This window comes from Rhizobacter sp. Root1221, assembly GCF_001425785.1.
Taxonomy (GTDB): domain Bacteria; phylum Pseudomonadota; class Gammaproteobacteria; order Burkholderiales; family Burkholderiaceae_C; genus Rhizobacter.
The window spans coordinates 1-56,335 of the sequence record NZ_LMDI01000024.1; the positions used below are offsets into that span (position 1 = coordinate 1).

General features: G+C 69.1%; 49 protein-coding genes, 5 pseudogenes and 1 riboswitch (1 of these 55 cut by a window edge). Of the genes and pseudogenes, 24 read left to right on the forward strand and 30 right to left on the reverse strand.

What is annotated here, in order from left to right; all coding sequences use genetic code 11:
* Positions 1-133: 133 nt before the first annotated feature.
* Genes thiE through thiC form a run of 5 tightly spaced genes read right to left on the reverse strand, consistent with a single transcriptional unit; the run spans position 134 to position 5,601 of the window.
* The gene (gene thiE, locus ASC87_RS33265; protein WP_082568719.1) at positions 134-1,633 is read right to left on the reverse strand and encodes a thiamine phosphate synthase; all 1,500 of its coding nucleotides are present in this window, start codon (positions 1,631-1,633) and stop codon (positions 134-136) included.
* A 7-nt stretch (positions 1,634-1,640) separates the two neighbouring features.
* Complete coding sequence (locus ASC87_RS17985; protein WP_056665124.1) at positions 1,641-2,432, reverse strand: thiazole synthase; 792 nt, start codon at positions 2,430-2,432, stop codon at positions 1,641-1,643.
* 4 nt (positions 2,433-2,436) lie between these two features.
* On the reverse strand, positions 2,437-2,643 hold the full coding sequence (gene thiS / locus ASC87_RS17990; RefSeq protein WP_056665127.1) for a sulfur carrier protein ThiS: 207 nt from the start codon (positions 2,641-2,643) through the stop codon (positions 2,437-2,439).
* Positions 2,643-3,686 carry a glycine oxidase ThiO gene (gene thiO, locus ASC87_RS17995; RefSeq protein WP_056665130.1) on the reverse strand — a complete coding sequence of 348 codons (1,044 nt, stop codon included), beginning with the start codon at positions 3,684-3,686 and terminating at the stop codon, positions 2,643-2,645. Before thiO ends, thiS begins: the two co-directional genes overlap by 1 nt.
* 13 nt (positions 3,687-3,699) lie before the next feature.
* Positions 3,700-5,601, reverse strand: a complete 1,902-nt coding sequence (gene thiC, locus ASC87_RS18000; protein WP_082568720.1) for a phosphomethylpyrimidine synthase ThiC — start codon at positions 5,599-5,601, stop codon at positions 3,700-3,702.
* A gap of 54 nt (positions 5,602-5,655) precedes the next feature.
* Positions 5,656-5,772: riboswitch (TPP riboswitch) on the reverse strand.
* Positions 5,773-5,878: 106 nt separating this feature from the next.
* Between thiC and ASC87_RS18005 the strand changes: the two genes are divergently transcribed.
* The 6 genes from ASC87_RS18005 (at position 5,879) to ASC87_RS18030 (ending at position 11,756) form a co-directional block, all read left to right on the forward strand.
* Positions 5,879-6,361 carry a DUF1579 domain-containing protein gene (locus ASC87_RS18005; protein WP_056665133.1) on the forward strand — a complete coding sequence of 161 codons (483 nt, stop codon included), beginning with the start codon at positions 5,879-5,881 and terminating at the stop codon, positions 6,359-6,361.
* A gap of 214 nt (positions 6,362-6,575) precedes the next feature.
* Complete coding sequence (gene leuS / locus ASC87_RS18010) at positions 6,576-9,194, forward strand: leucine--tRNA ligase (protein WP_056665136.1); 2,619 nt, start codon at positions 6,576-6,578, stop codon at positions 9,192-9,194.
* A complete protein-coding gene (gene lptE, locus ASC87_RS18015) occupies positions 9,194-9,685 on the forward strand; it encodes an LPS assembly lipoprotein LptE (RefSeq protein ID WP_056665140.1) in 492 nt (163 codons plus the stop codon). The genes leuS and lptE overlap by 1 nt, the downstream gene beginning before the upstream one ends.
* A gap of 13 nt (positions 9,686-9,698) precedes the next feature.
* Positions 9,699-10,808, forward strand: coding sequence for a DNA polymerase III subunit delta (gene holA / locus ASC87_RS18020; RefSeq protein WP_056665143.1), 1,110 nt, complete (start codon positions 9,699-9,701; stop codon positions 10,806-10,808).
* A 17-nt stretch (positions 10,809-10,825) separates the two neighbouring features.
* Entirely contained in the window at positions 10,826-11,302 is a 477-nt protein-coding gene (locus ASC87_RS18025; protein WP_056665146.1) for a hypothetical protein, read from the forward strand.
* A gap of 64 nt (positions 11,303-11,366) precedes the next feature.
* Complete coding sequence (locus ASC87_RS18030; RefSeq protein ID WP_157604110.1) at positions 11,367-11,756, forward strand: hypothetical protein; 390 nt, start codon at positions 11,367-11,369, stop codon at positions 11,754-11,756.
* A 3-nt stretch (positions 11,757-11,759) separates the two neighbouring features.
* Here the strand turns inward: ASC87_RS18030 and ASC87_RS18035 are convergent, their stop codons facing one another.
* The 5 genes from ASC87_RS18035 to ASC87_RS18055 all read right to left on the reverse strand — a co-directional run bounded on the left by ASC87_RS18035 (position 11,760) and on the right by ASC87_RS18055 (position 16,649).
* Positions 11,760-12,254: a CinA family protein gene (locus ASC87_RS18035; protein ID WP_157604111.1), complete on the reverse strand. Its 495-nt coding sequence runs from the start codon at positions 12,252-12,254 to the stop codon at positions 11,760-11,762.
* On the reverse strand, positions 12,251-12,814 hold the full coding sequence (locus ASC87_RS18040; RefSeq protein ID WP_056665152.1) for a phosphatidylglycerophosphatase A: 564 nt from the start codon (positions 12,812-12,814) through the stop codon (positions 12,251-12,253). Before ASC87_RS18040 ends, ASC87_RS18035 begins: the two co-directional genes overlap by 4 nt.
* On the reverse strand, positions 12,811-13,764 hold the full coding sequence (gene thiL / locus ASC87_RS18045) for a thiamine-phosphate kinase (protein ID WP_056665312.1): 954 nt from the start codon (positions 13,762-13,764) through the stop codon (positions 12,811-12,813). Before thiL ends, ASC87_RS18040 begins: the two co-directional genes overlap by 4 nt.
* A 126-nt stretch (positions 13,765-13,890) precedes the next feature.
* On the reverse strand, positions 13,891-14,580 hold the full coding sequence (locus ASC87_RS18050) for a response regulator transcription factor (protein WP_056665155.1): 690 nt from the start codon (positions 14,578-14,580) through the stop codon (positions 13,891-13,893).
* Positions 14,581-14,594: 14 nt separating this feature from the next.
* Positions 14,595-16,649 (reverse strand): ATP-binding protein, encoded by a 2,055-nt coding sequence (locus ASC87_RS18055; RefSeq protein ID WP_056665158.1) that lies wholly within the window; start codon positions 16,647-16,649, stop codon positions 14,595-14,597.
* A 182-nt stretch (positions 16,650-16,831) separates the two neighbouring features.
* Between ASC87_RS18055 and ASC87_RS18060 the strand changes: the two genes are divergently transcribed.
* From ASC87_RS18060 to ASC87_RS18070, 3 genes are all read left to right on the forward strand, one after another.
* A complete protein-coding gene (locus tag ASC87_RS18060) occupies positions 16,832-19,126 on the forward strand; it encodes an NADP-dependent malic enzyme (protein ID WP_056665162.1) in 2,295 nt (764 codons plus the stop codon).
* A 226-nt stretch (positions 19,127-19,352) separates the two neighbouring features.
* Positions 19,353-19,781, forward strand: a complete 429-nt coding sequence (locus ASC87_RS18065; RefSeq protein WP_369820774.1) for a ribonuclease domain-containing protein — start codon at positions 19,353-19,355, stop codon at positions 19,779-19,781.
* 47 nt (positions 19,782-19,828) lie between these two features.
* On the forward strand, positions 19,829-20,224 hold the full coding sequence (locus ASC87_RS18070; protein WP_056665165.1) for a barstar family protein: 396 nt from the start codon (positions 19,829-19,831) through the stop codon (positions 20,222-20,224).
* A 243-nt stretch (positions 20,225-20,467) separates the two neighbouring features.
* Here ASC87_RS18070 and rsmA read toward each other — a convergent pair whose 3' ends face one another.
* The 3 genes from rsmA to ASC87_RS18085 are packed head-to-tail and all read right to left on the reverse strand — an operon-like array spanning position 20,468 to position 24,926.
* Positions 20,468-21,244 carry a 16S rRNA (adenine(1518)-N(6)/adenine(1519)-N(6))-dimethyltransferase RsmA gene (gene rsmA, locus ASC87_RS18075; protein WP_056665168.1) on the reverse strand — a complete coding sequence of 259 codons (777 nt, stop codon included), beginning with the start codon at positions 21,242-21,244 and terminating at the stop codon, positions 20,468-20,470.
* Positions 21,245-21,269: 25 nt separating this feature from the next.
* Positions 21,270-22,601 carry a peptidylprolyl isomerase gene (locus ASC87_RS18080; protein WP_056665173.1) on the reverse strand — a complete coding sequence of 444 codons (1,332 nt, stop codon included), beginning with the start codon at positions 22,599-22,601 and terminating at the stop codon, positions 21,270-21,272.
* A gap of 9 nt (positions 22,602-22,610) precedes the next feature.
* Complete coding sequence (locus ASC87_RS18085; RefSeq protein WP_162255180.1) at positions 22,611-24,926, reverse strand: LPS-assembly protein LptD; 2,316 nt, start codon at positions 24,924-24,926, stop codon at positions 22,611-22,613.
* A 176-nt stretch (positions 24,927-25,102) separates the two neighbouring features.
* Here ASC87_RS18085 and ASC87_RS18090 point away from each other — a divergent pair, with 176 nt between their 5' ends.
* Positions 25,103-26,164: an aminoglycoside phosphotransferase family protein gene (locus ASC87_RS18090; protein ID WP_082568722.1), complete on the forward strand. Its 1,062-nt coding sequence runs from the start codon at positions 25,103-25,105 to the stop codon at positions 26,162-26,164.
* Here ASC87_RS18090 and ASC87_RS18095 read toward each other — a convergent pair.
* Complete coding sequence (locus ASC87_RS18095) at positions 26,158-27,108, reverse strand: LysR family transcriptional regulator (protein ID WP_056665180.1); 951 nt, start codon at positions 27,106-27,108, stop codon at positions 26,158-26,160. The genes ASC87_RS18090 and ASC87_RS18095 overlap by 7 nt on opposite strands.
* A gap of 184 nt (positions 27,109-27,292) precedes the next feature.
* On the opposite strand from ASC87_RS18095, the gene ASC87_RS18100 reads away from it, so the two are divergent.
* Positions 27,293-27,688, forward strand: a complete 396-nt coding sequence (locus ASC87_RS18100; RefSeq protein ID WP_056665183.1) for a DUF4148 domain-containing protein — start codon at positions 27,293-27,295, stop codon at positions 27,686-27,688.
* A gap of 108 nt (positions 27,689-27,796) precedes the next feature.
* Here ASC87_RS18100 and ASC87_RS18105 read toward each other — a convergent pair whose 3' ends face one another.
* The 3 genes and pseudogenes from ASC87_RS18105 to ASC87_RS33275 form a co-directional block, all read right to left on the reverse strand.
* Positions 27,797-28,096, reverse strand: a complete 300-nt coding sequence (locus ASC87_RS18105; protein WP_056665186.1) for a hypothetical protein — start codon at positions 28,094-28,096, stop codon at positions 27,797-27,799.
* A 199-nt stretch (positions 28,097-28,295) separates the two neighbouring features.
* Positions 28,296-28,537, reverse strand: a pseudogene (locus ASC87_RS33270) (haloacid dehalogenase type II); the annotation flags it as partial.
* A gap of 1 nt (position 28,538) precedes the next feature.
* A pseudogene (locus ASC87_RS33275) lies at positions 28,539-28,800 on the reverse strand (haloacid dehalogenase type II); the annotation flags it as partial.
* A gap of 403 nt (positions 28,801-29,203) precedes the next feature.
* Here ASC87_RS33275 and ASC87_RS18115 point away from each other — a divergent pair.
* The 5 genes from ASC87_RS18115 to ASC87_RS18135 all read left to right on the forward strand — a co-directional run bounded on the left by ASC87_RS18115 (position 29,204) and on the right by ASC87_RS18135 (position 34,665).
* Positions 29,204-30,082: a GNAT family N-acetyltransferase gene (locus ASC87_RS18115; RefSeq protein ID WP_056665188.1), complete on the forward strand. Its 879-nt coding sequence runs from the start codon at positions 29,204-29,206 to the stop codon at positions 30,080-30,082.
* A gap of 25 nt (positions 30,083-30,107) precedes the next feature.
* On the forward strand, positions 30,108-30,488 hold the full coding sequence (locus ASC87_RS18120) for a (2Fe-2S)-binding protein (protein ID WP_056665191.1): 381 nt from the start codon (positions 30,108-30,110) through the stop codon (positions 30,486-30,488).
* Positions 30,485-31,888, forward strand: a complete 1,404-nt coding sequence (locus tag ASC87_RS18125; RefSeq protein WP_056665194.1) for an NAD(P)/FAD-dependent oxidoreductase — start codon at positions 30,485-30,487, stop codon at positions 31,886-31,888. The genes ASC87_RS18120 and ASC87_RS18125 overlap by 4 nt, the downstream gene beginning before the upstream one ends.
* Positions 31,885-33,042 (forward strand): FAD-binding oxidoreductase, encoded by a 1,158-nt coding sequence (locus tag ASC87_RS18130; protein ID WP_056665196.1) that lies wholly within the window; start codon positions 31,885-31,887, stop codon positions 33,040-33,042. The genes ASC87_RS18125 and ASC87_RS18130 overlap by 4 nt, the downstream gene beginning before the upstream one ends.
* 135 nt (positions 33,043-33,177) lie before the next feature.
* Positions 33,178-34,665 (forward strand): aldehyde dehydrogenase family protein, encoded by a 1,488-nt coding sequence (locus ASC87_RS18135; RefSeq protein WP_056665199.1) that lies wholly within the window; start codon positions 33,178-33,180, stop codon positions 34,663-34,665.
* A 39-nt stretch (positions 34,666-34,704) separates the two neighbouring features.
* On the opposite strand, the gene alr is transcribed toward ASC87_RS18135, so the two are convergent.
* Both alr and ASC87_RS18145 read right to left on the reverse strand, forming a co-directional pair.
* On the reverse strand, positions 34,705-35,766 hold the full coding sequence (gene alr, locus ASC87_RS18140; protein ID WP_056665201.1) for an alanine racemase: 1,062 nt from the start codon (positions 35,764-35,766) through the stop codon (positions 34,705-34,707).
* On the reverse strand, positions 35,763-37,055 hold the full coding sequence (locus ASC87_RS18145) for a D-amino acid dehydrogenase (protein WP_056665203.1): 1,293 nt from the start codon (positions 37,053-37,055) through the stop codon (positions 35,763-35,765). Before ASC87_RS18145 ends, alr begins: the two co-directional genes overlap by 4 nt.
* A gap of 381 nt (positions 37,056-37,436) precedes the next feature.
* Between ASC87_RS18145 and ASC87_RS18150 the strand changes: the two genes are divergently transcribed.
* Positions 37,437-38,396 (forward strand): porin, encoded by a 960-nt coding sequence (locus ASC87_RS18150; RefSeq protein WP_056665204.1) that lies wholly within the window; start codon positions 37,437-37,439, stop codon positions 38,394-38,396.
* Between the two features lie 95 nt (positions 38,397-38,491).
* Here ASC87_RS18150 and ASC87_RS18155 read toward each other — a convergent pair whose 3' ends face one another.
* The 10 genes and pseudogenes from ASC87_RS18155 to ASC87_RS30800 form a co-directional block, all read right to left on the reverse strand.
* Positions 38,492-39,958 carry an NAD-dependent succinate-semialdehyde dehydrogenase gene (locus tag ASC87_RS18155; RefSeq protein WP_056665206.1) on the reverse strand — a complete coding sequence of 489 codons (1,467 nt, stop codon included), beginning with the start codon at positions 39,956-39,958 and terminating at the stop codon, positions 38,492-38,494.
* 1 nt (position 39,959) lies between these two features.
* On the reverse strand, positions 39,960-41,051 hold the full coding sequence (locus tag ASC87_RS18160; protein ID WP_056665208.1) for a tartrate dehydrogenase: 1,092 nt from the start codon (positions 41,049-41,051) through the stop codon (positions 39,960-39,962).
* A gap of 13 nt (positions 41,052-41,064) precedes the next feature.
* Entirely contained in the window at positions 41,065-42,693 is a 1,629-nt protein-coding gene (locus ASC87_RS18165) for an ABC transporter ATP-binding protein (RefSeq protein WP_056665210.1), read from the reverse strand.
* Positions 42,693-43,601, reverse strand: a complete 909-nt coding sequence (locus ASC87_RS18170; RefSeq protein WP_056665212.1) for an ABC transporter permease — start codon at positions 43,599-43,601, stop codon at positions 42,693-42,695. The genes ASC87_RS18165 and ASC87_RS18170 overlap by 1 nt, the downstream gene beginning before the upstream one ends.
* Positions 43,598-44,551 carry an ABC transporter permease gene (locus tag ASC87_RS18175; protein ID WP_056665213.1) on the reverse strand — a complete coding sequence of 318 codons (954 nt, stop codon included), beginning with the start codon at positions 44,549-44,551 and terminating at the stop codon, positions 43,598-43,600. The genes ASC87_RS18170 and ASC87_RS18175 overlap by 4 nt, the downstream gene beginning before the upstream one ends.
* 16 nt (positions 44,552-44,567) lie before the next feature.
* Positions 44,568-46,190: an ABC transporter substrate-binding protein gene (locus tag ASC87_RS18180; protein ID WP_056665321.1), complete on the reverse strand. Its 1,623-nt coding sequence runs from the start codon at positions 46,188-46,190 to the stop codon at positions 44,568-44,570.
* 60 nt (positions 46,191-46,250) lie between these two features.
* Positions 46,251-47,543, reverse strand: a complete 1,293-nt coding sequence (locus ASC87_RS18185; protein ID WP_056665216.1) for an FAD-binding oxidoreductase — start codon at positions 47,541-47,543, stop codon at positions 46,251-46,253.
* 13 nt (positions 47,544-47,556) lie between these two features.
* Positions 47,557-47,734, reverse strand: a pseudogene (locus ASC87_RS33280) (haloacid dehalogenase type II); the annotation flags it as partial.
* Between the two features lies 1 nt (position 47,735).
* Positions 47,736-48,341, reverse strand: a pseudogene (locus ASC87_RS18190) (haloacid dehalogenase type II); the annotation flags it as partial.
* Position 48,342: 1 nt separating this feature from the next.
* A pseudogene (locus tag ASC87_RS30800) lies at positions 48,343-48,544 on the reverse strand (haloacid dehalogenase type II); the annotation flags it as partial.
* 430 nt (positions 48,545-48,974) lie between these two features.
* Between ASC87_RS30800 and ASC87_RS18195 the strand changes: the two are divergent.
* The 4 genes from ASC87_RS18195 (at position 48,975) to ASC87_RS18210 (ending at position 52,850) form a co-directional block, all read left to right on the forward strand.
* Positions 48,975-49,847, forward strand: coding sequence for a GNAT family N-acetyltransferase (locus tag ASC87_RS18195; RefSeq protein ID WP_157604113.1), 873 nt, complete (start codon positions 48,975-48,977; stop codon positions 49,845-49,847).
* Positions 49,847-50,779 carry a glyoxylate/hydroxypyruvate reductase A gene (locus ASC87_RS18200; RefSeq protein WP_056665222.1) on the forward strand — a complete coding sequence of 311 codons (933 nt, stop codon included), beginning with the start codon at positions 49,847-49,849 and terminating at the stop codon, positions 50,777-50,779. Before ASC87_RS18195 ends, ASC87_RS18200 begins: the two co-directional genes overlap by 1 nt.
* A 139-nt stretch (positions 50,780-50,918) precedes the next feature.
* Positions 50,919-52,313, forward strand: a complete 1,395-nt coding sequence (locus tag ASC87_RS18205; RefSeq protein ID WP_056665326.1) for an aminotransferase class III-fold pyridoxal phosphate-dependent enzyme — start codon at positions 50,919-50,921, stop codon at positions 52,311-52,313.
* Between the two features lie 39 nt (positions 52,314-52,352).
* A complete protein-coding gene (locus tag ASC87_RS18210) occupies positions 52,353-52,850 on the forward strand; it encodes an Lrp/AsnC family transcriptional regulator (RefSeq protein ID WP_056665225.1) in 498 nt (165 codons plus the stop codon).
* Between the two features lie 43 nt (positions 52,851-52,893).
* Here ASC87_RS18210 and ASC87_RS18215 read toward each other — a convergent pair whose 3' ends face one another.
* Positions 52,894-54,072, reverse strand: a complete 1,179-nt coding sequence (locus tag ASC87_RS18215; RefSeq protein ID WP_157604115.1) for a M20 aminoacylase family protein — start codon at positions 54,070-54,072, stop codon at positions 52,894-52,896.
* Between the two features lie 261 nt (positions 54,073-54,333).
* On the opposite strand from ASC87_RS18215, the gene ASC87_RS32475 reads away from it, so the two are divergent.
* From ASC87_RS32475 to ASC87_RS18230, 3 genes are all read left to right on the forward strand, one after another.
* On the forward strand, positions 54,334-54,750 hold the full coding sequence (locus ASC87_RS32475) for a DUF4148 domain-containing protein (protein ID WP_056665229.1): 417 nt from the start codon (positions 54,334-54,336) through the stop codon (positions 54,748-54,750).
* Positions 54,751-55,043: 293 nt separating this feature from the next.
* A complete protein-coding gene (locus ASC87_RS18225) occupies positions 55,044-55,457 on the forward strand; it encodes a DUF4148 domain-containing protein (RefSeq protein WP_056665231.1) in 414 nt (137 codons plus the stop codon).
* Between the two features lie 116 nt (positions 55,458-55,573).
* Positions 55,574-56,335, forward strand: partial view of an ABC transporter ATP-binding protein gene (locus ASC87_RS18230; RefSeq protein WP_082568732.1) — the 5' portion only. 1,179 nt of this gene lie beyond the right edge of the window; 762 of the gene's 1,941 nt are visible here — the first part of the coding sequence; its start codon is at positions 55,574-55,576; its stop codon lies off the right edge, out of view.

The window sequence follows — 56,335 nt, forward strand, 5'->3', positions numbered from 1 at the left end:
GGTTGTTTTGAGTTGGCGCTCTGGGATTTATCCCAAACAGCGAGTGCTCGCAACAACTTACGTGACCTCGGTCCAATTTATTCCGGACAGTAGTGGGCCTTCGCCGGGACGACAGGGTTGTGTGGGAACACACTTACCGCTCAGCGCTCAAACTTTCGCCGGATAGCAGTGGGCCTGCGTCGGGATGACGTTGTGCCAGGAACGCCCGCACCACCGCCTCCGGGTCGGCGGCCTGCGTGACCGCGCTCACCACCGCCACGGAATCCACCCCGCACGCCCACACCCCGGGCGCGCGCGCGAGGTCGATGCCGCCGATGGCCACCACCGGGTAGGCCGGCTGGTAGCGGCGGGTCCATTCCGCCAGCTGCGTGAGCCCCACCGGCTCGTACCGCATCGCCTTCAGCGTGGTGGGGTACACCGGGCCGATGGCCACGTACGACGGGGCCACCGCGTGCGCCCGCGCCATCTCGGACGGCGTGTGCGAACTGACCCCGAGCCGGAGTCCGGCGTGCCGCAGGGCACCGAGGTCGGCCGTCTCCAGGTCCTCCTGCCCCAGGTGCACACCGAAGGCGCCGGCCGCGATGGCCAGGCGCCAGTGGTCGTTGACGATCACCTGGGCGCCGGGCACGGCACGGCCTGCCGCCACGGCCCGATCGATCTCTGCGCGCAAGGCCTCGTCGCCGAGCGTGCCGGCCTTGACGCGCAGCTGCACCGTGCGTACGCCCCACCCCAGCAGCCGCTCGACCCAGGCCGCATCGGGCACCACCGGGTAGAAGCCCATCGGGCCCGCCATGGGCGCGAACGCGGCCGCGGACGGCGGCTCGGCCGTGGCCCCCTCGACCGCCCAGTGCAGCGTGGGCAGGTGCGTGGCGTCCGCCTGCGCGGCCGCATGGGTGTGTGGGCGGCCCGGCCCCTGCCGGCGCGCGCGCGCGATGCCGGCCGTGACACGCACCTTCGCCTCGGCCGCGGCGTCGAACACGTCCCAGCCGCGGGCCAGCATGCCGGCCAGCGCGGCGGAGAACACACAGCCGGTGCCGTGGGCCGGCTCGGGCCAACGTGGCGACGACAACCGGGCCGTGCGCTGGCCGTCGGCCACCCAGTCGACACTGCGGCTTCCGCCGCCATGCCCGCCCTTGAGCACCACGGCCCCGCGGCACAGCGCACGCAACGCGGGCAGCGTCACCGGCGCATCATCGAGCAGCACCAGCGCCTCGGGCAGGTTGGGCGTGACCACGTCGGCGTGCCGCAGCAGCCCGCGCAACGCCGCGAGGAACGCTGCCGCATCACCGCCATGCGCGGCTTGGCCGTTGGACGCGGCAAGCACCGGGTCCACCACGACAGGGCAACGGCGTGTGGCCACGAAGTCCGTCACCTCCCGCAACACCGCGGCCGAACCGGTCATGCCCACCTTGATGGCCATCGGTTCGCCGTCCAGCAACACGGCCTGCAGCGCGTCGCGCACCAGCATGGCCGACACGGGCTCGACGCGGCGCAGGCCGGAGGAGTTCTGGACCGTGAGCGCGGTGACCACGCTGGCGCCGTCGAGGCCCATCGCGGCCCAGGCCGCGAGGTCGGCCGTGACACCGGCGCCGTGCACCGGGTCATGCCCGGCAATCGTCAACAAATAGCCCATGGGGGTGTCAGGTGGTGTGCCAGAACGGCTGGCCCACGGTGGGGGTGGAGGCCTGCGCGGTCTGGCGCGTGGCCATCGGGGTGGCTTCGAACGCGAGGCGGCCGGCATGGGTGGCGTCGGCAAACGCGCGGGCCATGCGCACGGGGTCTCCGGCCTCGGCCACCGCGGTGTTCAGCAGCACCGCGTCGAAGCCCATCTCCATGACGGAGGCGGCGTGTGATGGCCGGCCAAGGCCGGCGTCGACCACCAGCACGGCGTCGGGCATGCGGGCCCGCAGGGTTTCGAGTGCGTAGGGGTTCAGCGGCCCGCGGCCGGTGCCGATGGGGGCAGCCCACGGCATGATGGCGGCCACGCCGGCGTCCTGCAGGCGGCGGGCCACGACAAGGTCGTCGGTCGTGTACGCGAACACATGGAAGCCGGACTTGACGAGCAGCGTGGCGGCCTCGACGGTGCCGAACGGGTCGGGTTGCAAGGTGTAGTCGTCGCCCACCACCTCGAGCTTGATCCACGCGGTGCCGAAGATCTCGCGGGCCATCTCGGCCAGCGTGACGGCTTCCTGCGCCGAGTGGCATCCGGCGGTGTTGGGCAACACGTGGCAGCCGAGGTCGCGCACACGTTGCCAGAACGCGTTGCCGCCGCCCAGCTCGGGTTGCAGCCGGCGCAGGCCCACGGTGAGCACCTGCGTGCCACACGCGGCCACGGCGTCGGACAGCACTTGCAGCGAGGGGTACCGCGCGGTGCCGAGCAGCAGGCGGCTCTGAAGCGGGTGACCGCCCACGGTCCAGGGGGTGGTGTTCATGGGTTCAACCTCCAGTGACAGGCACGATCACGTCCACGCAATCGCCCTCGGCCAGCACACGCGTGGCCCATTGCGCACGCGGCACGAAATCGCGGTTGATGGCACACGCCATCGCGGTGGCCAGGTCGTGGCCCTGGGCCACGAGCAGTTCGCCCAGCGTGGCCGCGCCGGTGTCGACCGCGCAGCCGTTGAAAAAGACGCGGCGGCTCATCACGAGAGCGTCCGCACGAGGTCGTCCACCAGCGCCGGCGCACACAGGTAGCCGTGGCGGTACAGGCCATTGAGTTCCCACACGCCGCGAGTGGACCGCAGCACGGGCCGGTGGTCATCGAACGCCGGCCGCAGGCTGGCGGCCATGTGCACGATGCGGGCCTCGCCGAACGCGGGGTGCAGGCTGTACAACGCGCTGCCCAGTTCGAGCACGGAGCGCACGGTGGTGGGGCCGCGGTCCTCGCTTTCGAGTTCGGTGGCCCCCACGACAAAGCGGTGCCGGGGCCGGGGTGCGATGTACATCTGGTACCTCGGGTGCATCAGCCGCACGGGCCGCCGCAGATCCACGCCCGGGCACTCCACCGTCAACACCTCTCCGCGCACGCCGCGCAGGCCCGGCAACGCAGCCTTCGCGCCGATGCCCCGCGTGTCCACCACGACGTCGGCATCGCAGCGGCCTTCGGCCGTGTGCAACGCCCCCGGCGTCAGTGACGTGACCTCGCAGCCGTCGTGCCACTCGCTGCGGAAGCGGTCGAGTGCCACGGTGAGGGCGGCGAGCAGTTCGTCGTTCGCCAGCTGGCCGTCACCCACGAGGTGCAGCCCCTGCTCGAAGCGCCCGGCCAGCGACGGCTCGAGGGCTGCGACGCCCGGGCGGTCCACGGTGCGCACGAGGTCCTGCTGCGGCGGTTCGAGCTTCTGGCGCAGCACCTGCGCGAAGTGTTCGAGCGTGCCGCGGTCGGCGGGGTGGGCCACCACCAGGGTGCCCTCGCGGCGGTGGTACACCTCGTGCCCGCTGTCTTGCTGCAGCTCGGGGACCCACGTGGACCACAGCGCCATCGCCCGCTGCGCGAGGTCGAACACCACGCCGTCGGACGACACCCGCTCCGCGAGCGGCGACAGCATGGCCGCGGCCACGTGCGAGGCGGAGCGGCGGTCGTCGCGCGCGCCGCGGTCGAAGAGGCTCACACGCCATCCGGCGCGTGCAAGCCGCCAGGCGATCAGGCGGCCGGCGAGGCCGGCGCCGGCAATGGCCACATGGGGCATGGCGGGCTCCCGGTCAGAGGTAGATTTCGCTGCCGCGTTCGCGGAACTCGGCGGCCTTGTCGTCGAGCGACTGGCGCACCTCCACGATGGGCACGGCCGGCCGCACGGTGGGGTTCATGCGGGCGAACTCGCGCACCTCCTGCGAAATCTTCATCGAGCAGAACTTCGGGCCGCACATCGAGCAGAAGTGCGCCACCTTCGCGTTTTCCTTCGGCAGCGTCTCGTCGTGGTACGCCATCGCGGTGTCGGGGTCGATGGCGAGGCGGAACTGGTCTTCCCAGCGGAATTCGAAACGGGCCTTCGACACCGCGTTGTCCCACATCTGCGCGCCGGCGAACCCCTTGGCCAGGTCGGCCGCGTGCGCGGCGATCTTGTAGGCGATGAGGCCCTGCTTCACGTCGTCGCGGTTGGGCAGCCCCAGGTGTTCCTTCGGCGTGACGTAGCAGAGCATGGCGGTGCCATACCAGCCGATGTTGGCCGCGCCCATGGCGGACGAGATGTGGTCGTAGCCCGGCGAGATGTCGGTGATCAGGGGCCCGAGCGTGTAGAACGGCGCCTCGAAGCAGGCTTCGAGCTGCTTCTCGACGTTTTCCTTGACGAGCTGCAGCGGCACGTGGCCGGGGCCCTCGATCATCACCTGCACGTCGTGCTCCCAGGCCACTTTCGTGAGTTCACCCAGGGTGTGCAGTTCGGCGAACTGGGCCTCGTCGTTGGCATCGGCGATGGAGCCGGGGCGCAGGCCGTCACCCAGCGAGTAGCAGACGTCGTACGCCTTCATGATCTCGCAGATCTCGCCGAAGTGTTCGTACAGGAAGCTCTCGCGGTGGTGCGAGAGGCACCACTTGGCCATGATGGAGCCGCCCCGCGAGACGATGCCGGTGAGGCGGTTAGCGGTGAGCGGCACGTAGGCCAGGCGCACACCGGCGTGGATGGTGAAGTAGTCCACCCCCTGCTCCGCCTGCTCGATCAGCGTGTCGCGGAACAAGGGCCAGCTCAGCTCTTCGGCCTTGCCGTGCACCTTCTCGAGCGCCTGGTACAGGGGCACGGTGCCGATGGGCACGGGCGAATTGCGCAGGATCCACTCGCGGGTCTCGTGGATGTTGTCGCCGGTGGAGAGGTCCATCACCGTGTCGGCGCCCCATCGGATGGCCCACACGAGCTTGTCCACCTCTTCCTCGATGCCCGACGTGACGGCCGAGTTGCCGATGTTGGCGTTGACCTTCACGAGGAAGTTGCGGCCGATGGCCATCGGCTCGCTCTCGGGGTGGTTGATGTTGCACGGGATCACGGCGCGGCCGCGCGCCACCTCGTCGCGCACGAACTGCGGCGTGATGTCGGCCACCAGCCCGGCGCCGAACGAGTGACCTGGCTGCGGCATGCGTTCGGTGGCCAGGCGTTCGCGCAGTTGGGCGCGCACGAGGTTCTCGCGGACGGCAACGAACTCCATCTCGGGCGTGATGATGCCGCGCCGGGCGTAGTGCATCTGCGAGACGTTGGCACCCGCCTTGGCACGGCGGGGCACCGGCGCGGCCGTCATGCGCAGCGCAGCAAGCCTGGGGTCGGCCAGCCGCTCGCGGCCGAAGGCGCTCGACAGGCCCGGCAGGGCCTCGGTGTCACCACGTTCTTCGATCCACGCGGTGCGCAGGCCCGGCAGGCCACGGGCGATGTCGATGGTGGCGGCCGGGTCGGTGTAGGGGCCCGACGCGTCGTACACGCGCAGCGGCGGGTTGGGTTCGCGGCGCGGTTCGCCGGCGCCCTCATGGACCAGCGTGTCGTTGAGCTCGATCTGCCGGAAGGGCACGCGCACGTCGGGGCGCGAACCGGGCAGGTACACCTTGCTCGAACCGGGGAAGGCGTTGCGGGTGATGCGGCGCGAGAGGTCGTCGGTATCGACGTGGGAGGGGGACTTGGCCATCGTGACTCCAGTGGTGGGGTGCCTGCCTGGAGACCGAGCGCAACGGGGTGCGCCAGGGCCGAGTGCATTGTTTCCTACGCGGGGGTTATCCCAATCAGGTTCAACGGGTTTGGCGCATTGCGCCATCTCAGCCTCAGGTCGTATCGACCCCCGGCACCCCGACAAGCAGGCGGATTCTAATCACAAGGCCTTGATGCCAGCAAGGCCGGGTTGACACGGCGTTCGATGGGCTCATACTTAACCGATTGATTCATTGACCTGCCCACGGAGGTGACCCATGGAGATGATCGAACCGACCGAAGAACACCGGTGGCTGCAAAAGTTCGTGGGCGACTGGATCACGGAGAGCCGCATGCCGGGCCCCGATGGCAAGGACGAAGTGTTCCAGGGCCGCGAAACCGTGAAGGCCGTGGGTCCGTATTGGGTGCAGTGCCTCGGCACCGGTGAGATGCCGGGCGGCGGCGAGGCCACGATGGTGCTGACCCTCGGCTACAACGTGCGCACGAAACGTTTCGTGGGCACATGGATGGGCTCGATGATGACCGAGCTCTGGGTGTACGACATCACGCGGGAGGCCTCGGGGAACGTGCTGACGATGGCCGTGGAAGGGCCGAACATGAGCGGCGACGGCACGGCGCTGTACCGCGACGTGATCGAACTCAAGGGCAACGACCTGCGCACGCTGACGTCGCACATGCAGGGACCCGATGGCAACTGGACGCCGTTCATGATGGCGACGTACACGCGCACCGGCACCTGACGCCGCCCCGGCCGCCAAGGCGGGGCACCAGGTGGGTTTGAACGTGGTTTTGTGTCCGGTTGTGGTTTTCGGCACGACTTCCCGGCCGTTCGGGCGGGGCCCGGCGCCTTTTTAAGCGGCGCCAGGCCGAAGCGCCATGAGGTTGGCCCCCCGGAGGGGGCCATGCGCTTTCTATAATCGCCGGATCCCTTCGAGCGCCCTCCTGCGCCCCCCCATGAGCCCCGACTTCAAACCGACCGAGATCGAACGCGCTGCCCAGGCCGCGTGGACTGCCGCCGACGCCTACCGCGTCACCGAGGACACCAGTCGTCCGAAGTTCTACGCGTGCTCGATGCTGCCCTACCCCAGCGGCAAGCTGCACATGGGCCACGTGCGCAACTACACGATCAACGACATGCTCACGCGGCAGCTGCGCATGAAGGGCCACAACGTGCTGATGCCGATGGGCTGGGACGCCTTCGGCCTGCCGGCCGAAAACGCGGCCATCAAGAACAAGGTGCCGCCGGCGAAGTGGACCTACGACAACATCGCCTACATGAAGAAGCAGATGCAGGCGATGGGTCTGGCCATCGACTGGTCGCGGGAAATCGCCACCTGCTCCCCGCAGTACTACCGCTGGAACCAGTGGCTGTTCCTGAAGATGCTGGAAGCCGGCATCTGCGAACGCCGCACCCAGGTCGTCAACTGGGACCCGGTGGACCAAACCGTGCTCGCCAACGAACAGGTGATCGACGGCCGCGGCTGGCGCTCGGGTGCGCCGGTCGAGAAGCGCGAGATCCCCGGCTACTACCTGAACATCACGAAGTACGCCGACGAACTTCTCGACCACGTGCGGCACGGCCTCCCGGGATGGCCTGAACGCGTGAAGCTGATGCAGGAGAACTGGATCGGCAAGAGCGAGGGTGTGCGCTTCGCGTTCCCGCACGAGATCACCGGTGCCGACGGCCACCTGATCCAGGACGGCCGCCTGTACGTGTTCACCACCCGCGCCGACACGGTGATGGGCGTGACGTTCTGTGCCGTGGCGCCGGAACACCCGCTGGCCGCCCACGCAGCGGCGTCGAACCCGGCCGTGGCCGCGTTCATCGAAGCGTGCAAGTCGGGCGGCACCACCGAGGCCGAGCTGGCCACGCAGGAAAAGAAGGGCGTGCCCACGGGGCTCGTGGTCACGCACCCGCTCACGCACGAACCGGTGCCGGTGTGGGTGGGCAACTACGTGCTGATGAGCTACGGCGACGGCGCGGTGATGGGCGTGCCGGCCCACGACGAACGCGACTTCGCGTTCGCGAAGAAGTACGGCATCGACATCCTGCAGGTGGTCACCATCGACGGTGAACACTTCAGCTACGACCACTGGCAGGAGTGGTACGGCGACAAGCAGCGCGGTGTCACGATCAACTCCGACTACTTCAGCGGCCTGCCGTACGGCGCGGCGGTGGATGCCGTCGCGAAGGCGCTGGAACACAAGGGCCTGGGCACCAAGAAGACCACTTGGCGCCTGCGCGACTGGGGCATCAGCCGCCAGCGCTACTGGGGCACCCCGATCCCCATCATCCACTGCCCCGACCACGGCCCGGTGCCGGTGCCCGCGAAGGACCTGCCGGTGGTGCTGCCGGAAGACGTGGTGCCCGACGGCAGCGGCAACCCGCTGAACAAGCATGCCGCCTTCCTGAACGTGCCCTGCCCCACCTGCGGCAAGGCGTCGCGCCGGGAAGCCGACACGATGGACACGTTCGTCGACAGCTCGTGGTACTTCATGCGGTACTGCGACGCCTCGAACGACAAGGCCATGGTGGGTGGCGGCACGCAGTACTGGATGCCGATGGACCAGTACATCGGTGGCATCGAACACGCCATCCTGCACCTGCTGTACGCGCGCTTCTGGACCAAGGTCATGCGCGACCTGGGCCTCGTGAAGATCGACGAACCGTTCACGAAGCTGCTGACGCAGGGCATGGTGCTGAACCACATCTACTCGCGGCGCACCGACAAGGGTGGCATCGAGTACTTCTGGCCGCACGACGTGGACAACGTCTTCGACGACGGCGGCAAGATCATCGGTGCCAAGCTCAAGAGCGATGGTTCGGCCGTCGACTACGAAGGCGTCGGCACGATGAGCAAGAGCAAGAACAACGGCGTCGATCCGCAGGACCTGATCGACCGCTACGGGGCCGACACGGCCCGGCTGTTCGTGATGTTCGCGTCCCCGCCGGAGCAGACGCTCGAATGGAACGACGCCGGCGTCGAGGGCGCACACCGCTTCCTGCGCCGCCTGTGGAACTTCGGTGTCAAGCAGGCCGAGGCCGCGAAGGGCGCGGGCGCCGTGCCGGCCAACCTGCCGGAAGACGCCAAGGCGCTGCGCCGCGAGGTGCACAAGGTGCTCGAGCAGATCTCGTACGACTACGAGCGCATGCAGTACAACACCGTCGTCTCGGGTGGCATGAAACTGCTGAACGCGCTGGAAGGGTTCAAGGGCGATGCGCCCGAAGTGATCCGCGAGGCCTTCGGCATCCTGCTGCGCGCGCTGTACCCGGCCTGCCCGCACGTCACGTGGCACCTGTGGGAGCAGCTCGGCCACGCGGCCGTGGCGGGCGACCTGCTGGACGCCGCCTGGCCCGAGGTCGACCCCGCGGCGCTGGTGCAGGACGAGATCGAGCTGATGCTGCAGGTCAACGGCAAGCTCCGCGGGTCCATCCGCGTGCCGGCCTCGGCCGACAAGGCCACCATCGAGGCCATGGCCCTCGCGAACCCGGAGTGCATCCGGTTCGCCGAAGGCAAGGCGCCCAAGAAGATCGTTGTCGTGCCGGGCCGGCTCGTCAACGTGGTGGTCTGATGCAGCGGCGCGCCTGGCTCGTGGCGCTGGCGGGCGCCTCGGCGCTCGCCGGTTGTGGCTTCCAGCTGCGGCGTGCGCCGGAGCTGCCGTTCAAGACGCTGCACCTGTCGGGGTTCAAGCCCACGTCGCCGATGGGCGTGGCGCTGCGCCGGGCGCTCGCCGGTGCCCCGACCACCCGGCTCGTCGAGGGCCGCGCCCAGGCGGAGGCCATCTTCGAGGTGCTCGGCGATGCGGACGAAAAGAGCGTGGTGGCGTACACCTCGTCGGCCCAGGTTCGTGAACTGCAGCTGCGCTCGCGCCTCGTGTTCCAGCTGCAATCCGCCTCGGGCCGCGAGCTGATCGGCCGCACCGAGATCGTCCAGAGCCGCGACATGAGCTACAAGGAACGCGACGCGCTGGCGAAGGAACAGGAAGAGCAGCTGCTGTTCCGCGCCATGCAGGACGACATCGCGCTGCAGGTGGTGCGCCGCCTGGCCGCCATCAAACCCTGAACGCCCCCCACCGATGCAACTGCGCGCCGACCAACTCGCCGGGCACCTGAAGCAGGCGGCCGACAAGGGCCTGCGGCCCATCTACACCGTGTACGGTGACGAACCGCTGCTCGCGCAGGAGGCCGTCGATGCCATCCGCGCCGCGGCGCGGGCTGTCGGCCATACCGAACGCCAGGTGCACACCGTGGCAGGCGCCCACTTCGACTGGAGCAGCCTGCTGGGTGCGTCGCAGGCGATGAGCCTCTTTGCCGACAAGCAGATCGTCGAGATCCGCATCCCGTCCGGCAAACCGGGCAAGGACGGCTCCGAGGCCCTGCAGCGCTACTGCGAAACGCTGTCGGACGACGTGGTCACCATCGTGCAACTGCCCAAGCTCGACCGCACGCAGCAGAGCGGCGCGTGGTTCGTGGCGCTCGACGGCGCCGGGGCCACGGTGCGCGTGGACGCCATCGACCGCAAGGCCCTGCCCACCTGGATCGCCCAGCGCCTGTCGGCGCAAGGGCAGCGGGTGGTGGCCGGCGAGGACGGGCAGCACACGCTGGCGTTTTTCGCCGACCGGGTGGAGGGCAACCTGATGGCCGCGCACCAGGAGGTGCAGAAACTGGGGCTGCTGTACCCGGCGGGTGAGCTCACGTTCGAGCAGATCGAAAGCGCCGTGCTCAACGTGGCCCGCTACGACGTCTTCAAGCTCGGCGAAGCCGTGCTGGCAGGCCAGGTGGGACGGTCGCTGCGCATGCTCGACGGCCTGCAGGCCGAGGGCGAGGCCGCGGTGCTGGTGCACTGGACGCTTGCCAACGACATCCTGGCGCTCAAGCGGGTGCGCGATGCGATGAACCAGGGCAAGCCGTTGCCCATGGCATTGCGCGAAGCCCGCGTGTGGGGTGCGAAGGAACGCCTGTTCGAACGTGCCGCCCCGGTGCTCACCGACGCGGCGCTGGCCGAACTGGTGGACGCCGCCCAGGTGTGCGACGGCCTGGCCAAGGGCCTGCGCCACCCCGGCTGGCCCACCGACGCGTGGGATGGCCTGCGCCGCCTCGTGCTGATGTTGTGCGAACGCCTGGCCGCGGCGCCCTCGCGCCGCCCGGCCGGCAGCGGGCTGCGCCTGGCCCTCACCTCCTCCTGACTTCCTGGAACCGTTCCATGCGCCGCCTTCTTGCCGCCCTTGCCGTCACTTCGCTCGTGGCCTTGTCTGCGTGCAACCGCATCGACCCCATCGGCACCGACCTGGTGGCGCTGAACAGCGCGGGCCAGGCCGCCATGGCGTCGGCGAACGTGCAGCAGGCGATGTCCAAGGTGCAGGCCGCGAAGACACCCGAGGAAAAGGCGGCCATCCTGCGCGAATCGTCGTTGGCCATCGGCCGGGCCCAGGTGGACCTGCAGAAGGTGACGATGAAGTCGGACGAGGTGCGCGACATCCAGGGCCGCATGGTCACCGGGTTCGGCAAGCTCAGCGTGGGCACCAAGGCCGCGGCCGATGCGTTCGAATCGGCCGTGCAGGCCGACATGGACAAGGCGCGGCAACAGATGCGCGAAGGCCAGGTCGAGTTCCTGGCCGCTGGCGAGGAGATGGTGAAGCTGGCGAAGGCGCGCAGCGTCGACCTGCGCGCCAAGTCCTGATCCACGCCCTACCCCCTACCCGCGGCGCTTGCTGCCCGCCGCGCGCAGTGGCAGCATCGCAGTCATGACACTCCTGCGTTTCCTCGCCGTGTCCACCGTGGTGGCGCTGCTGCACGGCTGCGCGTCGGCGCCCAAGGAGATCAGCTACACCGGCAAGCTGTTCAGCGGCAGCGGGTTGCTGCCCGTCACCACCGTGCTCTGGCAGGACGCGCAGGACCAGACGGTGGGCCGCTACGTGTTCGTCGAGCCCGGCAACCGCAAGGTGGCCGGCACGCTGGGCCCTTGCCAGCGCCAGCCGGGCAACACGCTCCGCTGCGAATGGATCGACGCCTACGGCCGCGGCTACTTCTACGCGGTGTTTTCAGAAGACGACCGCCGCTTCAACGGCCGCTGGGGCCGCGGCGACCTGCACCGGTCGCGCGGCATCGAGGGCATCTGGACCGGCGAACGCTGACGCTCACAGCGCGGCGAGGCCGGCCTCCAGCGCCAGCAGCACCGTTTGCAGCCGGATGGCGGCGCGATCGCCGCCGAGTTGCAGCAGGCGGGTGTCACACACCCCACCCCGCACGCCCCAGGCGAGCCACACCGTGCCCACCGGCTTGGCCGGGGAACCGCCACCCGGGCCGGCAACGCCCGTCACGGCCAGCGCCAGCGCGGCCGGCGTGCGGGCCAGCACGCCTTCGGCCATGGCCAGCGCCACCTCGGCACTGACCGCGCCGAACCGGGCGATGGTGGCGGCCGGCACGCCGAGCAGTTCGGTCTTGGCCTCGTTGCTGTAGGTGACCACGCCGCGCTCGAACCAGTCGCTCGAACCCGCAATGGCCGTGCAGGCCGCGGCGATCAACCCGCCGGTACACGACTCGGCGGTGGCCAGCGTCAGCCCGCGGGCGGCCAGGGCGGCCGCCAGGGCCCGAACGGCCGGTTCGGCCGCATCGATCGGGTTCGTGTTCATTGCCACCAGCGCCACAGCGCCAGGACCATCAGCGTGCACAACGCCGCCACCAGGTCATCGAACAGGATGCCGAACCCCTGCGCCCACCCCACGGGCTGGCCGGTGCGGCCCTTGAACAGGCCGTCGGCCCAGGCCACCGGGCCAGGTTTGACGGCGTCGAAAAAGCGGAACAGCGCAAACGCGGCCAGCTGGCCCCAGAGACCGGTGGGGGTGACGAGCCACAGCACCAGCCAGAACGCGATCACCTCGTCCCACACGATGGCGCCCGGGTCGGCCACGGCCATGTGGCGCGCGGTGACGGTGCAGGCCCACCAGCCGACGAGGGTGCCCAGCGACAGGAGCAGGGCCCAGTGCAGGTCGGTCAGCACCGGGCGCATCACGATGAATGCGAGCCACGCCCACAGCGTGCCCACCGTGCCCGGCGCCACCGGCGACAGGCCGCTGCCGAACCCGAGCGCGATCACGTGCGCCGGGTGGCGGAACATGAAGCGCAACGAGGGCCGGCGGATGGGAGCGGGTTGGAGGGGTTGCAGCGGCGGTTGGCCGGGGTCGTCGGTCATGACTTGAAGTGATCGAAGGAGCCGAAGGTGTGGGGCAAGGCCGCGCCGCGGCCGTCGACGAGCCGCAGGCCGGGGGTGGCTTCGATGCGGCCGATGCGGGTGACGGGCACGCCACTCTCGCGGGCGGCCAGGGTGACCGCGCCGGCCTGGCCGGGCGGCGCGGTGAACAGCAACTCGTAGTCATCACCGCCGGCGAGGCCGCATTCGCGCTGCACGTCGATGGGCTGGGCGGCCAGGTCTGCACTGCGTGGCAGGGCATCGGCGTCGACCACCGCGCCCACGCCCGAGCGGCGCAGGATGTGGCCCAGGTCGCCGAGCAGGCCGTCGGACACGTCGATGGCGCTCGAGGCCACGCCACGCAGCGCCAGGCCCAACCCCACGCGCGGCGCCGGCTGCTCCATGGCAAGGCGCACCCGCTCGAAGATGCCACCCGTGAGCGGCGTGGTGCCGCGGAAGGCTTCGAGCGCCAGGCGGGCGTCGCCGACGGTGCCGCTCACGTACAGGTCGTCGCCCGCGCGGGCGCCCGAGCGCAGCAGCGCCTGGCCGGGCGGCACCTCACCGAACACGGTGATGCAGATGTTGAGCGGCCCTTGCGTGGTGTCGCCGCCCACCAGCTCGCAGCCGTGGGTGTCGGCCAGCGCCAGCAGGCCGCGCGAGAAGCCGGCGAGGAAGGTTTCGTCCACCCGCGGCAGCGCCAACGCCAGCGTGAACCCGAGCGGCCGCGCGCCACAGGCGGCGAGGTCGCTGAGGTTCACCGCGAGGGCCTTGTGGCCCAGGCGGTCGGGGGGCACGGTGGACAGGAAGTGGCGGCCCTCGACCAGCATGTCGCTGGACGTGGCCAGCTGCATGCCCGGCGTGGGCACCAGCAGCGCGCAGTCGTCGCCGACACCCAGTGCCGCCCGGATCACGGGGCGGGTGAAGTACGCGGCGATCAGGTCGAATTCACCCAGAGAGCTCATGGAGGGGATTGTCGCCGGAGCCCGCCCTGTCTTCCCGGCGAAGGCCGGGGGTGAATTCAACCAGTCAGCGCGTTTGCACACGGCGGGCCCCGACGTGCGCCGGGGTGACACTGGAAATCAGCCCCCCGCGTTGCCGTGGTCCCGCAACACGTTCGCCAACTCCACCGCCGACTTGACGTCCATCTTCTCGAACACCCGGGCCCGGTGGACCTCGACGGTGCGCACGCTGATGTTGAGCACGTCGGCGATCAGCTTGTTGGGGCGGCCGTCGATGACGCAGTGCATCACCTCGCGCTCGCGCTCGGTGAGGTCGGCCAGGCGCCGTTGCACGGCCTGGCGGGCGCGCTGGCGGCTGATGGCCTCGCCGCTGGCGGCCAGGGCCCGCTCCACGCGGTCGACCAGGGCGTTGTCGGAGAACGGTTTTTCGACGAAGTCGAACGCACCGCGCTTGACCGCGGCCACCGCGGTGGGCACGTCACCATGGCCGGTCAGGAAGATGACGGGCATCAGCGGCAGCAGGCCGCGTTCGATCAGGTTGTCGAACAGCACCAGGCCGCTCATGCCGGGCATGCGCACGTCGAGCAGCAGGCAGCTGGGGGCCGACGGCCACGCGGCCTTGGTGGGGTCGGTGCGGCCCGGCAGCGGGTGGGTGTCGAGCATGGTCTCGAACGCCTCGGCGCTGGCGAAGCCCTCGGACAGCAGCCGGCGCGACCGCAGCAGCCACGCCAGCGCGTCGCGTATCACGTCCTCGTCGTCCACGAGGTAGACCATCGGCAGACCGAGCGGGGGCGTGGTGTGGAGGGTCATGGAACGCGGTGAACCTATCGGGTCGAGGAGTCGGAGGCGCGCGCGCGCGCCGCGTGCGAAGGCCCGTGAGGCGCCTCCGCAACCAGCGTGAACCTGAATTCTGCCCCGCCAGGTTTCCCATCTTGACCCTGCAGGTTCTGGAAGTCCAGCACCCCGCCGTGCTGCTCGATCACCGTGCGGCACAAGCTCAGCCCCAGGCCCATGCCTTCGGTTCGGGTGGTGAAAAACGGGGTGAACAGGCGCGACGCCACGTCGGGGTTCACGCCGGGGCCGTGGTCGATGATGCTGAACGTGACCCACCGCGGGTGCGACTGGCGCACCCGGATGCGCAGCTCGCGCCGCTCGAGCGGGGTGTCGGACTCCATCGCCTGGATGCCGTTGCGGGTCAGGTTCAGCATCACCTGCTCGAGCATCGTGCGGTCGCACACCACCCTCGGCACCGGGCTGGGCAGGTCGATCTCGATGCGGGCGCCACTCTTTCGCGCCTGCAGCCGCACGAGCGGCAGCACCGAGTCGATCAGCTGGTCGGCACGCACCGGTTCGTGGGCCTGCTCGCGCCGCCGCACGAAGTCGTGCACGCTCTTGATGACACGGCCGGCGCGTTCGGCCTGCTCGGCGATGCGCTGCGCAGCCTGGCGCAGCAGCACCGGGGTGTCCTCCGCCGGGTCGTTCATCAGGTTCAGCGAACCGGCGGCATAGCTGGCGATGGCCGCGAGCGGCTGGTTCAGCTCGTGGCTCAGCAACGACGCCATCTCGCCCACCGTGGCCAGCCGTGCGGTGGCCTGCAGCCGCTCCTGCTGCTGGCGAGACATCTCCTCCACCTTGCGCTGCGCGCTCAGGTCGAGCGTGGCGCTCATCCAGCCGGTGTGGGTGCCGGTGCCGTCCACCAGCGGCGCCTCGTAGATCATGACCGGGAAGCGCGCACCGTCACGGTGCATGAACACCGTCTCGAACCCCTCCCGCGGTGGCGCCGTGGTGCCCGACAGGCGCACGGCCTGCCGCTCGAGGTACTCGGTCACCTTCTCGGGCGGCCAGTACGACGGCACCATCTGCCCGATCAGTTCCGCCGCCGGGAAGCCCACCATGTTGCAGAACGCCGGGTTCACATAGGTGATGCGGCCCTGCAGGTCGCGCGCGCGCAGGCCGGTGACGAGCGAGTCCTCCATGGCCTTGCGGAAGGCGAGTGACTCGGCCAGCGCGGATTCGGCATTCGCCCGCTTGCGCACGTCGCGCGCCAGCAGTGCCACAACCGCACCGAGGGCGAGCGACAGGCCCAGCACCAGCGCGGTGGTGAGGTTCGGGATCAGCTGTGGCCGCCCGCCGCTGCTGTCCACCCGCAGCTGCAAGGTCAGGCCCGGCAGGTCCACGAGGCGCTCTGACTTGAACACGCCCGCCCCCCGCGGCACCCCGGCCCGCGCGAGGCGGGTGCCGTCGCCTTCGACGAACAGGATCTCGTGCCCGCGCATCACCTCGTTGGGCACCACCTCGTCGAGCAGGCGGGGCAGCGACAGGGTGCTGACCATGAACCCCTCCGCCCGCCCCTCGTTGACGACCGGCATGCAGAGGTCGACGACCTCCTGGCCCATGGCCCCCGACATGGGCACGAAGTAGGTGCGCGAGTACGCCGGGCCGGCCTGGCGCTTCGCCGCGGCGCAGGCGAGGTCGGCCTCGAGGTCGAGGTCGTCGCGGGGGATCTGGCTGAACACCGGTTGCTGGAACGGCGAGTCGACCGACCCGGTGACGGTCATGTCTTCGCCGCGGCGCTCGACGCGCAGCAGTTCCCGGCGCGTGCGCAGCAGCGTGGCGGCATCCTGGCGCCACTCGTCGGACGACGGGTTGTTCCACAGCAGTGCCTGCAGGTTCTGCTGGTCGCGGCGCAGCGCCTGCTTCAGGTCGACCACCACCGCGGCCGCCACCCCTTCGACGACCTCCTGCGCACGGTTGCTCTCGAAATTGAGCGTGAGCCACACGAGCAGCGACTGCGCCACGAGCAGCAGCGACACGAGCATCGCCCACAGCAGCGCCCGCCGCCAGCGGCGCGGCCGGATCAGCTCGGCGGAAGAAGGCATGGGAGGCGGCGCACTCATCCGGCGAGTATTGCCGACGTGCGAGGGCCTCCTCTACGCAGTTTCGCGCATGTGCCCGGCCGCCGGGCGGAGTGCAATCGCGTTCCAGCACGGGTGTGCCGAACAACGCTCCTACAATCGCCGACCCACGCCCCGTCTCCAAGACCACCGCGAGAATCACCGTCATGGCCAACGCAGAAGAAAAACGCGCCGAACTCCGGCGTGCCGCCCTCGAGTACCACGAGTTCCCCACCCCCGGCAAGGTGGCCATTGCCGCCACCAAGCAGCTCGTGAACCAGCGCGACCTCGCGCTGGCCTACTCGCCCGGCGTGGCCGCGGCCTGCGAGGAAATCGTCGCCGACCCGGCGAACGCATTCCGCTACACCTCGCGCGGCAACCTCGTCGCGGTGATCACGAACGGCACGGCAGTGCTGGGCCTGGGTGACATCGGCCCGCTGGCCGCCAAGCCCGTGATGGAGGGCAAGGGCGTGCTCTTCAAGAAGTTCGCCGGCATCGACGTGTTCGACATCGAGGTGAACGAACGCAACCTCGACAAGCTCGTCGACCTGATCGCCGCGCTCGAACCCACGTTCGGCGGCATCAACCTCGAGGACATCAAGGCCCCCGACTGCTTCTACGTCGAACGCAAGCTGCGCGAGCGCATGAACATCCCGGTCTTCCACGACGACCAGCACGGCACGGCCATCGTGGTGGGCGCCGCGGTGCTCAACGCGCTGAAGGTCACCGGCAAGGACATCAAGAAGGTCAAGCTCGTGGCCTCGGGCGCCGGCGCCGCGGCGCTCGCGTGCCTCGGGCTGCTCGTGAAGCTGGGCGTGCCGCGCGAGAACATCTGGGTGACCGATCTGGCCGGTGTCGTGTACGAAGGCCGCACCGAGCTGATGGACGAGGACAAGATCACCTTCGCCCAGAAGACGCCGCTGCGCACGCTGGGCGAGGTGATGGCCGACGCCGACATCTTCCTCGGCCTGAGCGCCGGTGGCGTGCTGAAGAAGGACATGGTCGCGAAGATGGCGGCGCAGCCCATCATCCTGGCACTGGCCAACCCCACGCCGGAAATCCTGCCGGAAGAGGTCAAGGAAGTTCGCTCCGACGCGATCATCGCCACCGGCCGCACGGATTACCCGAACCAGGTCAACAACGTCCTGTGTTTCCCGTACATCTTCCGCGGCGCACTCGACTCGGGTGCCACCACGATCACCATCGAGATGGAGATTGCCGCGGTGCATGCCATCGCCGACCTGGCCCAGGCCGAGCAGAGCGAGGTGGTGGCTGCCGCCTATGCCGGCGTGAACCTGAGCTTCGGTCCCGAGTACCTGATTCCGAAGCCGTTCGACCCGCGCCTGATGATGAAGATCGCGCCGGCCGTGGCCAAGGCCGCCGTCGACTCCGGCGTGGCCACCCGCCCCATCGCGGACATGGACGCGTACCGCGAGAAGCTCAACACGTTCGTGTACGCCTCCGGCACCACGATGAAGCCCATCTTCTCGCTCGCCAAGGGCGCGAAGAACCGCCGCGTGGCCTACGCCGAGGGTGAGGAAGAGCGTGTGCTGCGCGCGGTGCAGATCGTCGTCGACGAAGGCCTCGCCCGCCCCACGCTGATCGGCCGCCCGGCCATCATCGAGCAGCGCTGCGAGAAGTTCGGCCTGCGCCTGCAGGCCGGGCGCGACTACGACGTCGTCAACGTGGAGCAGGACGACCGCTACCGCGACTACTGGCAGACCTACCACCAGCTGACCGCCCGCAAGGGGGTCACGCAGCAGCTCGCCAAGATCGAGATGCGCCGCCGCCTCACGCTGATCGGCGCCATGCTCCTGCACAAGGGCGAGGTCGACGGCTTGCTGTGCGGTACCTGGGGCACCACGTCGATGCACCTGAACTACATCGACCAGGTGATCGGCAAGCGCAAGGGTGCCAAGACCTACGCGGCGATGAACGGGCTGATCCTGCCGAACCGCATGTTCTGGGTGGTCGACACCCACGTGAACTACGACCCCACGGCAGAACAGCTCGCCGAGATCACCGTGATGGCCGCCGAGGAGATGAAACGCTTCGGCCTGAACCCGCGCGCCGCGCTGCTGTCGCACAGCAACTTCGGCTCGAGCCCCCAGCCGTCGGCCGTGAAGATGCGCGACACGCTGAAGCTGCTGCAGGAAACCGCCCCATGGCTCGAGGTGGACGGCGAAATGCACGGCGACGTGGCGCTCGACGCCAAGGCCCGCGAACAGATCATGCCGTTCAGCTCGCTGACCGGTGAAGCCAACCTGCTCGTGATGCCCAACATCGACGCCGCCAACATCAGCTACAACCTGCTGAAGACGGCTGCCGGCGGCGGCATCGCCATCGGCCCGGTGCTGCTGGGCGCGGCCAAGCCGGTGCACGTGCTGACCCCCTCGGCCACGGTGCGCCGCATCGTCAACATGACCGCGCTGACCGTCGCCGACGCCAACGCCATTCGCTGACCCTTCCACCAGGCGGAACTCGCACCCCGTGTCGCCGCCTGGCTTCACATCTCTTTTCAAACCCTGCGAACGCACGTTTCCCGCGTAAATCGTCAGTGAAAGCAAGGCGAAAAAGTCTTGTGAGCACGCACTATCGGCCCTCGGCCGCTGCCTTCTTTTGAGGCAGCGGCTTGAGCTTTTTCGCCCGATTCGGTAACATGACGGTTTGTCGTTCTAGGGAAAACCCGTGTCCTTCACCGCTGGGTCGGCCATTCGGCAAGTCTGTCGTCAGTTCGCTCCCAGCCTTGTCCTGGCCACCTCCGCGCTCATCATCGGTGCAGTGGTGCCCGAGGCTTGGGCCAAGGGGCCAACCCAAGGCAGCCTGACGGCGTCGGTCCAGGCCGTCGAACTCCCGGCACAAGCGGTGAACACCCTGCAACTCATCCAGCAGGGCGGACCTTTCCCCTATTCGAAGGACGGAGCGGTGTTCGGCAACCGGGAGCGTCTCCTGCCGAACAGCCCTCGGGGTTATTACCGCGAATACACCGTGAAGACGGTGGGCACGCGCGACCGGGGGGCCCGGCGGATCGTGTGCGGGGGCCGCGAGGTGACGGTCCCCGACACCTGTTACTACACCGACGACCACTACGCGAGCTTTCGCCGCATCGTGAAGTGACCGCCGGTGCCGAAGTCATTCATCTAGACCTAAGGAGGAACGCGACCATGCTGTTGCAGACAGTCCGTCCAAACATTGTTCAGTCGATACGCGCCTACCGCGTGGAAGACCTGCAGGACGCCGCCCAAAGCGTCGGCCAGCACTTCCTCTACGCCAACCTGACTGCTGCGCAAAGCAAGCAGGACGTGATGGAGGCCATTGCCGAGTCCTTCTTGTTCCCGGCACACTTCGGCAAGAACCTCGACGCGCTGTACGACTGCATGACGGACCTCGTTCACAAGTCAGGCACCCAGCCCGGCTTCGTGGTGGTGCTCGAACAGTTGCCCGACAACCCCCGTTTCGACCGCGAGGCCCGCGAGCAACTGCTCGATGTGTTCCGCGACGCGGCGGATTTCTGGGCCGAGCGAAAGATCCCCTTCCGCTGTTTCTATTCTTTTCAGTAGCCCGCTCCCAAGAACAAGGGTCATGGGAGCGGGCTAACGATACGGCCCCGATTGCTGCTGAAAAACCGGCGAAACCCGCCTCGAAGAACGCCGCCAACGCGAACTTCGGCATGAACATGCCGATGATGAGCAGCGCGTTCGACACGTCGATGTGGCTGAGTGCTGCCTGACGGCATCCTCACACCGCCTCGATGAATGAAGCCCGCGTCAGCGGGCTTTTTTCATGGCGGCTGCGGCCTGTGTTCAGGGCCGGCCAGGCAGCGCCGCCACGGCCGCGGCCAGCGCCAGGTACTCGGCCACCGGCACCTCCTCGGCGCGGCGGCTCAGGTCCACCTCGCCCGAAAAGCCCCGGGCGTCGAGCCACTTGCCCAGCGTGTTGCGCAACACCTTGCGGCGTTGCGAGAACGCGGTGGTCACCAGTTCCCCCAGCAGCGCGGCGTCCACGCCCGCGGGTGCCGGCAGCGGGTTCATGCGCACGATGGCCGAGTCCACGCGCGGTGGCGGGTCGAAACACTCGGGCGGCACATCCAGCACCGATTCGATGCGGTAGCGCCACTGCAGCATCACGCTCAGGCGGCCGTAGTCCTTGCTGCCCGGTGCGGCGGCCATGCGGTCCACCACCTCCTTCTGCAGCATGAAGTGCTGGTCGGCCACGAGGTCCACCACGTCGAGCAGGTGGAACAGGATGGGCGTGGAGATGTTGTACGGCAGGTTGCCCACCACCCGCAGCGGCTGCGTGTGGGCGGCAGCCAGCGCGGTGAAATCGACCTTCAGCACGTCGGACTCGATCACCTCGAGTTCGGGGCGCTTGCGCAGGCGCGCGGCCAGGTCGCGGTCGAGTTCGATGACGGTCAGGTGCTTGCACCGTTCCACCAGCGGGTTGGTCATGGCGCCCAGGCCCGGCCCGATCTCCACCAGCGCCTGGCCAGGCAACGGGTCGATCGTGTCGACGATGGCCTCGACCATCGCCCTGTCGGACAGGAAGTGCTGGCCGAATCGCTTTCGGGGGATGTGGCTCACGCGCGCGTTCCGGTTCGGGCGATTGTCACTGCGGCGGCTCGCGCATCTCGATGTAGGCACGCGCGCGCAGCTCGCGGAGCCAGTCGGTGTGCACTTCCTCGTATTTCTGCTCGCGCAAGGCGGCACGGGCCTGCTCGCGCTGCTGCTTCACGTCGACCTGCACCTCGCGGCGGCCCACGACCTGGATCAGGTGCACCCCGAAGCGCGACACCACGGGCTCGGAGATGCCGTTGATCTTGAGGCCGTTCATGGCTTCCTCGAACTCGGGCACGAATGCACCCGGCGCCACCCAGCCCAGGTCACCACCCTGCGGGCCGCTGCCGTCTTCCGAGTGTTCGCGGGCCAGGGACTCGAACGACTTGGCGCCGCTTTCGATCTGGCGCTTGAACTCGAGCAGGCGGCGGCTGGCGGCCTGCTGGGTGACCTGCTGCGTGGGGCGGATCAGGATGTGGCGGGCGCGCGTCTGCGTGACGGTGAGGTCACCGGCATCGCGGCGTTCGATCACCTTCAGGATGTGGAAACCCGCGCCGCTGCGCAGCAGCGTGGGCGACACCTGGCCGGGGGTGAGGTTGCGCACGACGTTCACGAAGATCTCGGGCAGGCGAGCCGCCGGCCGCAGGCCGATTTCGCCGCCCTTGTCCTTGTTGGCGTCGCCGGACAGCGCCTTGGCCTCGGCCTCGAACGAACCGCCCGCCTGGATGCGGGCGAGGGCCGCCTGGGCCACTGCCTCGCGCTCGGCCACGACGGCATCGGAGGCCCCCTCGGGCACCACCACGAGCACCTGGGCGATGTTGAACTGCGTGTTGGCCGCATCGCCCCGCTGCTTGGCGAGGTAGTCGTCGATCTCGCCGTCGGTGATCTTGATGCGGGCCTGCACCTCGCGCTCGCGGCTCCGCTCCATCATGATCTGGTCACGGACGTTGTTGCGAAAGCGCGTGTAGTCGATGCCCTCGGCGCGCAGCCGGTCACGCAGTTGCGTGGCGGTCAGCTGGTTCTGCGCGGCCACGTTGCCCACGGCCCGCTCGAGTTCGGCGTCATCGACGCGGATGCCGGTTTCTCGGGCGTAGGTGATCTGCACCCGCTCGTCGATCAAGGCGTCGAGCAGCTGCTTGCGCAGTTCGTCGTCGGGCGGCAGCCGGTTGCCGGTGCGGCGGGCTTCCTCGCGCACCTGGACCAGGCGCAGCTCCAGTTCGTTGGCGGTCACCAGCTCCTGGTTCACGACGGCCAGGATGTAGTCGGCGGTGCGGGGCACCGGCCGGCGCGTCTGGGCCTGCGAGAGCGGCGAACCGAGGCCGATCAAGACCGAGATCAGCAGCGGCGTCAGCAGGGCGCGGGAAAATCGGGGCAGTGACATCATGGGGGTGCTTCAGGGTGCAGCGGGCGCGTCGGATTCGTTGCGCAGTGGGCGGTAGCCCGGGATATTGTCCTTCAGGACCCGCGTGGGGTTGTTCGTGCCCAGGCGCGACAGGCCGACGAACTCGATTTCCAGGCCCATCTGCGTGGTGGCCTGGCTGGTGCTGGTGGACTGGCGCCGGGCCAGGACACGGCCGATCCAGCAGCCGGAGTCGTACTCGACGGCGCCCACCGAGTCGGTGACACGGCGCTCGAACAGGCTGTAGTTCACGCGGCCCGCCGTGAACCAGCTGCCGTTGCTGCACGACCCCGAACCACCGCCACCCTTGCGGGCCGGGCCGTACAACGGCCATTGCCAGGACAGGTCGACCTGCTCCGACTCCCCGACCTTGTAGCGGTAGGCGAGCCCGACGGTGCGGTAGCCATCGGTGGTGTAACGGGCGCCCACCACGGAACGCATGGTGCGCTTCTGGTCGTGGTTGTACTGGATGGCGGCGTCGAGGTACCAGCGGCGCGACAAGTTCGACGAGCCGAACAGCAGCACGTCGGAGAAGCTCTGCGTGACCGGTTCGCCGTCGTCGGGCGACACCCGCTGGTCGGCGAACAGGATGCGCTGGGCGATGCCCAGCCGCACGGTTTCGGAGCCAGTGACCGGGTCGAGCACGCGGGTGGTCACACCGGTGGTGAGCTGGTTGGCGTCGGACACCCGGTCCACACCCGAGAACGCGTTTTCGGTGTAGATGGAGTCGACGTTGAAGTCGCGCTCGGCCGAATCGAAGTTGGGCAGCCCGGCCTGCTCGCGGTAGGACGTCTTCACGTACAGGAGGCGCGGCTCGAGCGTCTGGCGCACCGCGCGGCCGAACCAGTCTGCGTCGCGCTCGAACGTCATCTGGGTGTCGACGCTGAACGACGGGATCACGCGGCTCACGTGCTTCTGGCCCTGGTACACGCCGGAGGTCACCGGGGTATCGAGCGCATACGACGCCGCGTTCATGCTGACCTTGGGCACGATGGACCAGCCCGGCGTGATGTACGGGAGGCTGAGCGCACCCAATGCGTGCGCTCGCGACCCGGTGATCCGCGTGGTGCCGGCGGAGGTGAGCGGCACGCGCGGGTCATCCGTGTACTGGTGCGGGTTCACGAACCGGTTGTATTCGGTCTCGAAACCCAGCTGGAGCCCGCCCGGCAGCGGCTGCGAGGCGCGCACGCCCACCTGCGGCAGGCGGTCGTACGGCGCTTCGAGCAACGGTTCGCTCAGGTCGTTGTCCTGCAGCACCTGCCAGCGTTTCACGCGGGCATAGGGGGTCCATCGGTCGAAGTGGCGGGACACCTTCAGATCGGCCCCCAGAAGGCGCGGCGTGACCGAGGCGCTGTTGACGTTGCGCGCGAAGTCTTTCCAGTAGTCGTTGTCGGAGACGCGCACGCTGTCGACCTGGTACAGCGTGTCGCCCGGCAAAGCCCCTTCGAGGAGCAGCCGCAGCGCGCCGCGGCTGCCGCCGGCCAGTTCGTCGCGCGGCAGCGTGTGCCAGCGCACGATGCCTTCGTGGGCGGGCTGCAGGTAGCGGAACTCGGTGTCGAGGCCCAGGCCGCGCCGCGCGCTGATCGACGGGGTCAGCGTCATGTCGCGGTTGGGCGCCATGTTCCAGTAGTAGGGGATGGAGAACTGGAACCCGCCCTTGCTGTCGAGCGTGGGGTTGGGTGGCAGCCAGCCGGACTTTCGGTCGTCGGACAGCGGGAACGTGAAACTCGGGGCGGCGAGGATGGGCACCCCGTAGAAGCGCAGCACCGCACCATCGGCGATGCCCTCGTTCTTGTCGAAGTCGAGTTGCACGCGGTCGGCTGACAACAGCCAGGCCGGGGCGCCGGAACCGTCGGGCAGGCAGCTGGTGTAGGTGGCGTCGTGGGCGACGGCGTGTTCGCGGTCGATGAAATCCCAGCGCGACGCGTTGCCGCCGGCCTTCGTGCGGGCGATGTAGTAGGTGGGGTGCGTGAAGTAGCCGGCGAACTTCTTCACCGCCAATTCGACCTCGGGACCGCTGAACCAGCCCTCGTCGCTCGTGAGGCGCACGTTGCCGGAACCGCGCGCGATGTCGGTGGCCTGGTCGTAGCTCAGCCGGTCGGCCTCGATGCGCAGGGGGCCCTGGCGCAACGAGACTTCCCCGGTGGCCACCACGGCGCCATCGGGTTTGCCCTCGATGTTGTCGGCATCGACGAGGATGGGTTGGTCACGGTCGGCCAGCGGGCCGGTCTCTGCCGCAGCGAACGGCGACCATGCCGCAGCCACGAGCATCGCACCGGCGCACAGGCGTCGGGCGGCGGCAGAGGGCACGGGCAAGGGGGACGAAGGCGGGCGAAGCAAGAGGTTCGGAGGCGAGACGTGCCGGTTGACCCGGGGGATTGCCGGACGCCTCAGGAACTGCAGGGCGCGGGGGCAGCGGTTTGTAGAATCGGGATTATCCACGAGGGTCCGGTCCTCGGCACCCTCAACCCTGCCCATCCTGCGCCATGTCGTCATCCACCTCCCCGACTTCCCCCCCCATCGCCTGGACGGACCCGCAACGCCAAGCCGCTTTCGAGCAGTGGCTCGGGGGCCTGGCACCGGCACACGGCATCGACCCGGCGACCGTTCGCAGCGCCAGCGCCGACGCGAGCTTCCGCCGCTACTTCCGGGTGGACACGGCCGATGGCCCGCGCATCGTGATGGACGCCCCGCCCGCGCAGGAAGACTGCAGCCCGTTCGTGCACATGGCCGGCCTGCTGCGCGGCGCCGGGCTCAACGCGCCCGAGGTGATCGCATGGGACGAGGCCCGCGGCTTCATGCTGCTGTCCGACCTCGGCGACCGCACCTACCTGTCCGCCCTCGACGACGGCAATGCCCGCGCACTCTACGGTGATGCACTGGCCGCGCTGGTGCGCCTGCAGGGCATCGCCGCCGAGGGCCTGGTGCCGGCCTACGACCGCGCGCTGCTCGCGAGGGAAATGCAGTTGTTCCCCGACTGGTACGTGGCGCGGCACATCGGCACCGAGCTGTCCGACGACGAGGCCGCCAAACTCGCGGCCTGCGTGGGGCTCATCCTCGAGAACAACCTCGCGCAGCCCTCGGTGCTGGTGCACCGCGACTACCACTCACGCAACCTGATGCTCAGCGGGGAGCCCGGCAGCGCGGCCAACCCCGGCATCCTCGACTTCCAGGACGCGGTGTGGGGGCCCATCACGTACGACGTCGCGAGCGTGCTGCGCGACGCCTATGTCGAACTGGACGAGGAAGTGCAGATCGACTACGCCGTGCGGTACTGGGAGCGCGCGCGCAAGGCGGGCCTGCCGGTGGGTGAAGACTTCGGAGCGTTCTGGCGCAACTTCGAATGGATGGGCCTGCAGCGCCACCTGAAGGTGCTCGGCATCTTCGCTCGGCTGTCACACCGCGACGGCAAGGACACCTACCTCGACGACCTGCCGCTCGTGTGGCGCTACGCCCACCGCGTGGCCTCGCGCTACAACGGCCTCGGCCCCCTCGCCCACCTGCTGGAGCGCCTGGCCGGCACCGCCCGCATCGAAGGCTTCTACTGACGCACGCCACAGCCCGCGGCGCCCAGCCACGGGTCCTTTTCCTCGCCGCCGAACGTGGCGACGAGGAAATCGATGAACGCGCGCGTGCGTGCCGGCACGTACTTGCGCGTGGGCATGGCCGCGTAGATCGTGGTGGTCATCAGGTACCACTCGGGCAGCACCCGCTCCAGCGCGTTTTCGAGCAACGCATCCTCCACCACGTAGGACGGCAACGGCGCCAGGCCGAGCCCCGCCAACGCACCGGCGTACATGGTGTCGATGTGGATGGTTCCCAGCGCGGGCCGGTGCAGGATGATCGTCACGTCGTCGTCGTCCGGGGTGGATGACGGGAAGTACCGGTGGAACGTGGCCTCGCGCGCGAACGTCGGGATCATGGCCTCGTGGCCCAGCAGCTCGTTCGGGTGCTGCGGGCGGCCCTTCGCATCGAGGTACGCAGGCGCCGCGCACATCACCACCTCGGACTTGGCCAGGCGGCGGGCGATGAAGTCGCCGTCGAGCACCTGGCGGGTGGACGTGATGATGGTCACGTCGTGGTTCTCGTCCACCGTTTCCACCACCCCCGGCACCGACAGCTCGAGCGTGACCAGCGGGTAGGCCTCGCGGAAACGCGGCAGGTGCTTGGCCAGCTGGTGCACCGCGAACGCGGGTGGCACGAGCACGCGCAGGTGGCCGCGCGGCTCGGACGTGGCGGCGCTGGCCTGGGCCTCGGCCTCGTCCACCTCCGACAGGATCTGGCGCACACGCTCCAGGTACAGCTCGCCCGTGTCGGTGAGCGCGAGGCGGCGCGTGGTGCGGTTGATGAGGCGTGCGCCGAGGTGCTCCTCGAGGTCGGCGACCAGCCGGGTCACCACTGCCGCCGAGAGGTTCATCTCGCGCGCGGCCCGGGCAAAACTGCCCTCGTCGATGACCCGCGCGAACACCCGCATCGAATGAAGTCTGTCCATGCGCTCGCTCCAATCATTTCATTTGCAGCAACACGTAGTTTACGCTTTGCCCGTTTATTGATCGAGTCGCAATGCCTACAGTAGAGCCATCGATGAGACGAACACCTCACCGAAGCAGGACAAGACGGCAACGAGGCCGCCGTGCCCGGCACCTCCAAACCTCCGTGACCCAAGGATTTCGATCATGAACCGCAAGCAACTCTTCGCCGCCGCCGCCCTCGCCGTTCTGGGCACCACGTCCGCCTTCGCCGGTGGCGAGTTCGACCCGCTGACCGGCTTCGGCCCGGCGCCGGCCCGGTCCACCCAGCGCGTGGCCGTGACGCAGGCTGACCGGGCTTCGGTCGAGCGTTTCGACGCCGGCACTGCGTACGCCCAGGCCCCGGCGTCCCCGTCGGGCCTGACCCGCGCGCAGGTGAAGGCCGAACTGGCCCAGGCCCGCGCCGACGGCTCGATCGCCGACTTCGACACCGGCCTGCACTACGCACAGGCCCCGAAGGTGCCATCGACGCTCACCCGCGAGCAGGTGCGTGAAGACACGCGGTTGGCGCTGCGCGCCGGGCGTGTGGGCAGCGGGTCCTGAACCTGGCGCCTTGCCGCGCAAAACAAAGCCGCCTTCGGGCGGCTTTTTTGCGTGGCAAGGCTCATGTGCGTGGTTCGGGGAGGGGGATAGCCACGGGCCGCGCCGCGCTCATCGCTCACGAACCAATTGAGCGTATCGCCAGACTCCCCAGATAACTCCGACGGTGACGCCGATCCCGACGCTCCAGCCCGCCGGAAGGCCCAAGCCGAATGTCAGCAAAAGCATCAACCCGGCGCAGACCAGCGCGACAAGAACCATCGTGACGAAATCGAAGCGTGCGACCTCGAACGTGTCCTCGGCAACACTGCGGTCACGGCGACCGTGCTTGCGGCGCAGCGCCCTGAACAACAAGACATCGGCAACGAAATCGAAGAACCCGATGACGAGATCGCCCAATATGCTCCACATGCGGATGCTCCATTCGCGGTAACACCCTTGGTTGTCGCGGCGCTATCGATGGTCCGACCAGGGCGGGGCGGCGGATCATTTCAAGATGCTACCTTGCTTCCGACATGGGATGCCCTTCACAGCGCTTTGTCAGGCGCCTCCTCGTGCAGCAGCAGGAAGCGCCCGTCGAGCGCCACGACGTGCGAACGCCTGGGGAACGTCAGAGGCCGACCACGCCGGGCAGGCCGCCGATGTCGGCGATCTCGGTGTAGCGGTATGCCGGGTTGCCGGGGCCGTGACCGCGGTTGACGAACACCTTGTTGACGATGCCCAGGTCGTCGGCCGACATCAGGTCGTAGCGCATGCTGGAAGACACGTGCAGCACGTCTTCCGGATTGCAGCCCAGCGAGTCGAGCATGTATTCGAACGCCTGGCGTCGCCGGGCCGAGGTCGGACAGGATGNGAGAAGGCAGAGGGCAAGCGACGCGAAGCGACAGCTTCCATTTGCGGCAAAGGCGGCGCACGGCGTTCTTCAGCACCACCTCGTAGGGCTGCCAGGCGCCGAGCACCTCGTCGAAGCGGTAGGCGGCGAAGTCGGCCACGAACTGGTCCATCTGCTCGCGCGCAACGCGGTCGGCGAACATCTCGCGCGCCATGTCGCCCATGCGAAAGCGCGTCAGCGTGCCGTAGCAGTCGAAGGTGATGTACTTGGGACGAAAGCTCATGGTCTCTACTCCTTGAGTGACAGGTGTGACAGATGCGATTGCGGTGAACTCGACCTGGGTGATTTCAGCACGCAGCAGCGATCGGGCTGTACGGAAATGCGGCGGCTGACGCGCGGAATCTGCGGTTCGAAGGGCCGCGGCAGCATGCGATGCGGTCCACCCTGCGGGGGAATTCATCGATGGGAATCCGCGATCGAGATTCAGGACCCCGAACAGCACGCGATGCCTGCAACCTGTCATGGCATTTGTGTGCGCCAGCGCGCGCGTTGCGGCATTGAATAGCGAAACAGGCGGCCGCGGCAGCCGATGCTTGCGAGTTGCGGCAATGTGCGAATTCGGTCTGGCGAATCGTGTCGAACTCGTCCAAGATGGGTGCGTGTTCAATGCCCACAGAGGCTCTCCGATGCCTGAAAGCACCTTGGTTGCACCCGCTGTCGACGACGTGGTGCTGAGACCGATGACCGCCGCAGACCTGCCGCTCGCGCATGGGCTGACTGCCGAGTTGCGCTGGCCGCACCGGCTGGCGGACTGGGAGCAGGTGTTCGCGCACGCGGAGGGCATCGTCGCCGAGCGCGCCGGCGAGCTCGTTGCCACCGCGCTGCGCTGGCGCTGGGGCGAGCGTCACGCCACCATCGGCCTGGTGGTGGTGACGCCCGCATGCCAGGGCCGGCGCATCGGACACAGGCTGATGAGCACGCTGCTCGAAGGCCTGGACGCGCACACGGTGTTGCTGCACGCGACCGCCGAAGGGCAAGGCCTGTATGAGCGGCTGGGCTTCGTGCGCACCGGGGAGCTGCGCCAGCACCAGGGCACGGCGCAGTCGGTGCCCCCGGTCGCGCTGCCATCGGGCTGGCGGGTGCGGCCCGCGGACCTGCACGACGCGCCTGCGCTGCAGGCACTCGACGCTGCGGCGCGCGGCATGCCACGCGATGCGTTGATCGCCGACCTGCTCGACAGCGCCGACGCCTGCGTCGTGCTGGACCAAAACACCGAGCCGCGTGGCTTCGCGATGCTGCGCCGGTTTGGCCGGGGCCACTTGATCGGGCCCGTGGTGGCGCCCGACGCTGAAGGCGCCAAGGCACTGATTGCGCACCTTGCCGGCATCAACGCCGGGCACTTCACACGCATCGACATCGATTTCGCGACCGGGCTGGCCGAATGGCTCGAGCGCATCGGCCTGCTGCGCGTGGACGCGCCAACCACGATGGTGCGCGGCGCGCCGCTCGAGACGCCACCCGGCGCATCGACGCTGTTCGCGACCGTCACGCAGGCCGTCGGCTAGGCTCCGCGCCCAATCGGCTCACGCCATGCCAAGCCTCCCACCTCGCTCTGGATCGCCCGCCCGCTTCGTTCGGCTGGCCGAAACCGACAGACCCGCGCTGACGCTGCAGATCGACGGCCGGCCCGCCACCGCGCTGGTTGGCGACACACTGCTGGTGGCACTGCTCAACCATGGGCGGCGTGTGCGCGACAGCGAATTCGGCGATGGTCCGCGCGCCGGCTTCTGCCTGATGGGCGCCTGCCAGGACTGCTGGGTCTGGACATCAGCGGGCGAGCGCTTGCGCGCGTGCTCGACGGTGGTGGAAGCAGGCATGTCGATCTGCACGCGGCCGCCCGCGCAGCACTGGCCTGCGACACCCGACCTCCAGCAGTCCATCGCACGCAGCGCCGGGGAGATCTCAGCGTGAACGGCGCACCAGCCAGCGCACCGCGTGTTGTCGTGGTCGGCACCGGGCCCGCCGGCGTGCGTGCTGCGCAGGCACTGGTGCAGGCAGGGCTGCGGCCCGTCGTCGTGGACGAAGGCCGGCGCGACGGCGGCCAGATCTACCGCCGCCAGCCCGAGGGCTTCAAGCGCCCCTATGCCAAGCTGTATGGCACCGAGGCGGCGAAGGCGCAGGCCTTGCACAGCGACTTCGACGCGCTGCGGGACCGCATCGACTACCGTAGCGAGACGCTGGCCTGGAACCTGAGCGAAGGCACGCTGCACGTCGTGAACGCGGGGGAACCGCAGAACTTGCCTTTCGACGCCTTGCTCATCTGCTCAGGCGCCACCGATCGCCTGATGCCCGTGCCCGGCTGGCAGCGCGCCGGCTGCTACAGCCTCGGCGCCGCGCAGATTGCGCTGAAGGCGCAAGCCTGCGCGATCGGCAGCCGCGTCGTCTTCCTCGGCAGCGGGCCGCTGCTGTACCTGGTCGCATCGCAGTACGTGCAGGCCGGCGCGCAGGTGGCAGCGGTGCTCGACACGGCGCCTGCCGTCAAGTCGTGGGGCGCGCTGCGCGGACTGCTCGCGCGGCCGCTCCTCGCATGTCGCGGACTCGGGTTGATTCGCGGCCTGCGCCGCGCCGGCGTGCCGGTGCTTCAGGGCGTGACGCCGCTCGCCATCGATGGTGACGACACGCTGGGTGTGCAGGCTGTCGCGGTGCGCGACTCCGCGGGCCGGCAGCTGCGCTTCGATTGCAACGCGGTGGGCCTCGGCTGGCACCTGCGTGCCGAGACGCAGCTGGCCGACCTGGCGCGCTGCGAGTTCGATTTCGAACCGGTGAGCCGGCAGTGGCTGCCGCGCATCGATGTCGACGGCCGCAGCAGCACGCGCGGCGTGTACCTGGCAGGCGACGGCGCGCGCATCCTCGGGGCCGACGGCGCCGAAGCGGCCGGCCGGCTGGCCGCGTTGGCGGCGCTCGCCGACCTGGGCCATGCGCCGGGCAACACGCTGTATGGCGCCGAATCGGCTGCGCTTCGGCACACACTGGCAAAGATGGATCGCTTCCGCAAAGGCCTGGCATGCGCCTTCCCGTGGCCGCACCCGCAGGCTGCGGCCTTGCCCGATGACGCGGTGGTTTGCCGCTGCGAAGCCGTGACCGCCGGCGAGTTGCGCCGCTGCGTGACCGACATGGACAGCCGCGAAGTCAACCGCGCCAAGGCCTTCAGCCGCATCGGCATGGGCCGCTGCCAGGGCCGCTTCTGCGGCCATGCCGCGGCCGAAATCGTAGCGCACACCTGTGGCATCCCTGTCGAACAGGTGGGGCGGCTGCGCACGCAGGCCCCGGTCAAGCCACTGATGATGAACACACGCGAGGTATCGCCATGAGCGGCGAACCCCTCGACACTGACGTGCTGGTTCTGGGCGGTGGCCTGATGGGAACCACCGCGGCCTTCTTCCTGCGCCGCGATCACGGCCGGTCGGTCACGCTGCTCGAGCGCGAGCTGGTGGGGCGCCAGGCCAGCGGCACCAACTTCGGCAATGTGCGCCGCCAGGGCCGTGCGCTGGCGCAGATGCCGCTGGCCAACCGGGCTCTAGCGGTCTGGGGACGTGTGAAGGAACTGCTGGGCGAGGACCTGGAATTCGCGCCGTATGGCCACCTGCGCGTCTGCTACACCGAGAAGCAGGGCGCGGTGCTGGAACAATACGCGAGGGACGTCAAGCCGCTGGGGCTGGACCTCGAGTTGTTCAGTGCCCAGCAGCTGCGCCGGCGCTGGGGCATCTTCTCGCCCGAGGTCGTGGCCGGCACGTTTTCTCCAAACGACGGCCATGCCAATCCGCGCCTGGCGGGTCCGGCCTTCGCGCGCGCAGCGCGGCGCGCAGGCGCGAACATCGTCGAGCATGCCGAGGTGCTGAAGGTCGAGCGCGACGGCGGAGGCTTCGTCGCACACACGGCGGACGGCCGGCGCTTTCGTGCGCAGCAACTGCTGGTGGCCTGTGGTGCATGGTCGAATCGCATGGCCGAACAGTTCGGCGAGGCCGTGCCGATGGAAGTGCGCGGGCCGCAGATGGGCGTGACGGAGCCGCTGCCCTATGCCATCCGGCCCGCGATCGGCGTGTCGTCGCCCACCGATCACGAGATCATGTATTTCCGCCAGATCTCGCGCGGCAATGTCGTCTTTGGCGGCGGGCTCAGGGGGACGGCCGATGCGGACACGATCCGCGCGTACGTGAAGCCCGACAACGTGCTTCGCCAGCTGCGCGAGCTGCGCCGCCTGGTGCCGGCCTTCGCGCATGTGCAGCTGATCCGCGTGTGGAGCGGCATCGAGGGCTACACCGGCGACCGGCAACCGGTGATGGGCCCCAGCGCACGCGTGCCGGGGCTTCACTACGCCTTCGGCTTCAGCGGCGAGGGCTTCGCGATCAGCCCGGGTGTGGGCGAAACGATGGCCGAGTTGATCGCCACCGGCAGGACGTCCACGCCGATCGACAGCTTTTCCATGGCCCGTTTCGCACCCGAGTTGACAAGGCTGGCGACCTGAAGTGATCAGGACCGTGGCCGCCACCTGCAGCGGTCGCGCCATCGCATCCATGTCCCTCCACAACAGAAAGACACCCATGAACTTCCAGGTAGCGCACAAGTGCAAGCCCTTCTACCGGCCGATGGGCCATTCGCAATGATCGCCGCGACGCCCGCTGATTCGGTTCTCGACCTCCTCGGCGAGACCTGTGGCCGCTTCTTCATCGACGGCGGCTGGGTCGAGCCCGTCGGGAAGGAACGCATTGCGCTCGTGGACCCCGTCACGGAGGCCGTCTGCGCAGAAATTGCCGCGGGCAGCGCGGAAGACGTGGACCGGGCCGTGGCAGCGGCGCGGCGCGCATTTCCGGCGTTTGCCGCGACGCCGCTGGCGGAGCGCTGCGCCCTGCTGGCGCGGATTCAGGTCCTGATCCTCGAGCGTGCCGAACCGTTCGCGCAGCTGTTGACACAGGAGATGGGCGTTGCAGCCGGCTTTGCGCGCGCGGCGCACATACCGCTCGCGGCCGAACACGTGAGGGCCGCCCGTGAGGCTGCCGAGGCCTATCCGTTCGAACAGCTGCGTGGCGAGACAGCCATTCTCAGTGAACCCATTGGCGTGTGCGGCCTGATCACGCCCTGGAACTGGCCGCTTTACCAGATCACCGCGAAAGTGGCCCCGGCGCTGGCGGCGGGTTGCACGATCGTGCTCAAGCCCAGCGAGCTGTCTCCGCTCAGCGCGCTGTTTTTTGCGCAGCTCGTGCAGGATGCCGGCGCTCCTGCCGGTGTGTTCAATCTCGTCAACGGATCGGGCCCGGACGTGGGCGCCGCGATGGCCGCGCATCCCGACATCGACATGATTTCCATCACCGGCTCGAACCGTGCCGGCGCACTGGTGGCGCAGGCCGCCGCGTCCACGGTGAAGCGGGTGACCCAGGAACTGGGAGGCAAATCCCCGAACGTGCTGCTGCCCGACGCCGACCTGAGGCGCGTGGTGCCGCTGGGGGTCACCTCGGCGTTCCGCAACGTGGGGCAGTCCTGCAGCGCACCCACGCGCATGCTCGTTCCCCGCTCGCAGCTGGCGGAGATCGAAGCGCTGGCACGACACACGGCGGAACGGCTTGTGGTGGGCCCGCCCGCCGATCCGGCCACGCACCTCGGGCCGATCGCCAACCGAGCGCAGTTCGACCGGGTACAGACGATGATCCAGCAAGGCCTTGCGGAGGGCGCGCGCCTCGTCTGCGGAGGGATGGGCCGCCCCGAGGGTTTCGAGCGCGGCTTCTATGTCCGCCCGACGATCTTCTCGGACGTGCGAAACGAGATGCGCATTGCCCAGGAGGAAATCTTCGGGCCCGTGCTGTGCCTGATCCCCTACGACACCGTCGAAGAAGCGGTACGCCTTGCCAACGCGACGGTGTACGGGCTCGGCGCGCACGTGCAGAGCAACGATCTTCATCTCGCGCAGACGGTGGCGCGCCAGATCAGGGCCGGCCAGGTGCACATCAACCATCCCGCGTGGGATCCGTTTGCCCCGTTTGGCGGCTACAAGCGATCTGGCAACGGGCGCGAGTACGGTGCCCACGGGCTTTCAGAGTACCTTGAGATCAAATCAGTCCTGGGCTTCTCGCCCGCGGCCGTCAATGGGACCTGACAGGAGGTAGACGCACGGCGAGGGCTGCCGCCCTCGCCGCTACCAGCCGACGTGTCGCTTCGGCGCCCGCTTGGCATTGCACAGCAGCTCGTAGGCGATCGTGCCGGCACGCGCCGCCACATCGCCCACCGGCACGTCACGCCCCCAGAGCTCCACCTCGCTGCCCTCGCGCGCCGACGGCAGCGCCGTCAGGTCCACCGTCAGCATGTCCATCGACACGCGGCCGGCCAGCGGTACCCGGTGTCCGTCGACCGCGACCGGCGTGCCGTCAGGCGCGCTGCGCGGGTAGCCATCGGCGTAGCCGAACGCCACCAGGCCGACACGCGTGGGCCGCGCCGCGACGAACCGGCCGCCGTAGCCGAGCGGCTCACCGGCGGCGATCTCCCGAATCGCGATGACCTCGCTGCACACACGCATCACCGGACGAAGGCCGGCCTGCGGCTCGGCGCCGGCACCATACAGCGCGATGCCACAACGCGCCCAATCACGCCGCGCGGCCGGCCAGGACAGCACACCGGCCGAGTTGGCCAGGCTGCGCGGGCCGGGCAGGCCAGCGGCTGCACTGTCGAAGCGGGAGATCTGCTGCGCGGTGAATGCGCTGTCGCTCTCGTCGGCGCGTGCGAAGTGGCTCATCAGCGTGATCGACGACACCTTGCCGGTCGCCATCAAGCGCGCATGGGCGGCACGGAACGCATCGGGCCCGAAGCCGCAGCGGTGCATGCCGCTGTCAAGCTTCAGCCAAACGTCCAGACCGCCGGACGGCAGCGCGCAGCCCTCGATCATCGTGAGCTGTGCCTCGTGATGGACGACGATGGACCAGGACTCGCGCACCGCGGCGTGCAGCTCCGCGACCGAGAACACGCCTTCAAGCACGAGCAGCGGCGCACGAACCCCGGCGGCGCGCAGCGCCATCGCCTCGTCGCCGAAGGCCACGGCAAAACCATCGGCCTCCGCGAGGGCCCGGGCGCACGCCTCGGCACCGTGGCCGTACGCGTCGGCCTTCAGCACGGCAAGCAGGCGCCCGCCGTGCAGGCGGCGAAGCACGCGATGGTTGTGGCGCAGGGCATCCAGGTCGATGGTGATGCGGGCGGGGCGGCTCATGTCGCGAGGCGCGCCACCCGCCGCACCGGCGCGGCCGGGCGATAGCGGTCGATCCCGAGCCCGTCGGGGTCGATGTCCGGCACCCGGCCGAGCACCAGGTCGGCGACCAGGCGGCCGGAGCCCGCTGCCATCGTCCATCCCAGCGTGCCGTGGCCGGTGTTGAGGAAGAGGCCGCCCACCGGCGTGGCGCCAATGATGGGCGTGCTGTCGGGTGTCATCGGGCGCAGGCCGGTCCAGAACTCACCGGCGGCGAGGTCGCCGGCGCCGGGGAACAGGTCCTGCACTACCTTCTCGAGCGTCGCCCGGCGTCGCGGCCGCAGCGTGAGGTCATGGCCCGCGAGCTCGGCCATGCCACCGATGCGGATGCGGCGGTCGAAGCGCGTGACGGCCACCTTGTAGGTCTCGTCGAGCACCGTCGACACCGGCGCCGACGACTCGTCGCGCACCGGAACGGTGAGCGAGTAGCCCTTCACGGGATAGACCGGCACGCCGATGCCGAGCGGCGCAAGCAACGCGGGCGTGTGGCTGCCGAGCGCGACGACGCAAGCGTCGACGGCCACGCGCGCCCCGCCCAGGCGCACCGCGACGACGCGGCCGCCTTCGACCTCGAGCCCGCTCACGGCCGAGCCAAACTGGAAGCGCACGCCGAGCGCCGCGGCGCGGTCGGCGAGCTGGCGCGTGAACAGATGGCAGTCGCCGGTTTCGTCGTTGGGCAGCCGCAGCCCGCCGCTCAAGCGGTGCGCCACGCGCGCAAGCGCCGGCTCCGCGCGCGCGAGTTCGTCGCGGCCGAGCAGCTCGAACGGCACGCCGAAGCCGCGCAGCACGTCGACATCGCGGCCCACCGCTTCAAGCTGGGCCGCGTTGCGGAACAACTGCAGCGTCCCGAGGCTGCGCTGCTCGTAAGACAACTGCGCCGCGGCGCGCAGCTCGCGCAGGACGTCGCGGCTGTATTCAGCCAGGCGCATCATGCGGCCCTTGTTGACGGCGTATCGCTGCGCGGTGCATTGGCTCAGCATGCGCGCAAGCCACGTCCACTGGGCAAGCGAGCCGTCGGGGCGAATCGCCAGCGGCGCATGGCGCTGGAACAGCCACTTCAAGGCCTTCAGCGGAATGCCGGGTGCGGCCCACGGTGTCGAGTAGCCGGGCGACACCTGCCCCGCATTGGCGAAGCTCGTTTCCAAGGCCGGGCCGTCCCGCCGTTCCAGGACGACCACCTCGGCACCGGCACGCGCGAGGTGCCAGGCGGTGGACACGCCGATCACCCCGGCGCCGAGAACCACGACTCTCATGTGTTCTTCTCCAATGTCATTGCTGCCTCTCGTGGTGACGTACGAAAGAATACGTGCAGGTGCGCGGCGCTTGTTGCCGTTGTAGGGGTGCGCAGCGGCACGGTCTTGCGCAAGTGCACCGAGGGCCGGCATCGAGACATGGATGCCTGCGTGGCGCCAGCGCCACCGCACGATATGCCGCCACAAGCCCTCGTCGCCGCATCGGCGCAGAGCTTGCCGTCGATGGCGATCACAACGGCAGCTTGCCCCGTCGCGACGGGGCAATACGCAATATGTCCATTCAATGGAGATGCTCGAATGTGCTGGCACCCATGGTGCAGCACGGTCCGGGCAAAAGACCCCGTCCGGACCTCCCACGACACCTCACATTCCGAGGGACCCATGACTTTCGCCTTCCACCATCGACTCCTCTTCACTGCATGCACGGCGCTCGCCGGCACGGCCGCCGCGCAGTCCAGCGTCGCGGTCAGCGGCAACCTGGACATCGGCGCCTTCCGTGACACCGCCGGGGGCAAGAACATCGGCACGATCCAGCGCAGCCACCTGCAGTTCTCGGGCAGCGAGGACCTGGGTGGCGGCCTGGCCGCCACCTTCCGGTTGCGCCACCGCCTGGACCTGGACACCGGTACGCCCGAGGGCGCCGGTGCCAAGCCGTTCTGGCACGGCGAATCCACCGTCGGCCTGAAAGGCGGCTTCGGCGCGCTGCGCCTGGGCCGTGCGTTGGATGCGATCCAGGGCCAGGACTGGGCTTTCGACGCGTGGGAGAACAACGACCGCATCGCATCGCCGGCATGGGACCTGTGGCACTGGAACTACTCGGCCGACCCGGTGGGCGGCGGCTCGGGCCGCGTGGCCAACGCGATCTTCTACGACTCGCCGAAGTGGGCGAACTTCTCGCTGCACGTCAGCGGATCGCCAGAGTCACCCGCCGGCGCAGTGGCGAAGACGCGCGCGGGCACGCTGCTCTACAACGACGGCACGGTGCGTGCGCTGCTGGGCAGCGGGAAGAACAGCGCGGGCGCCACCGAAACCTCGTTCGGGCTGCGCGGCAACTACGGCACCCTGTCGGTGATGGGCCTGTACAACGTCAGCGAAACGGTGGCCGATTCCAAGGCCAAGGTCATCACGCTCGGCGCCACGTACGGCCTGGGTGCGACGACCCTGAAGGCCGGCTGGGGCCAGGCCGACGTCGACGGCGTCAAGCGGGAGCGAATCGTGTCGGGGGGCGCCAGCTACGCCCTGTCGAAGCGCACCGCGACGTACGTGGACCTCGCCTCCAAGCGCTTCCCCACCATTGGCACGAAGACCGTGTACGGCGCGGGCCTGACCCACGCCTTCTGACGCGCCCTGTCGGCGCACCATGCGCCGCGGGCCTGCACCGGAAACAGCCGGCGGGGAACTCGATCTGTTCCCCGCCGGCAACGCAGAGGGAACGTCTAGAGCTGCCCCTGGCACAGGTACTTCATCTGCATGTACTCGTCGAGGCCATGCACCGAGCCTTCGCGGCCATAGCCCGATTCCTTGACGCCGCCGAACGGCGCGGCCTCGGCCGCCAGCGCGCCTTCGTTGATGCCCACGAGGCCGGCCTCGAGCGCGTCGGCGACGCGCCAGATGCGCTTGACGTCACGCGAGTAGAAGTACGCGGCCAGGCCGAACGGCGTGGCATTGGCGGCGGCCACGACCTCCGCCTCGGTGTCGAAGCGCGTCACCGGCACGACCGGCCCGAAGGTCTCCTCGCAGGTGCAGGCCATCGTCGCGTCGGTGCCGGCCAGCACCGTGGGCGCGTAGTAGTTGGTGCCCAACGACACGAGGCGCGTGCCGCCGACGGCAATGCGTGCGCCGCGCTCCAGCGCATCGATCACGTGGCGCTCGATCTTGTCGACCGCGCGTGCGTTGATCATGGGTCCGATCTGCGATTCCGGCTCGGTGGCCGGCCCGACCTTCAGCGCACCGACCCGCGCCGCCAGCTTGTCGACGAACACGTCATGCACGCTCGTGTGCACGAACACGCGGTTCGGGCTCACGCAAGTCTGGCCGCCGTTGCGGAACTTCGCCACCATCAGCCCATCGACCGCGGCGTCGAGGTCGGCATCGTCGAAGACGATGAACGGCGCGTTGCCACCCAGCTCGAGCGAGAGCTTCTTCAGCGTGTCGGCGCTGCGGCGCGCGAGCTGCTTGCCCACCGGTGTCGAGCCGGTGAAGCTGATCTTGCGCACGCGCGCGTCGTCGAGCCACACGTCGACCACCTCGGCGGCGCGCTCGCGCGATGCCGTGACGATGTTCAGCACGCCGGGCGGCACACCGGCTTCGCCGGCCAGCTTGACGAGCGCGAGCGAGGTGAGCGGCGTGTCCTCGGCCGGCTTGCACACCACCGTGCAACCGGCGGCCAGCGCGGGCGCGATCTTGCGGGCGATCATCGCGGCCGGGAAGTTCCATGGCGTTATCGCGGCGACCACGCCCACCGGCTCCTTGAGCGCGAACATGCGCCGGCCGGTGACCGGCGCGGGGATCACGTCGCCGTTCGCACGTGTCGCTTCCTCGGCGAACCACTCCACGTAGCTGGCGGCATACACCACTTCGCCACGCCCTTCGGCGAGCGGCTTGCCCTGCTCGCGCGAGATCAGCCGGCCCAGGTCCTCCCGGTGCGCCATGATGAGGTCGTTCCAGCGCTTGAGGATCTGCGCGCGTTGCTTCGCGGGCACGGCGCGCCACGCGGGGAAGGCCGCATGCGCGGCGTCGAGTGCGGCGCGTGCATCGTCTGCGCCGCTGTCGGGCACGCTGGCGAACACGGTGTCGGTGGCCGGGTCGATCACGTCGAACCGGCGGCCTTGCTGTGCCTCGCACCAGCGGCCGATGAAGTTGCGCCCCGGGAGCAGGTCGTCGCGATGGATGGAAAGTGGCATGTCAGAGTTCCTTCACTTGATCGGCGATGGCGCGGCCGACGTCTTCGGTATGGGCCTGGCCGCCGAGATCGGGCGTGCGCGGTCCGTTGACCAGCACGGCCTCGATGGCCTTCACGATGGTGTCATGCGCCGCGCGGCCGGCGCCCTGCCCCTGCGTCAGGAAGTCCAGCATCAGCGCACCCGACCAGATCATCGCGATCGGGTTGGCGATGCGCTTGCCATAGATGTCAGGCGCCGAGCCGTGGACCGGCTCGAACAGCGACGGAAACGTGCGCTCGGGGTTGAGGTTCGCGCTCGGCGCCAGGCCGATCGTGCCGGTCGTCGCCGGGCCGAGGTCGGACAGGATGTCGCCGAACAGGTTGCTCGCGACCACGACGTCGAAGCGCTGCGGCTGCAGCACGAAGCGGGCGCTCAGGATGTCGATGTGCTGCTTGTCCACCGCGACGCCGGGGTACGCCTTGCCGACTTCGTCGGCACGCGCATCCCACCACGGCATGCTGATCGCGATGCCGTTGCTCTTGGTGGCCACCGTCAGCTGCTTGCGCGCACGTGACTGTGCGAGCTCGAACGCGTACTTCAGCACGCGGTCGGTGCCGAAGCGCGAGAACACCGACTCCTGGATCACGATCTCGCGCTCGGTGCCGGCATACATCACGCCGCCGAGGTTGGTGTACTCGCCTTCGGTGTTCTCGCGCACCACGATGTAGTCGATGTCGCCCGGCTTGCGGCCGGCCAGCGGGCACGGCACGCCGTCGAACAGCCGCACGGGCCGCAGGTTGATGTACTGGTCGAACTCGCGGCGGAACTTGAGCAGCGAGCCCCACAGCGAGACGTTGTCGGCCACCGAGGCCGGCCAGCCGACGGCACCGAAGTACACGGCATCGACACCCTCGAGCTGCTGTTTCCAGTCGTCCGGCATCATCTGGCCGTGACGTTGGTACCAGTCGCAACTCGCCCACTCGATCTCCCGGATTTCCAGCGCGAGGCCAAAACGGCTGGCGGCCGCTGCCAGCACGCGCAGGCCCTCGGGCATCACTTCCTTGCCGATGCCGTCTCCGGGAATCGCGGCGATGCGGAACGTTTGTGTTGTCATGTCTTTCACTCCTTCAGGCAACCAGCGCCGGGCGCTGTCGGTCGAGTTCGTCCAGCCAGCCACGCCGCAGTTCGGGTACCGCGCGCGCCAGCTGTTCGTAGTACGGATGGTGCGGTCCGCGGCCGTAGTCGGCACGCGCCACCTGCGTCAGCTTGCGGCCGTGCTGCATGACGATGATCTCGTCGCAGACCGAACGCACGGTGTGCAGGTCATGGCTGATGAACAGGTAGGACACGCCGAGCTCGCGCCGCAGTTCGGCGATGAGGTCGAGCACGGCGGCGCCGACGACGGTGTCGAGCGCCGAGGTCACCTCGTCGCACAGGATCAGGTCGGGCTCGGCAGCAAGCGCGCGCGCGAGGTTCACGCGCTGCTTCTGCCCGCCCGAGAGCCCGCCGGGCAGGCGCCCTGCCAGTGTGCGCGGCAGCTTCACCAGGTCGAGCAGCTCGTCGATGCGCCGGCGCAACGCCGGGCCCTTCATGCCCTTGTAGAACTGGAGCGGCCTCGCCAGGATGCGCTCGATCGTGTGCGACGGGTTCAGCGCCGTATCGGCCGACTGGAACACGATCTGGATGCGCCGCAGCTCGTCGATTGAGCGCTGCGCGAGCGCGGGTTTGAGCTCGCGGCCCATGAACTCCATCGTGCCGGCGCACGGCGCCAGCAATCCGGCGACCGCGTGTGCCAGGGTGGTCTTGCCCGAGCCCGACTCGCCGATGACGCCGATGGCCTGGCCGCGCCTGAGTTCGAGGTCGATGCCCTCGAGGATCATCGTGGCCGGCCGCCCTTCGCGGTTGCGGCCGCCGTAGCCGGCCGACAGGCCCTTCACGCGCAGCAGCACCTCGGCATCCCCGGTCTTCGCGACCGACGCGCGGGGCGCGGGGTGTGCAGCGGCCAGCAGGCACTTCGTGTACTCGTTCTGCGGCGCCGAGAGCAGGCGCTCGGTCGCACCAAGCTCGCGCATCTGGCCATCGCGCAGCACGAGGATGTGGTCGGCCATCTGCGCGACGACGGCGAGGTCGTGGCTGACGTAGACGGCCGTGACCTGCCGCTCGCGCACGACCCGGCGGAAGGCGCGCAGCACCTCGACCTGGGTCGTCACGTCGAGCGCCGTGGTCGGCTCGTCGAGGATCACGACCTCCGGGTCGGTGATCAGCGCCATCGCGGCCATCAACCGCTGCAGCTGCCCGCCGGACACCTGGTGCGGATAACGCTGCCCGATCGTCTCGGGCTCCGGTAGCGCGAGCTCACGGAACAGCGCGATCGCCTTCAGTTCGGCCTGGGCGCGGCGCATCGTGCCATGCAGGCAGGCCGGCTCGACGACCTGGTCGAGGATGGTTCGCGACGGGTCGAACGACGCCGCCGCGCTCTGCGCAATGTAGGCAACCGTGCGGCCGCGCAGCGCGCGCAGCTGGCGCGCGCCGAGCGCGAGCACGTCGACGTCGCCGATGCGCACGCTGCCCCCGCTGATGCGGCAGCCACGGCGCGCGTAGCCCATCAAGGCCAGTGCGGTGGTGGTCTTGCCGGAACCGGATTCGCCGATCAGGGCGAGCACCTCACCCGGCTGGATCGTGAAGCTCAATGCATCGACGAGCGTCACGCCGCCAACACTGACGGTGAGATCTTTGACAAAAACGGGGCTTCCCATCAGCGTGCTCCACGTTCGCGGGCCGCCCGGCCCGGCAGGTTGTCGATCACGAGGTTCACGGCAATCGTCAGGCTGGCGATCGCAAGCGACGGCGCGATCACCGACACGCCGCCTTCGGCGAGCGACCCGATGTTCTCGCGCACCAGCGAACCCCAGTCGGCGTCCGGCGGCTGCACGCCCAACCCGAGAAAGCTCAGGCTCGCGAGCAGCAGCACGACGTAGACGAAGCGCAACCCCAGGTCCGCGAGCATCGGCCCGGCGATGTTGGGCAGGATCTCGCGCAGCATCACGTAGCCAGTGCCCTCGCCGCGCGCGCGCGCGACCCTGACGTAGTCGAGCGCATTGATGTTCACGGCCAGCGAGCGCCCGATGCGGTAGGCGCCCGGCACGTAGATGACGGCTGCGGTGACAACGAGCATGGGCACCGACGAGCCGAAGCCGGCCACCAGCAGCAATGCGAACATCTTGCTCGGGATCGCGGTCATCGTGTCCAGGCCCCGGCTCAGGACGGTGTCGGTCCAGCGGCCGTTCGCTGCCGCCAGCAGCGCCAGCAGCGTGCCCGTGCCGCTGGCCAGCACCGTCGCGACGAAGGCGACACCGACCGTGTAGCGGGCCCCTTCGATCACGCGCGCCAGCATGTCGCGCCCGAGGTAGTCGGTGCCCAGCCAGTGCGCCGCGCTGATCGGCGCGAACACCGCGTCGCCGCCAGCCGCGCCGGTGCGCGAGAGCAGCGCCGGGCCGAGGAGCGCTGCCAGCGCCCAGAACACGACGATCGCGAGGCCGATCCAGCCGGAGATGCGGAACCCGGCCAGCGAAGAAATCAAGCGGCCTCCGCGGATCCGGCTCAGCCGGTCCGCTGGAGTTGCCACCTCGATGGGGGCGGTCGAATGCCGTAGGGGGTGGTTCATTTTCTCAGCCTCGGGTTGGCGAGGATGCCGAAGAGGTCGGCCGTCGTCACCAGGAACAGATAGCCGGCGCAGAACAGCATCGCGCAGGCCTGCACCAGCGGCATGTCGCGTTGCGAGACGCCGTCGACCATCAGCTTGGCGATGCCGGGGTAGTTGAAGATCGTCTCGACGATGATCACGCCGCCGAGCAGGTACGACAGGCTCAGCGCGACGGCGTTCGCGATCGGGCCGACGGCATTGGGCAGCGCATGCGCGAGCACGATGCGCAACGGCGACGCGCCTTTGAGCCGGACCATCTCGATGTACGGTGCCTCGAGCTGGTCGATCACCGCGGCCCGCGTCATGCGCATCATCTGCGCGACGATGACACAGCACAGGGTCAGCACCGGCATCGCGAACGCGCGCAGCAGCTGGCCGAGCGACTCGATGTCGCTGACATAGGACAAGGCCGGCAGCCAGCGCAACTGCACCGCGAACACCAGCACCGCCAGGGTCGCGACCAGGAACTCGGGCACGGAGACCACCGCGACCGCGCCGGCGGACGCGGCCCGGTCGAACCACGAGCCGCGCCACACCGCTGCCGCGATGCCGAGCGAAAGCGCGATCGGCACCGAGAACAGCGCGGTCACCGCGGCGAGCAGCAGCGAGTTCGGCAGCCGGCTGCCGATCAGCTCGGCCACCGGCAATTGCGTGGTGGACGACATGCCGAGGTCGCCGCGCGGCAGGCCGCCGATCCAGCGCAGGTAACGCTGCGGCGCCGGCACATCCAGGCCCATCTGCGCGCGCAGCGCGGCCAGCGCCTCGGGCGTCGCATCCTGCCCGAGCTGTTCCTGCGCCGCGTCGCCCGGCAGCACGGCGGTGATCGCGAACACGATCACCGACACCGCCAGCAGCGAGAGCAGCGCCAACGCGATGCGCTGGGCCAGCAGCTTGAGGACGAGGGCGTTCATCGCTGGGGCCTCCGGGTCAGGCTGCCGTATCGAGCCACACGCTCTCGGCGAAGTTGAAGCCCATCAGGCCCCCCACCGGGATCGGGGACAAGCCCTTCAGCTTCGTGCTGTGGCCGTCGAGGCTCGTCAGGAACAGTGGAATGCCGATGCCGGCCTGCTCGTGGATCATCGTCTGCAGGTCGGCATACATCTGCTTGCGCCGGGCCACGTCGGTCTCGGCGCGAGCGGCCACCAGCACCTGGTCGAACTTCTCGCTCTTCCAGCGCGACTCGTTCCACGGCGCGTCGGACTTGAAGAACTGCGTCAGCAGGATGTCGGCGCTCGGCCGCGGATTGACGTTGCCGAATCCGACCTGGCTGTTCAGCCAGTGGTTGCTCCAATAGCCGTCGGCTGGCATGCGCTTGACGTCGAGGTCCAGGCCGACGCCCTTGGCGGTCTGCTGCATCACGAGCGCCATCTCGACGGAATACAGCGCCGCCGGCGATGCCACGATCGAAACGGCACCGCTGACGCCGGCCTTCTTCAGGTGGAACTTCGCCTTCTCCGGATCGAACGGCCGCTGCGGCAGGCCGGCGAAGTGGAAACGGTTGGTCGGGTCGACCGGCTGGTCGTTCGCGACGACGGCCTGGCCCAGCGCGATCGTCTTCTTCATCTGCTCGCGATCGAACAGGTGCTTCATCGCCAGCACGAAGTCGGGATTCGCGCCCGGCCCGACATCCTTGCGCATGATGAGGTCCGAATACTGGCCCGACTGTGTCTTGAACACCGCGAAGCCGGGCGTGCCGGTGATGCGTGCCATCGAACGCGGGTTCACCGAGCCGACCAGGTCGATACCGCCGGACAGCAACGCGTTGACGCGCGCGCCTTCGTCGCCGATGCCGATGAACTCGATCTCGTCCAGGTAGGGCTTGCCGGGCTTCCAGTAGTTGTCGTTGCGCACGACAACCGAGCGCACCCCGGGCTTGAACTCCTTGAGCTTGTACGGCCCGGTGCCGATGCCGGCGGCAAAATCGGTGGTGCCGTCCTTGACGATGTGGAAGTGGAAGGTGCCGATGACGACGGGCAGGTCCGCGTTCGGCGACGTCAGCACGATCGTCACCTCGTTCGGGCCGGTGGCCTTCACGCTTTCGATCTGGTCGGCGAACACCTTGGCCTTGGACGCGGTGGCCGGATCCTTGTGGCGCGAGATCGAGTAGACGACGTCGGCCGGCGTCAGCGCCTTGCCGTCGTGGAAGGTCACGCCCTTGCGAAGCGCGAAGACCCACGTCTTGGCGTCGTTCGTCGTGAACGACTCGGCCAGCGCCGGCTGCGGCGTCAGGCTGCCATCCAGCGACGTCAGCCCGTTGTAGATCATGTTGCAGCGCGAGTAGTCCGTCTGGTTCGACTGTTTCGCCGGATCCAGCGTATCGGTGGCGGCCGCCGTGATGCCGGCAACGCGGATCTTGCCGCCGCGCCGGGGCGTCTGCGCGTGCACAGACTGCGCCGACGCCGCGAGGCCGCCGGCCAGGGTGGCCTGCATGCCGCCGGCCATCAGCATCGCGAGGACGTCACGACGTGTCGCGCCGCCCTGCAGTGCACCGAACAGGCGCCGACTTTCTTCGGGGCCGACGAGGGTGTCGAGTGACTTGCGGTCTGTCATGGTTTCTCGCTTCTGGTCCAAGGGTTATCGTGCAATCGACGACGAAGGTAGAAGGCGCCTTCAGGCGAGGCGATCCTTCATGCGGAAATACAGGCCCACCGCGGGCAGGAACCAAGGCGGGCCGAGATGCCCCGGGATCGCCCGCCACTCGCGGCCGCGCCACGGATTGGCCGATGCGTCGCCCGCCATCACCGCGGCCATGCGTTCGCCCATCAGCACCGACATCTGCGTGCCGTGGCCGCTGTAGCCGGTTGAATAGAAAAGGCCGTCGCGCTCGCCGGCATGCGGCAGGCGGTCCTGCGTCATGTCGACCAGGCCGCCCCAGCAGTAGTCGATGCCGACGCCTGCAAGCGACGGGAAGATTTCCACCATGCCAGCCCGCAGGATCTCGCCGCTCTTCGCGTCCGACGCGGGATTGCTGACGCCGAACCGTGCCCGGCCGCCGAGCACCAGCCGGTGATCGGGTGTCAGGCGGAAGTAGTGGTGGATGTTCGCAACCGTGACGTAGGTGCGGCCCTCGCGCAGCAGCGCACGTGCGCGCTCCGCCCCGAGCGGTTCGGTGACGACGATGAAGCTGCCGATCGGCACGATGCGCCGGCGCAGCCAGCCGAAGCTCGCATAGCTGCCGTGCCGTGCCGCGCCGTTGGCGAGCAGCACCTGCTGCGCCTGCAGGCTGCCGCGGCTGGTGTGCACGCGGTGCGCCTGGCCACCGCCGAGCCGCTCGAGGCGCTGCACGCAAGTGCCGGTGCTGATCAACGCGCCGTGACGCTCGGCTGCCTGTGCGAGCCCGCCAGCGAAGCGGCCCATGTGCATCTGGCCGCTGCGCTTGTACAGCAGGCCGCCCGCAAAGCGGTCACTCTCGACCTCGGCCCGCACGCGCGCCGCATCGAGGATCTCGACGTCGGTGTCGACGCCGTCGCGCACCAGCCGCTCCGCACTGCGCGACAGCACTTCCAGCTGGGCGGGCTTCGTCGCCAGCTTCAGCTTGCCGCGGCGAACGAAGTCGCAGTCGATCGCTTCGTCGCGCACGATGCGCGCCACCGTGTCGACCGCTTCGTCGTAGGCGTGGTACCAGGCTCGTGCCCGTTCGGTGCCCACCTTCGCGGCCACATCGGCATAGTCGACCGCGAGCCCGTTGTTGACGTGGCCGCCATTGCGCCCCGAGGCCTCGGCAGCGACACGCTCCCCGGCTTCCAGCACGACGACCTTCGCGCCCTTCCGTGCCAGCGCCAGCGCCGCCGACAGCCCGGTGAAGCCGCCGCCGACGATCGCGACGTCGCACTGCGACGGCAGCTCCGCCCCGCGCGGCACGAAGGCCGGCGCGGAAGATGTCCAGTACGACTCGAGCTTCATGGTGTGGGAACGTTCAAAGACCGACCACGCCGGGCAGGCCGCCGATGTCGGCGATCTCGGTGTAGCGGTATGCCGGGTTGCCGGGGCCGTGRCCGCGGTTGACGAACACCTTGTTGACGATGCCCAGGTCGTCGGCCGACATCAGGTCGTAGCGCATGCTGGAAGACACGTGCAGCACGTCTTCCGGATTGNCCGCGGTTGACGAACACCTTGTTGACGATGCCCAGGTCGTCGGCCGACATCAGGTCGTAGCGCATGCTGGAAGACACGTGCAGCACGTCTTCCGGATTGCAGCCCAGCGAGTCGAGCATGTATTCGAACGCCTGCAGGCGCGGCTTGTAGGCCTGCGCCATCTGCGCGGTGTACACGCGGTGGAAGGGCGCKCCCAGCTTGGCCACGTTGCTGTGGATCTGGTCGTCCGACGCATTCGACAGGATCACCAGCGGGATCTCGTGGGCAATCTTGGCCAGGCCGGCCGGCACGTCCGCATGCGGGACCCAGGTGGGCACCGCGTCGTAGTACTGCTGCGCCTCGGCGTCGATGTACTGCAGCTTCCATTTGCGGCAAAGGCGGCGCACGGCGTTCTTCAGCACCACCTCGTAGGGCTGCCAGGCGCCGAGCACCTCGTCGAAGCGGTAGGCGGCGAAGTCGGCCACGAACTGGTCCATCTGCTCGCGCGCAACGCGGTCGGCGAACATGGAGATGCGTTTGGCTTCGGTGTCGAAGGCCGCGGAATCGCAGGTCGAAGCCGTCAGCTTCGGCAAGGAGCGTCCGGCCGTGCAAGGCAGCGACGAAGCCNCGGCGTTCTTCAGCACCACCTCGTAGGGCTGCCAGGCGCCGAGCACCTCGTCGAAGCGGTAGGCGGCGAAGTCGGCCACGAACTGGTCCATCTGCTCGTGCGCAACGCGGTCGGCGAACATCTCGCGCGCCATGTCGCCCATGCGAAAGCGCGTCAGCGTGCCGTAGCAGTCGAAGGTGATGTACTTGGGGCGGAAGCTCATCGGTGTCTCGCAGTGTGGTGGAAGATTGATGTGGTGTGACGGATTCATTGCATCACGGAGCCACCGCGCGCAGATCGTGAATTTCGCCCCTCACCGGATCGAAGCTGCCGTTTGGCGGGCCTGTCGCGGCATGCCGTGCCGTACGCCCCGCAGGTGTGCGCGATGCACCGCATGGCGCCCCGAAATCGGTCAGCACACGCTGCTGCCGCGGGTTCGCCCCCATCCCTACCGCATCGCGTGAAACACAACACTGCGCGTGGGGGCGCGGCAGATGTGTTCGTCCGGACGCCCGGCGCCGCAGCGTTATGGCAAAGCGACCACCCGCCGCAGCGCATGCTGTCGAATTGCTCGGAAACCCGAATTGCGGCTGGCGCCGCGGCGCGATTACACCCAAGATGAGCGCCCATACATGGACCCGGAGAATCACACGATGGGTGCAATCCAAGCACCGGTTTTCGACGGCATCACGCTGCGCGAGATGACCGCAACCGACCTCGCGGCCGCGCATGAGCTGACCGGCGAGTTGCGCTGGTCGTACCGGCCCACCGACTGGGAACAGGCGTTCCGCCACGGCGAAGGCCTGGTCGCCGAGCGTGACGGGCAGATCGTCGGCACGGGACTGCGCTGGCGCTGGGGGCCGCAGCACGCGACGATCGGGCTCGTCGTCGTGGCCCCGGCCTGCCGGGGGCGGCGCATCGGCCACCGCCTGATGACGGCACTGCTCGAAGGGCTCGACCAGCACACAGTGCTGCTGCACGCGACGGCCGACGGCCGCGGCCTCTACGAGCGCCTGGGCTTCGTGCGCATCGGCGAAGTGCGGCAGCACCAGGGCATCGCGCAGCCGACGCCCCCCATCGCGCTCGATGCCGGCTGGCGCCTGCGTCCCGCAACAGAAACCAGCTTGCCCACGCTGCGCGCACTCGATGCCGACGCGCGCGGCATGCCGCGCGACACGCTGATCGACGAGCTGTTCCGCGACGCCGAGGCGGCCGTGGTGCTCGACCATGACGACCACGCCTGCGGTTTCGCGATGCTGCGCCGCTTCGGCCGCGGTCACGTGATCGGCCCGGTGGTCGCACCCGACGCCCAAGGTGCGAAGGCGCTGATCGCCCATTTGTCAGGCCTGAACGCGGGCCGCTTCACGCGCATCGACATCGACTTCGACAGCGGCCTGGCCGAGTGGCTCGAAACCCTCGGCCTGCTGCGCGTCGACGCGCCGACCACGATGCTGCGTGGCGCGCCATTGGCCCAGCCCGGCGGCGGGCCGCGGCTGTTCGGCATCGTCACACAGGCGTTCGGCTGATGCGGCAGGTGCTCGTCTACAAGGCGGATCCGCAGCGCGGGCGGCAGTGGGCCGAGATCTTTCGCGACGAGGCCCCGGAGATCGAGTTTCGCCTGTGGCCGGATGTCGGCGATGGCGCCGACGTCCACTACCTCGCCGCATGGGAACCACCGGCGGACCTGGCCACGCGGCTCCCGAACCTTCGGCTCCTGCTGTCCACCGGCGCCGGCGTCGACCAGTTCGATTTGACCGCGCTGCCGCCCGGCCTGCCGGTGGTGCGCATGGTCGAACCCGGCATCGTGTGCGGCATGGTCGAGTACGTCACGCATGCCGTGCTCGACCTGCATCGCGACATGCCGGCGTACCGGCGCGCGCAGCAGCAGCGGGAATGGCAGGTCATCCAGGTGCGGCCGGCCTCGGAGCGACGGATCGGCGTGCTGGGTCTCGGCTCGCTCGGTCAGGCGGTGCTCGACAAGCTCGTCTCGTTCGGTTTCGATTGCGCGGGGTGGAGCCGCTCGCGGCACGAGGTGCCAGGCGTGGTGTGCCATGCGGGGGCCGACGAGCTCGAAGGCTTTCTCGCGCGAAGCGAGATCCTGGTCTGCCTGCTGCCGTTGACCGATGAGACGCGCGGGCTGCTGAACTCGGCGCTGTTCGCGAAGCTGCCCAAGGGCGCGAGCCTCGTGCACGTGGGACGCGGGCCGCAACTCGTTGCGGCCGAGCTGCTGCGGGCGCTGGACGAGGGCCACCTCGCCGAGGCCGTGCTCGACGTGACCGATCCCGAGCCGCTGCCTCGTGACCATGCCCTGTGGTCGCATCCGCGCGTGCGCGTCACGCCGCACATCGCCAGCATGACGCAGCCGCACACGGCGGCGCGCGTGGCCATCGACAACCTGCGCCGCTTCGCGCGCGGCGAGCCGCTGGTCGGCCTCGTCGATCGCCGGCGCGGCTACTGACCGATGTCCCGCAGCATCATCTGCCGAAGCGGCCAGCACAACGACATCAAGCGCGGCACGAGGGCGGCAAAGCAGCACCCCGCCGTGCGAGCTCGGTCCTAAGCTCTGCTTCACCTCATTCCTATAGAAGCCGATGTCGATGAGCTCCGACCGCCACGCCCCCGATGCCCTTGCTGCGCTCGACCGTGCGCACCTTGTCCACCCAGTCGCCGCCTGGCGCCAGCACGAAGAGCGCGGCCCACTCGTGCTCGCGTCCGGCCGTGGCGCCTGGCTCACCGACGCCCGCGGCCACGAGCTGCTGGACGCTTTCGCCGGCCTGTGGTGCGTGAACATCGGCTATGGCCAGGAAAGCGTCGTGCAAGCCGCGGCCGAACAACTGCGCACCCTGCCCTACGCCACCGGCTACTTCGGCTTTGCCAGCGAGCCGGCGATCCGCCTGGCCGCCAAGCTCGTGGACATCACGCCGCGGTCACTGACGCGCGCGTACCTCACCCTCGGCGGCTCCGAGGCCGTGGATGCCGCGGTGCGCTTCATCGTGCAGTACTGGAACGCACGCGGCCGGCCCGCGAAGAAGCACTTCATCTCGCTCGAACGCGGCTACCACGGCTCGTCGTCGACCGGCGCCGGCCTGACCGCGCTGCCTGTTTTCCACCGCGGCTTCGACCTGCCGCTGCCCACGCAGCACTACATCCCGTCGCCAAACCCCTATCGCCACCCGCAGGGCGGTGATGCGCAGGCCCTGATCGCCGCTTCGGTGGCTGCGCTGCGCGCGAAGGTCACTGAGGTCGGCGCCGGGAACGTGGCCGCGTTCTTCTGCGAGCCGATCCAGGGATCGGGTGGCGTGATCGTGCCGCCGGTGGGCTGGCTGAAGGCCATGCGCGAAGCCGCTCGCGAGCTCGACATCCTGTTCGTCGTCGACGAGGTCATCACCGGCTTCGGGCGCACGGGCCCGATGTTCGCGTGCGCAGCCGAAGGCGTGGAGCCCGACCTGATGACGATGGCCAAGGGCCTCACCGCCGGCTACGTGCCGATGGGCGCCTTGATGCTGTCGGAGCCGGTCTATGCCGCGATCGCCGATGCGGCGCCGGCCGGCGCGCCCATCGGCCACGGCGCCACCTACTCGGGCCACCCGGTGGCCGCGGCCGTTGCGCTGGAAGTGCTGCGGCTGTACGACGAAGGCGGCATCATCGAGAACGGCCTGCGCGTGGCACCCCACTTCGCGGCAGGGCTCGACGCCTTGCGCGAGCATCCGCTGGTGGGCGACGCCCGCCACCGCGGGCTGCTCGGAGCGCTGGAGCTTGTCAGCGGCAAGGCGAGCAAGCGCGGCTTCGACGCGGCGCTCGCACTGCCCGACCGGCTGTTCGCGGCCGCCTACCGCAACGGCGTGATCTTCCGCTGTTTCGGCGACGCGGTGCTCGGCTTCGCGCCGGCGCTCACGTTCACGGAATCCGAGTTCGAGCAGCTCTTCGTGCGCCTGCGCCGCACGCTCGACGACGTGCTGTCGGCCCCCGACGTGCGCGCCGCGCTGGCCTGAGGTGCAAAATGGGGTTCATCGCGACCGCCCACCATCACCATGTCTGAGGCATTCAAGCTCGACCGGCTCGACTTGCGCATCCTCGCGCAACTGCAGAAGAACGGCCGCGTCACCAACGTCGACCTGGCCGACGCCGTAGGGCTGTCGCCGAGCCCATGCCTGATCCGGGTCAAGCGGCTCGAGCAGGCCGGCTACATCTCGGGCTATGGCGCGCACCTGCGGCTGGAGAAGCTGGGCGACACGCTGACCGTGTTCACCGAGGTGACGCTGGCGGACCATCATCGCGAGGACTTCCTCCGCTTCGAAACCGCGATCCGCGAGGTCGACGAGATCCTGGAATGCCACCTCGTCAGCGGCGGTTACGACTACCTGCTTCGTTTCCTGACACGGGGCGTGAACCACTATCAGCAGGTGATCGAAGGCCTGCTCGACCGCAACATCGGCATCGAGAAGTACTTCAGCTACATCGTCATCAAATCGCCGTTCATCAAGACGCACTGTTCGATCGAGCGGCTGTTCCCGGAGCGCGCCGAGTGAGCGCCGCAGGGGGCGAGAATGAACCCGCCCCCACCCCGCCCCCTCACATGGGTGCGGAACCCAGCGCGCGCTGCGCGACCGCGCAGAACCAGCGCACGCCGTAGGGCAGCGCGTCGTCGTTGAAGTCGTAGCAGGGGTGGTGCAGCGGGCGCCCGCCGTCCTCGCCCGGGGCGGTGCGGCCCTGGCCAAGCCAAAGGTAGGCGCCCGGCCGCTCGCGCAACAGGAACGCGAAGTCCTCCGAGGTGAACGCCGGCCGCGGCGCAACGCTTGCCTGCAGCCCCGCGGTTGCGGCGGCTTCGAGCGCGAGTTGCGCTTCGGCTTCGCTGTTCACCGTCGCCGGGTAGTAGCGGTGATAGGTCACGTCCGCTTCGACACCATGCGCCAGCGCCACGCCGGCCGCGGCGTCGCGCAGCGCGGCCTCGATCCGGTCCTGCACGCCGGCGTCGAAGCTGCGCACCGTGCCGGTCAGTGTTGCTTCGGCCGGCAGCACGTTGTGGCTGCTGCCGCCCGAGACGCGCGTGACCGACAGCACCGCCGACTCGGCCGGATCGATGCGGCGCGAGACGATCGTGTTCAACAGCACGACGAGCTGGCTCGCGGCCAGCAGCACGTCGGGCGTGCGGTGCGGCTGCGCCGCGTGGCCGCCGCGGCCGCGCAGCACGATGTCGAAGCGGTCGGCCGCTGCCATGACGGGCCCGGGGCGCGTCTGCGCATGGCCGAGCGGCAGGTCGGGCCAATTGTGCAGCGCATAGACGGCGTCGCACGGGAAGCGCTCGAACAGGCCTTCCTCGACCATCACACGCGCGCCGCCGCGGCCTTCTTCGGCGGGCTGGAAGATGAAGTGGACCGTGCCGTCGAATTGGCGCGTGCGCGCGAGTTGCCGCGCCGCGCCGAGCAGCATCGCGGTGTGGCCGTCGTGCCCGCAGCCGTGATGCACGCCGGCATGGCGGCTCGCATGGCCCAGGCGCGATTGCTCGGCGATCGGCAAGGCATCCATGTCGGCGCGCAGGCCCACGGTGCGCGTGCCGCCGCCGTGACGCAGCGTGCCGACCACGCCGGTGCCGGCCAAGCCTTCGTGCACCTCGAGCCCGAGCAGGCGCAGCGCGGCGGCGACGATGCCGGCCGTGCGCTTCTCCTCGAACGCCAGCTCGGGATGCGCGTGCAGGTCGCGCCGCAGCGCGACCAACTCGGGCAGCAGGTCGTCGATCGTGTCGGCGGCCATTCGGCCGAAATGCTGCAACGCCATGGGACTCCAATGAGCAGGACGATGCAGCAGCTTAGGCACTGGCGGGCACACACGTGCGCCGAACCCGCCCGCCTGAACGGCAGCGGGTGCCGTTTTCCGGTTCAGGACAGAACAATGTTCGGCGGGATTGTTGCGTGCCAGGGAACAGGCCATTGGCCCCAGCCATCTTTTTCAGGATCAGGTCGAACCCTAGAGTTCACCCCATCGACACACCACTTTCCTGAAAGACACGACACCATGAACCGCAAGCACCTCCTCGCCGCTGTCCTCCTCGCCGTTGCCGGTTCGTCCGCGCTTGCCGGCGGTGAATACGACCCGCTGGGTCAATCCGCCGAACCCGCTGCCAAGTCGACGGTGACCCGCGCCCAGGTCAAGGCCGAACTGGCCGCCGCCCGCGCCGCAGGCGAACTGCGCAGCGACCGCGACGACCGCGTGCTCCCGTTCCGTGACGTGAAGTCCACGCTCACTCGCGACCAGGTGAAGGCTGAATTTGCCGCGGCCGTAGCCGATGGTTCGATCGCCGACTTCGATCACAACCGGCAGTACACCCACACCCCGGTGGCCACGTCCACGCTGACCCGCCAGCAGGTGCGTGAAGAAACCCAGGCCGCGCTGCGCGCCCGCCGCGCCGGCAACCAGGCCGAAGGGTCCTGAGGCCCCCCGGGCCCAAGCCCGCACCACCCATTTCCTCCTGCGCTTGACTCCTCTTGAACCACCTTCGGGTGGTTCTTTTTTTGCGCGCAGGCGAACCACCAGGGTCCCTGTGGCGTGATTGTTTCGGAATCAGCAATGCGCAATTGAAGCCAGGCTACTTTTTCCGGCCCCGGGTAATCCCTAAAGTTGAGCCCATCGATGAGCCACACACCAGGCGACTCACCGAGGCAGGACAGGACGGCGAAGCCGCCATGCCCCGACCCAGTCAAACCTCTGATACGGAAGCCATCACCATGAACACCCGCCAAGCCTTCACCGCCGCCGCCCTCGCCCTCCTCGCTTCGTCCGCGTTCGCTGGCGGCGAGTTCGACCCCCTGACCGGCTTCGGCCCGGCCCCGGTCAAGTCCACCCCCCGTGTGGCGGTGACGCAGGCCGACCGCGCCGCCGTCGAGCGTTTCGACGCCGGCACCGCCTACGCCCAGGCCCCGAAGGCCTCCGCCAATGCCGGCCTGACCCGCGCTGAAGTCCGCGCCGAGTTCCTGCGTGCACGCAACGAAGGCGAACTGGTCAGCTTCGACACCGGCCTCGCCTACGCCCAGGCCCCCACCCGCCAGTCGTCGCTGACCCGCGAACAAGTGCGTGAAGAGACCCGCCTGGCGCTGCGCGCCAATGAGTCGGGCGTGCGCAACGCCAAGGCCGGTTCCTGAACCGCGCTTCCCGCCGCACAAAGAAGCCGCCTACGGGCGGCTTTTTGCTGCGCGCGCGACGCCGGTGACAGGCAGGGACGACAATCCCATCCTCCTGACCGACCCCGATGGCGTCCATGTTCAGCTTCTTCGAATCCCGCATCCAGCCCACCGCGATGCCGCCCGGGCCACCGCCCGCGGGGCTGATCGCGTTCTATTGGCATTTCATCCGCCAGACGCGCAGCCTCTACGCGGCGATGTTCGTCACCGGCCTCGCGGTGGCGATGATCGACATGCTGATCCCGGTCTTCATCGGGCGGCTGGTCACGCTGATGCAGGCCACCGACCGGGCCGCCGCGTTCGCGGAAGCGCTGCCGGCGCTGCTCGGCATGGCCACGCTGGTGGTCGTGGGCCGGCCCGTGACACTGATCGCCGACAGCCTGGTGCGCAACAACGCGGTGGTGCCCGGCGTGACGAGCCTCGTGCGCTGGCAAAGCCACTGGCACGTCGTGCGCCAGAGCTGGCCGTTTTTCCAGAACGACTTCGCGGGCCGCATCGCCAACCGCGTAATGCAGACCAGCAACGCGTTGCGCGAATGCGTGGTCGCCAGCATCCGGGCCATCTGGTACATCGCCGTCTACGGGATCAGCTCGCTCGTGCTGATGTCCCTGGCGGACTGGCGCCTCGCGATCCCCACGCTGCTGTGGTTCGCCGGCTACATGGTGTTCCTGCGCCATTTCGTGCCGCGCATGCGCGACCTCGCCAAGGTCAGTTCGGAGGTCCGCTCGGCCGTGATGGGCCGGGTGGTCGACAGCTACACGAACATCCTGACGGTGAAACTCTTCGCCCGCGTGCGCGACGAGGACGCCTACGTGCGCGAGATGATCGACGAGCACACC

Excerpts from the sequence above, each read along its gene's own strand:
- thiE (WP_082568719.1), bottom strand. The coding sequence starts at position 1,633 with ATGGGCTATTTGTTGACGATTGCCGGGCATGACCCGGTGCACGGCGCC.
- ASC87_RS17985 (WP_056665124.1), bottom strand. The coding sequence starts at position 2,432 with ATGAACACCACCCCCTGGACCGTGGGCGGTCACCCGCTTCAGAGCCGC.
- thiS (WP_056665127.1), bottom strand. The coding sequence starts at position 2,643 with ATGAGCCGCCGCGTCTTTTTCAACGGCTGCGCGGTCGACACCGGCGCG.
- thiO (WP_056665130.1), bottom strand. The coding sequence starts at position 3,686 with ATGCCCCATGTGGCCATTGCCGGCGCCGGCCTCGCCGGCCGCCTGATC.
- thiC (WP_082568720.1), bottom strand. The coding sequence starts at position 5,601 with ATGGCCAAGTCCCCCTCCCACGTCGATACCGACGACCTCTCGCGCCGC.
- ASC87_RS18005 (WP_056665133.1), top strand. The coding sequence starts at position 5,879 with ATGGAGATGATCGAACCGACCGAAGAACACCGGTGGCTGCAAAAGTTC.
- leuS (WP_056665136.1), top strand. The coding sequence starts at position 6,576 with ATGAGCCCCGACTTCAAACCGACCGAGATCGAACGCGCTGCCCAGGCC.
- lptE (WP_056665140.1), top strand. The coding sequence starts at position 9,194 with ATGCAGCGGCGCGCCTGGCTCGTGGCGCTGGCGGGCGCCTCGGCGCTC.
- holA (WP_056665143.1), top strand. The coding sequence starts at position 9,699 with ATGCAACTGCGCGCCGACCAACTCGCCGGGCACCTGAAGCAGGCGGCC.
- ASC87_RS18025 (WP_056665146.1), top strand. The coding sequence starts at position 10,826 with ATGCGCCGCCTTCTTGCCGCCCTTGCCGTCACTTCGCTCGTGGCCTTG.
- ASC87_RS18030 (WP_157604110.1), top strand. The coding sequence starts at position 11,367 with ATGACACTCCTGCGTTTCCTCGCCGTGTCCACCGTGGTGGCGCTGCTG.
- ASC87_RS18035 (WP_157604111.1), bottom strand. The coding sequence starts at position 12,254 with ATGAACACGAACCCGATCGATGCGGCCGAACCGGCCGTTCGGGCCCTG.
- ASC87_RS18040 (WP_056665152.1), bottom strand. The coding sequence starts at position 12,814 with ATGACCGACGACCCCGGCCAACCGCCGCTGCAACCCCTCCAACCCGCT.
- ASC87_RS18050 (WP_056665155.1), bottom strand. The coding sequence starts at position 14,580 with ATGACCCTCCACACCACGCCCCCGCTCGGTCTGCCGATGGTCTACCTC.
- ASC87_RS18055 (WP_056665158.1), bottom strand. The coding sequence starts at position 16,649 with ATGCCTTCTTCCGCCGAGCTGATCCGGCCGCGCCGCTGGCGGCGGGCG.
- ASC87_RS18060 (WP_056665162.1), top strand. The coding sequence starts at position 16,832 with ATGGCCAACGCAGAAGAAAAACGCGCCGAACTCCGGCGTGCCGCCCTC.
- ASC87_RS18070 (WP_056665165.1), top strand. The coding sequence starts at position 19,829 with ATGCTGTTGCAGACAGTCCGTCCAAACATTGTTCAGTCGATACGCGCC.
- ASC87_RS18080 (WP_056665173.1), bottom strand. The coding sequence starts at position 22,601 with ATGATGTCACTGCCCCGATTTTCCCGCGCCCTGCTGACGCCGCTGCTG.
- ASC87_RS18090 (WP_082568722.1), top strand. The coding sequence starts at position 25,103 with ATGTCGTCATCCACCTCCCCGACTTCCCCCCCCATCGCCTGGACGGAC.
- ASC87_RS18095 (WP_056665180.1), bottom strand. The coding sequence starts at position 27,108 with ATGGACAGACTTCATTCGATGCGGGTGTTCGCGCGGGTCATCGACGAG.
- ASC87_RS18100 (WP_056665183.1), top strand. The coding sequence starts at position 27,293 with ATGAACCGCAAGCAACTCTTCGCCGCCGCCGCCCTCGCCGTTCTGGGC.
- ASC87_RS18105 (WP_056665186.1), bottom strand. The coding sequence starts at position 28,096 with ATGTGGAGCATATTGGGCGATCTCGTCATCGGGTTCTTCGATTTCGTT.
- ASC87_RS18115 (WP_056665188.1), top strand. The coding sequence starts at position 29,204 with ATGCCTGAAAGCACCTTGGTTGCACCCGCTGTCGACGACGTGGTGCTG.
- ASC87_RS18120 (WP_056665191.1), top strand. The coding sequence starts at position 30,108 with ATGCCAAGCCTCCCACCTCGCTCTGGATCGCCCGCCCGCTTCGTTCGG.
- ASC87_RS18130 (WP_056665196.1), top strand. The coding sequence starts at position 31,885 with ATGAGCGGCGAACCCCTCGACACTGACGTGCTGGTTCTGGGCGGTGGC.
- ASC87_RS18135 (WP_056665199.1), top strand. The coding sequence starts at position 33,178 with ATGATCGCCGCGACGCCCGCTGATTCGGTTCTCGACCTCCTCGGCGAG.
- alr (WP_056665201.1), bottom strand. The coding sequence starts at position 35,766 with ATGAGCCGCCCCGCCCGCATCACCATCGACCTGGATGCCCTGCGCCAC.
- ASC87_RS18145 (WP_056665203.1), bottom strand. The coding sequence starts at position 37,055 with ATGAGAGTCGTGGTTCTCGGCGCCGGGGTGATCGGCGTGTCCACCGCC.
- ASC87_RS18150 (WP_056665204.1), top strand. The coding sequence starts at position 37,437 with ATGACTTTCGCCTTCCACCATCGACTCCTCTTCACTGCATGCACGGCG.
- ASC87_RS18155 (WP_056665206.1), bottom strand. The coding sequence starts at position 39,958 with ATGCCACTTTCCATCCATCGCGACGACCTGCTCCCGGGGCGCAACTTC.
- ASC87_RS18160 (WP_056665208.1), bottom strand. The coding sequence starts at position 41,051 with ATGACAACACAAACGTTCCGCATCGCCGCGATTCCCGGAGACGGCATC.
- ASC87_RS18165 (WP_056665210.1), bottom strand. The coding sequence starts at position 42,693 with ATGGGAAGCCCCGTTTTTGTCAAAGATCTCACCGTCAGTGTTGGCGGC.
- ASC87_RS18170 (WP_056665212.1), bottom strand. The coding sequence starts at position 43,601 with ATGAACCACCCCCTACGGCATTCGACCGCCCCCATCGAGGTGGCAACT.
- ASC87_RS18175 (WP_056665213.1), bottom strand. The coding sequence starts at position 44,551 with ATGAACGCCCTCGTCCTCAAGCTGCTGGCCCAGCGCATCGCGTTGGCG.
- ASC87_RS18180 (WP_056665321.1), bottom strand. The coding sequence starts at position 46,190 with ATGACAGACCGCAAGTCACTCGACACCCTCGTCGGCCCCGAAGAAAGT.
- ASC87_RS18185 (WP_056665216.1), bottom strand. The coding sequence starts at position 47,543 with ATGAAGCTCGAGTCGTACTGGACATCTTCCGCGCCGGCCTTCGTGCCG.
- ASC87_RS18195 (WP_157604113.1), top strand. The coding sequence starts at position 48,975 with ATGGGTGCAATCCAAGCACCGGTTTTCGACGGCATCACGCTGCGCGAG.
- ASC87_RS18200 (WP_056665222.1), top strand. The coding sequence starts at position 49,847 with ATGCGGCAGGTGCTCGTCTACAAGGCGGATCCGCAGCGCGGGCGGCAG.
- ASC87_RS18205 (WP_056665326.1), top strand. The coding sequence starts at position 50,919 with ATGAGCTCCGACCGCCACGCCCCCGATGCCCTTGCTGCGCTCGACCGT.
- ASC87_RS18210 (WP_056665225.1), top strand. The coding sequence starts at position 52,353 with ATGTCTGAGGCATTCAAGCTCGACCGGCTCGACTTGCGCATCCTCGCG.
- ASC87_RS18215 (WP_157604115.1), bottom strand. The coding sequence starts at position 54,072 with ATGGCCGCCGACACGATCGACGACCTGCTGCCCGAGTTGGTCGCGCTG.
- ASC87_RS32475 (WP_056665229.1), top strand. The coding sequence starts at position 54,334 with ATGAACCGCAAGCACCTCCTCGCCGCTGTCCTCCTCGCCGTTGCCGGT.
- ASC87_RS18225 (WP_056665231.1), top strand. The coding sequence starts at position 55,044 with ATGAACACCCGCCAAGCCTTCACCGCCGCCGCCCTCGCCCTCCTCGCT.